The following is a 57,487-nucleotide window of genomic DNA, read 5'->3' as shown; positions in this document are numbered from 1 at the left end:
GGCGGGTGCGGTCGCAACCGGCGCCGGCGCGGCCGGCACAGGCGCGGGAGCAACCACCGGAGGTGCCATCGTCGGCACAGCGACTGGTTCGGGAACCGCCTCGACAGGTGCCGCTGGTTCAGCAGCCGGCGCCGTGGGGATCAACGCGCCCAGGCCGCGGCCCAAGCCACCCCGCGGACGGTTCTTCATGCCGTGCCTCCCGTGTTGACCCCACGCATCGCGATCTCCAGGGCTGCCTCAAAATAGCTGGTCGCACCCCGTGATCCCGGATCGTAGGTCATCACCGACTGGCCGTAGCTGGGAGCCTCCGATACCCGCACGTTCCGGGGAATTACGGCGTTCAGAACCTTGGCTCCGAAGTGGTTCCGCACGTCCTGCTCGACCGCGTCCGCCAGGCGGGTACGACGGTCGTACATCGTCAGAAGAATGGTCGACACGTCCAGCGTCGGGTTCAGGTGCTGCCGTACCAGGTTGATGTTGTTGATCAGCTGGTTCAGCCCTTCCAGCGCGTAGTACTCGCACTGAATCGGAATCAGCACCTCCTGCGCCGCGCAGAGCGCGTTGACCGTCAGCAGGCCAAGCGACGGCGGGCAGTCGATGAACACGTAGTCGAACTTCTCCGGATGACCGGCAATAGCCCGCGCCAGCCGCGACTCGCGAGCAACGACCGAGACCAGCTCGATCTCCGCACCCGCCAGGTCGATGGTGGCCGGCACGCAGTAGAGGTTCGGAATGCCCTCGACCGGCTGAGCCACCTCGGCCAGGGGAACGTTGTCGATCAGGCAGTCGTAGACGTCCGGCACCCCGGCGTGGTGCGGCACGTTGAGACCGGTGGAGGCATTGCCCTGCGGGTCCAGGTCGACCACCAGCACACGGTTGCCGTGGAGTGCCAGCGCGACCGCCAGGTTCACCGTGGTCGTCGTCTTACCGACGCCGCCCTTCTGGTTGGCGACGCAAATCACCCTCGGGTGGTCCGGGCGCGGCATGATGATCTCGCCGCTGGGGTTGAGGATCTGCACAGCTCGCAACGCTTCCATGGCAAGGGGCGGATCGTCCTCATCCGAGCTCGGCGTTTCACGTGAAACATGCTCGGTGGACTGAACCGGCACCGCCGACGATGGCACTCCGGAGGCCGGTGCCGCCGATATGGGGCTCGCCGAGCCGGAGGCGGCTGGAACGGGCACCGCTGGCGGCGCCGACCTCGGCGCCGGGGCTGGCCCGCGGAAATCCTCAGCAGCCTGCTGCGGCTGTGGCGTGGGGTAGCCGTACTGCGGTGGCGACCCGTACCCGCCCGCTCGGGGCTGCGGAACGTTTTGTTCGCCAGCGTGCAGTCCGCCCACGCTCATTCCCGACGGCCTGTCGAGAGGCGACTCGGTTTCACGTGAAACACCGTACTCATGCACCGCTTTATCCCTGTTGGTTAGGAACGGGTCGGTCGGCGAAACGTGCGTTCCGGCGGAAGAGATCCGGTCCACACTATCGACGCCCAGCCAGCCTACGGGCGGCGGGCATGCGCCGCCATGGTCCTGTGTCCGATGAGTCGAGCGCAACGTCCCCGCGTCGCCGCCAGACGCCTCCACAAACACCAAGACGCCCGGCACGAGGCGCATCCAACCCCCAAACCCAAGGTCAAAACCATCCCCGGTACGGCTACCGCCCGCCGAGAACGGTGCCTTCCCGTCAACTCCCGTGACCGGAAACGTCCGCCGCACGGTCGTCCTGCCACTCACCGCGGACCGCCGGCCGGACGCCTGACAGCCCGTCTCAGCAACCGTCGGCCACGACAAGCTCGATGATTCCGCGCCGTCCACCCCGGGACTCGCCACCACACCGACCGGCCAGGGCAATGTCTGCAAACAGCAATACGCCAGCTCGGGCACACCGTGCAGCCGAGGCGCCGCGTCCTCCGATCCGACTACCGCTCGCAGTGGCCGTCCGGGCGCCGGACTGAGTGGCACCAGAACCGGCCCGAAGCTCTTCTCGGCCTGATCCTTCGGTGCCCAGATCGTCCAGGACACAGCGTCGGTCCGAGTCTCTTCGCCACGAATGGCTGACCCCATCCACGGCGAAGTGGCGGCGCCCGGCTCACCTCGTACCGTCGTGTCGCCTGCAATGCTGACCGCAAGCTGCCCTGGAAGGTCTGATCTGGCCTTGCCTGGCTCGTCCGTCGGCAAGGTCTCGGCGTTCGCGGCGACGTCCTCGTCCGTCGGCAGGGTGTCGGCGCTCGCGGCGACGTCCTCGTCCGGCGGAGTGACCATCGCTCTGCCTTGCGCGAGCAGTAGGCCGCCCAGCGGAGAAATGCCAGGCCCCCGCGTCAGGAGGCAGCCTTCATTTAGAGGCGCAGCCGCGACGGCTGGCGGAGCCGCAGCCGAGCGAGTTCCACCAATCGGTATGCCTGCCGGCGCGAACGAGAATCCACCGTCAGTTTGCGTCTCACCCGATCCGGTATCGGAATCGCCGGCACGAGCCATCAGCGTGACGTGCCTTGAAGCATCAGAACGAAAGGCAGAAGAGGGCTCGAACGCAAAGGCGGACTCGAGAGCGGGCAAGGGCACCGGGGGCGGCGAGGCGAAAGGAGGTGCAGACGCGAGGGCTGCCCCGATCGAAGGCGTGAACGCGGACCGCGAAGAAGACCCAGACGCACAAGCTGACCCAGGCACAGACGACGTCAGAGTCGGCAAATCCGAGGACAAAGGCGAGAGCGGAGACAACGAAGACGGTAAGGCGGGGACGCTGGACGACGTCAGCGGAGGCGTCGACGAAGGCGGCAACGCGTGGGGACTGAACGACGTCAGGGGAAGCGTCGACGAAGGCGGCAACGCGGGGGAACTGGACGACGTCAGCGGAGGCGAGGACGAAGACAAAAGCGGAGACGACGATCGACCCCCCGGCGAAGCGGGCTGCGACTTTCGGCCGTTCCTCCTACGCCCACCCCGCCCAGCCATCTATCCCCTCCGAGATCTCCCCCGACCATCACCCCGTCGGCCACCGCCTGCCGCCGCATCACCAGCAGCACCACGGCCACCAGCACCACTCACACCACCCGCGCCCCGGGAGCCGCGACCACCACCGGCATCGCGACCACCAGCACCACCCGCACCACCGACGCCACGGGAGCCGCGACCACCACCCACCGCACCTCGCGATCCGGCAGCTCCGCGCCCACGACCCCGCCCAGGAACGGCCTCCCGCTCCTTGACGACATCAACCACCGTCGCCGGCGGCTCGATCAACCCGACCCCGCAGAGCCGCACCTCCGGCTCACCCCCGCCGAGCGCAGCCACCGCCTCCCGATGCGAGGCGATCTCCTCACTCGCCGAAGCGCCCTTCAGCGCCAGCAGCCGCCCACCGACCCGCGCCAACGGCAGGCACCACCCGGCGAGCTTGTCCAGCGCTGCCACCGCCCGTGCCGTGACGATGTCAGCGCCGGGCAGGTGCCCGGCCACCTCCTCGGCACGCCCCCGAATGACCGTGACACTGCCGTCCAGGCCGAGCGTCTCCACCGCCTCTTCCAGGAAGGCAGTCCGCCGGGCCAGCGGCTCAACCAGCGTGATTGCAAGATCCGGTCGGGCCACTGCCAGCACGATACCGGGCAAACCAGCCCCAGAACCGACATCAACCACCGAAGCGCCGAACGGGATTATCTGGGACATAACCCCGCAGTTGACCAAATGCCGCTCCCAGAGCCGCGGCGTCTCCCGCGGCCCGATGAGGCCACGAACGACACCTTCGGTCCCGAGCAGCTCGGCATACCGGCCGGCCAGCGAAAGCCGGTCCTGAAAGACCTCAGCGGCCGCAACCGCGACCTCTTCCGGAGGGAGGGTGAGCGGGAAAGACGTCGGCCCGGGCGCATCGACGCCCGGGCCGAGATCCCCCTCGCCGTAGCGTGGGTTCGTCATGTCAGTCCGCCACACGCACCACGATGCGCCGGTTGGGCTCCACACCCTCGGACTCGCTCTGCACGCCCGGGATCGCGTTGACCACGTCGTGCACGCACTTGCGCTCGAAGGCCGACATCGGCTCCAGGCGCACCGCGTCGCCGTGCTCCTTCACCTTCTCCACAGCGTTGCGGGCGACCGCGGCGAGTTCCTTGCGGCGGGCCGCGCGGTAGCCGCCGATGTCCAGCAGCAGCCGGCTCGGCGAGCCGGTGGCCCGGAAGATCGCCAGGCGGGTGAGTTCCTGCAGGGCCTCCAGCGTGGCCCCGCGCTGACCGACGAGCGGCTGCAGCCGGCCGCCGACCACCTCGACCATCGGCCGGCCGGCCGAGACCAGCTCGTCGATGTCACCGTCGTAGTCGAGGATGTCCAGCAGACCCTCGACATAGTCCGCCGCGATCTCACTCTGGCGGAACAGGTCGCCGTCCGAGGCGACGCTCTCCGACTTCTTCGCCTCAGCCGAGGCTCCGGTCGACTCGCCGGCAGCGGCCGGCTCGACCGCCTCTGCTGACGACTCGGCGGAAGGGGGAGTGCTGGTGTCGGTCACGGTCTCATCTCCGTTGTGTTCGGGCCGGACCGAGGTCGGTCCGCTGTTTCCCGCGCTGCCGAGGTGCGTTCCCGGCGGCGCGGGGAGGTCTTGTCCAGGGGGAGCGCCTGGGTCCCACCATCCGATCAGGGCGGTAGGACGGTCAGGCCGCGATCATCCCTTGGGTTTGTTGGCCGGCCGGGCACCCTTCTTCGGATTCACCGGTTTGGCACCGGGCTTCGGGGCGAGAGCCTTGGTGTCCACGACCGGGCTGACCGGCTCGGGAGCCGACTTCTTGCCGAACAGGCCACCGGTACGGGCCGGCTGCACCGGGTTCTTGTTGCCGGCCCGGGCGCCGGACGAAGCCGGACGCGCCGAGGACGAGGTCTTGGCGCCGGCCATCTGCACGGGCGGGAACTTCCGCAGCACCCACTGCTGCTGGGCCAGCGTGAACAGGTTGTTCGTCACCCAGTAGATGACCACACCGATCGGGAACAGCGCGCCGGAGATCAGCAGGGAGAACGGGATGCCGTAGAGCATCAGCCGCTGGATCATCTTCTGCTGCGGGTCCTCGGCCCAGCCGGTCTTGAGGATCATCTGACGGCTGGTGAGGAACGTGGTCCCCATCATGATCAGGACCAGGATGCCGGCGAGGACCTTGACGGTGGTCCCGTTCGCACCGAGGGCGGCGAGCTCGGACGCGCTCGAACCGAACTTGGCGCTGATCGGCGCGTTGAACAGGTGCGCGTCGGCCGCGCTGTTGAACTGCTCCAGCGACCAGCCGTACAGCTGCTTGTACTTGTCGCTGATCGACGGGTCCAGGTGCTGCAGCACGTGGAAGAGGCCGAAGAAGACGGGGATCTGCAGGAACATCGGAAGGCAGCCCATCAGCGGGTTCGCCTTCTCGGTCCGGTACAGCTCCATCATTTCCTTCTGGAGCGTCTCCCGGTCACCCTTGTGCTTCTCCTGGAGCGCCTTGACCTTCGGCTGCAGCGCCTGCATGGCGCGCTGGCTCTTGATCTGCTTGACGAAGACCGGGAAGAGGATGACGCGCAGCGTCACCACCAGGAAGAGGATGCCGAGGATCCAGGCCCAGTTCGTACCCAGGACGCGACCGTCGGGGACGCCGATCGCCTCCCACAAGGCATGCCAGCGCAGGAGGATCCACGAAATGGCGTAGTAGATCCAGTCGAGACTCAATCTAAGCTCCAGTCACATCGGCAGGACGGTGACGGATCGGGTCAGGCACCGGGTCGTACCCGCCAGGGTGGAAAGGGTGGCAACGAAGGAGCCGCCAGATCGCCAGACCGGTGCCCCGTAACGCACCGTGCCGCGCCAGCGCCTCCTGGGCGTACGCGCTGCACGAGGGGTAGAACCGACAGCGGGCCGGCAGCACCGGACTCAAGTATCGACGGTACGCGACGACGGCCGCGGTCAGGAGCCGGGCAGCGACGCTCATCGGGGCCGCCGGGGTCGACGGGCCGCCGCCAGTGCCCCCTCCAGATCGGCGCCGAGCACGGCGTAGGAGGCGTCGGCGGCCGGCGGCAGTGCCCGGACCACCAGGGATGTCCCGGCGGGCAACTCGTCCAGCAACGGCCGGACCAGGTGCCGCAGGCGCCGCCGAACCTTGTTGCGCGTCACAGCATTGCCCACCGCTTTGGACACGACGAAGCCGGCGCGCGCCGTGGAGGCGAGCGCCGGCTCGTCAACAAGCAGGTGAACGACCAGGGTGCCGCGACCAGCGCGACGGCCACCGCGAATCGCTGCGGCGAAGTCCGCACTACGCCGCAGTCGTTGCACCGCGGCCAGCACGACTACCTGGGCATTCCGGCCTGACTAACCGTCGGCTCAGGCCGACAGCTTGTCGCGGCCCTTGGTACGGCGGGCAGACAGGATGGCGCGGCCGGCACGGGTGCGCATGCGCAGCCGGAAGCCGTGGGTCTTGGCACGCCGGCGGTTGTTCGGCTGGTAGGTGCGCTTGCTCACGTGAAAACTCCGTCTTCGTACTACGTCCAGGGGGCATCCGCTGCAAGACGCCACTTTAGCAGAGCGCGGCGGAGCAACCGCCCAACCCTACGGAGAGGGGTTGCAGCGGTCAACCATATCCTGGGTCGGCACGCCGACATGCGGGGGCTGCCGGTACAGAGCTGGTCTTTCCACGCACAAAGTGAATCTTTTCCCGCTGACGGGCAGGGGATGGTCAAGCGGGCGGTTGTAGTCCACCTGTCACCGCTGTTAGCGTGCGCGGTTGCTGGTCTCACCGGCCGTTCGCAGACCGCGAAGCGGCGGCCAAAACCGGACAAGCAGGTGGATCGTTCGCCACGGTGAGCCTGTTTTCAGCCCGCGCCACTACAGGCTCCGGTAAATCTGCCGACCACTCCGGCCGGGAGCGGCCACCGGCAACACCACAGGTTGTGGATAACCTGTGGATAGCCGGTGGCGCCGTGCGTGTTCAGCACGTTGACTGTGCTGGGTTGGGGCCGATCGGTTGCCTGCACGGGCGCCGACAGGCACAGGCGGAAGGCCGGACAACGGTCCACCGGGGGTCGGTGGCGATGGGGGTGGCGCGGCGGTGGCCGATCAGGTCGACCTGAGCGAGGTGTGGAAGGCAACTCTGGGTGAGTTGTCTGACGAGATCGCCTCGCCGCAGCAGCGCGCCTATTTACAGCTGGTCCGGCTGCGGGCGATCGTCGAGGACACCGCACTGCTATCAGTTCCGGACGCATTCACCCGTGACGTCATCGAGTCGCGGATGCGCCCGGCGATCACCGAGGCGCTCACCCGCCGGCTGAGCCGCCCCATACAGGTGGCGGTCACCGTCCGCCCTCCGGAGGACGGTTCGGGCGGGCCGGGCACTGTTTACGGCACCCCGGTCGAGTCGGGTCAGCGGCCGATGGAGCCGCAGCCGCGGCACTACGCCGATCCCGGCCCCTACCAGCCGGAACTGCCCGGTTACCCGGGACCGCAGCGGCCGACGGAACAGCCCTATCAGCAGCACGAGCCGTACCCCACCGGGTCCGCGCAGCACTCGGCGCCGCAGCCGCCGTACTCCCGGGGTGTGCCGACGGCGCGCGACGGCCAGGAGGCGCTCTTCGCCGACCCGATGCCGATGCCGCAGCCGCCGCAGGTCCCGCCGGCGCCGCCGATGAACCGGCCGGCCGCCACCCGCCCGGGTGAGAAAGGGCCGGAACCGCAGAACGACACGGTCGCCCATCGGATGGCCGCCGACCCGTCGCAGCTGCGCGAGAATCAGCGCCGCCCGGACGAGCGGTCCGGCATGCTCGCGGACCGCCGCGACGAGATGCCGACCCGCGGCGACAACGGCCCCGGCCGGCCGCCGATCGACCTGCGCGGCCCGGGCACCTCACCGCGCCCGGGCGGCAACGACGGCAACCGGCTCAACCCGAAGTACATGTTCGAGACGTTCGTCATCGGCTCGTCCAACCGTTTCGCGCACGCCGCCGCCGTGGCGGTCGCCGAGTCGCCGGCGAAGGCGTACAACCCGCTCTTCATCTACGGCAGCTCCGGGCTGGGCAAGACGCACCTCCTGCACGCGATCGGCCACTACGCCACCACCCTGGGCCACGCGCGCTCGGTCCGCTATGTGTCGACCGAGGAGTTCACCAACGATTTCATCAACAGCCTGCGAGACGACAAGACGCAGGCGTTCCAGCGCCGTTACCGCGACGTCGACATCCTGCTGATCGACGACATCCAGTTCCTGGAGAACCGCGAGCGGACGCAGGAGGAGTTCTTCCACACGTTCAACACGCTGCACAACGCGAACAAGCAGATCGTGATCAGCTCGGACCGCTCGCCGCGCCAGCTGGCCACCCTCGAGGACCGCATGCGCACCCGCTTCGAGTGGGGCCTGCTCGCCGACATCCAGCCGCCCGACCTGGAGACGCGAATCGCGATCCTCCAGAAGAAGGCCGCCCAGGAGCGCATGTATGCGCCCGACGACGTCCTCGAGTTCATCGCGAGCCGCGTCTCCAACTCGATCCGCGAACTCGAGGGCGCCCTCATCCGGGTGACCGCGTTCGCCAGCCTCACCCGATCCCCGGTCCAGCTCTCCCTCGCCGAAGAGGTCCTGCGCGACTTCATGCCGGACGGCGCCGGCCCGGAGATCACCGCCGACCAGATCATGGTCTCCACCGCCGACTACTTCGGCGTCAGCCTGGAAGACCTGCGCGGCCACTCGCGCTCGCGGGTGCTGGTCAACGCCCGCCAGGTCGCCATGTACCTCTGCCGCGAGCTCACCGACCTCTCCCTGCCGCGCATCGGCCAAGCCTTCGGCGGTCGCGACCACACCACGGTCATGCACGCCGACCGCAAGATCCGTCAGCACATGGCCGAGCGGCGCTCGCTCTACAACCAGATCGCCGAGCTCACCAACCGGATCAAACAAAACACCTGAGGGGTACGAGCTACACCGCCCCAACCGCAAGCCGCGGGCCCCGCCTCGCGTCTTGGCCGGGCAGATGGTTGCGCCCTCATCCGGCCGCCGGGCTGTGCTGCCCACTCACCGTCGCGGCTCCCGCGATATCCCCGGCCCCGTGGCGGCCCGCGAAGCACCGGCCCCGCCGTCCACATCCCCATGGGCGCCGTCGACAGGGCGTACCGAGCCGGTTGTGCACAGCCGGCGGGCCGCGACGCGCCATGAGCCCGTTGCACGCGTAACCCACAGGCAGGCCCACCGCAGGGCAGAACGCCCTGAACAGGCCCTTTAGCGCCTGCCCGAGAGTTATCCACCGGCTTTACACCGGGTTGTCCACAGGTTGTACCCAGATCATCCCAGCTCAGACGCCAGATTTGACTGCATCAATATCTGTCTTCGAGGGCGATCCACGTCGAGTTGTCAACGTCGCGACGTGACAGTTTCGTGCCAACCTTTTCCACACCAATCCACAGGCGTCCACAGGCTTTCTCCCCAGACGGTGGACATCTCCTGACACCGCACCGCACAGATGTGGATAAGACCTGGGGAAATCGATGTGGACAGACACGGAGCGTCATAATCTTGTCCACCCCCTGTGGACGACTGTGGATTACCTGTTGAAGGTTCTGGGGACGACGAGTCGTTAGCGTCCCAGCGTTATGCACAGGACAGGGGATAAACCCGGTGGATAGCCGGTGGACAACCGGTGGACAACGGTGGACAACGCCCGTCACGTCGGCAACTGTGGACGCAGACCCGGGTTTGTACCCCGGTTGCCCACATGTGAATCACCGGTGGATAACCCTGTGACCTGCAAGAACGCAAGTTCTCCACACTATGCACAGCACCGATGAAGACGACTAGATATCTCTTCTAAGAAAACAAAAACCAATCATCAGCGTTGTGGAAGGTGTGGATGGGCCGCTCGCGGCTCGAAGCGGGTCCGGGAACATCAGCACCGGAAGCAGGGTGGGCCCGCTCGGCAGCGAGGCGAAGCGGATCCGGTGGGTTCGGCATCGACAGCCGGACGGGACCGATCCGGTTGCTCTCGCTCGTCCTCCACAGCACCCGGGGTCGGGCGCGCACGGATACCGCCGGAGCCATAGAGTTCAGTGGGGTCGACGCCCCTGTAGAGGAAGCATCGCGGAGGAGAGCATGAAGTTCCGAGTGGAGCGAGACGCACTCGCCGACGCCGTGGCCTGGACAGCCAAGAGCCTGCCCAGCCGGCCCTCGGTTCCGGTGCTCGCCGGCGTCCTGCTGCGAGTCACCGACGGCCGACTGCAGGTCTCCGGCTTCGACTATGAGGTGTCCAGCCAGGTGAGCGTCGAGGTACAGGCCGACGCCGACGGTGCGGCGCTGGTCTCCGGCCGGCTGCTCGCCGAGATCACCAAGGCCCTTCCCGGCAAGCCGGTGGACATCGCCGCTGTCGGTGCGCACCTCGAGCTGGTCTGCGGCAGCGCCCGGTTCACCCTCCCGACGATGCCGGTCGAGGACTATCCGACGCTGCCGGACATGCCGTCCAGCGCGGGCACGGTCGAGGCCGCTGTCTTCGCCGCCGCGGTGTCCCAGGTGGCGATCGCCGCCGGCCGTGACGAGACGTTGCCGATGATGACCGGTGTGCGCCTGGAGCTGAACGGCACGACGATGGCCATGCTCGCCACCGACCGCTACCGCCTGGCGATGCGCGAGATCGAGTGGAACCCGGACGACCCGGAGATCAGCCTGAACGCGCTGGTCCCGGCGAAGACGCTGAACGACACCGCCAAGGCGCTGGGCCCGCTCGGCGGCTCGGTCACGCTGGCCCTGGCCCAGGGCAGCGCCGGCGAGGGCATGATCGGTTTCGCGGGCGGCACCCGCCGCACCACCAGCCGCCTGCTGGACGGCGCCAACTACCCGCCGGTGCGCTCGCTCTTCCCGGCGTCGCACAACGCCGAGGCCCGGGTCGCGGTCTCCGCTCTGGTCGAGGTGGTCCGCCGCGTCGCGCTGGTCGCCGAGCGCACCACTCCGGTGCTCCTGAGCTTCAGCGAGGACGGTCTGGTGGTGGAAGCCGGGACCACCGAGGAAGCACGCGCCAGCGAGGCGATGGAGGCGGTTTTCACCGGCGAGCCGCTGACCATCGGCTTCAACCCGCAGTACCTGATCGACGGCCTGCAGAACCTCGGCGCCCCGACCGCGGTGCTCTCCTTCGTCGACGCGTTCAAGCCTGCTGTGATCTCCCCCGCTGGCGAAAGTGGCGAAATCATCCCGGGATACCGCTATCTGATCATGCCGATCCGGGTAACCCGCTGATACTGAGCGAGGAACATTCGCACTTCTAGGGGGAAGACCATGCAACTCGGCCTGATCGGTCTCGGCCGCATGGGTGGCAACATGAGGGAACGACTGCGTGCTGCCGGGCACGAAGTCGTCGGTTTCGACCACAATGCGGACAAGCGTGACGTCGCCAGCCTGGCCGAGCTGGTCGAGAAGCTGTCCGGTCCGCGTGTGGTCTGGACCATGGTGCCGGCCGGCAAGATCACTGAAGACACCATCGACGAGCTCGCGGAGCTGCTCTCCCCGGGCGACATCGTCATCGACGGTGGAAACTCGAAATTCACCGACGACGCCCCGCGGGCGGCCCGGCTGAAGACCAAGGGCATCCACTACCTGGATGTCGGCGTCTCCGGCGGCGTCTGGGGCATCACGAACGGCTATGCCCTGATGGTCGGCGGTGACGCCGAGCAGGTGGAGCACTGCAAGCCGATCTTCGAGGCGCTCAAGCCGGCCGGTGAGTTCGGCTTCGCGCACGCCGGCACGCACGGCGCCGGCCACTACGCCAAGATGATCCACAACGGCATCGAGTACGGCATGATGCAGGCGTACGGCGAGGGTTACGAGATCCTCCTGGCGTCCGAGCTGGTCGACAACGTGCCCGCGGTCATCAAGAGCTGGCGCGAGGGCAGTGTCGTCAAGTCCTGGCTGCTCGACCTGCTCGACCGGGCGCTCGACGAGGACCCGACGCTCGCCAACCTCAAGGGCTACGTCGAGGACACCGGCGAGGGCCGGTGGACCGTCGACGAGGCCGTCCGCCTCGCGGTTCCGGCCCATGTCCTGGCCGCCTCGATCTTCACGCGGTTCGAGTCCCGGCAGGACGACTCGCCCGCGATGAAGGCCGTCGCCGCGCTGCGCCAGCAGTTCGGCGGCCACGCCGTCAAGCGCTGATCCATGCACGTGCGCCGGGTCGAGCTCACCGACTTCCGCTCCTATGAGCGCGTGGCCGTGGATCTCGACCCCGGCGTGTCCGTGCTGGTCGGCCAGAACGGCATGGGCAAGACCAACCTGATCGAGGCGCTCGGTTACGTGGCCACTCTGGACAGTCACCGGGTGGCCACCGACGCCCCGCTGGTCCGGGCCGGTGCGAGTTCGGCCGTCATCCGGTGCGCGATCGTCCATGATGGACGCGAGTTGCTGGTCGAGCTGGAGATCGTCCCCGGCAAGGCCAACCGGGCCCGGCTCAACCGCTCCCCGGTGCGCCGGCCCCGCGAGGTGCTCGGCGCCCTGCGGATGGTGCTGTTCGCCCCCGAGGACCTGGAGCTGGTCCGCGGCGATCCGTCCGAGCGCCGCCGCTATCTCGACGACCTGCTGGTCGCCCGGCAGCCACGGTTCGCCGGCGTGCGCGCCGACTACGACCGGGTGGTGAAGCAGCGCAACGCCCTGCTGCGCACGGCCTACCTGACCCGCAAGGTCGGCGGCTCCCGCGGGCAGGACCTGTCCACCCTCGCGGTGTGGGACCACCACCTCGCCCATCACGGCGCCGAGCTGCTGGCCGGCCGGCTGGAGCTGGCCGCCGCGCTGGGCCCGCACCTGACCAAGGCCTACGACGCGGTCGCCGCCGGGCGGACGGCGGCCGCCATCGCGTACACGTCGCGGCTGGGTGAGTCACTGACCGCCGACCGGCCGGCGCTGGAGGCGGCGCTGCTGGAGTCGCTGCAGGAGCGCCGGGCCGCGGAGATCGAGCGGGGCACCACCCTGGTCGGCCCGCACCGTGACGACCTCACGCTCAGCCTGGGCGATCTGCCGGCGAAGGGCTATGCGAGCCACGGCGAGTCCTGGTCGTTCGCGCTGGCGCTGCGGCTGGCGGCCTACGACCTGTTGCGTTCCGAGGGGATCGAGCCGGTGCTGGTCCTCGACGACGTCTTCGCCGAGCTGGACGCCGGCCGCCGTGACCGGCTGGCCGCGCTGGTGTCCGACGCGGCCCAGCTGCTGGTGACCTGCGCGGTGCCCGAGGATGTGCCGGCCGCGCTGCGCGGTGCCCGGTTCGACGTCACCACCGGATCGGTGATCCGTGTCTGAATCTGACGAGCCGCTGCGGCGGCCTCAGCGCCCCCTCAGCGCTTCGGGAGATCCCGAGCCAGGCCGGAGGGTGGATCCCGGGCGGCCGGACGCTTCAGCGGCGTCTGAGAGCGCCGAGGGTGGTTATCCACAGCCTGTGGAGGAATTCGGCGACAAGGCCGGGCCGGACCTGGCCCGGGCGGTGCTCGACGCGGCCCTGGCCCGGCGCCGGGACGCCGCCGCCCGCAAACCGCGCCGCCGGACCGGTGGGGGTGGCGAGCGGCGGCTGCGTGGCTATTCCGGTCCCGGACCGGACCCGCGGGATCCACAGCTGTTCGGAGCGGTGCTGGACCGGCTGATGAAAGCTCGCGGCTGGGAGAAGCCGAAAGCCGAGGCCACCGTCTTCGGCTCGTGGGAGAAGGTGGTCGGGCCGGACATCGCGGCGCACAGCCGGCCGATCAAGCTCGAGTCCGGCGTGCTGACGGTCGAGGCGGAGTCGACCGCCTGGGCCACCCAGCTGCGGCTGCTGGCCGGCACCCTGCTGCAGAAGATCGCCGCCGAGGTCGGCCACAACGTGGTGACCCGGCTCAACATCCACGGGCCGGCGGCGCCGTCCTGGAGCCGCGGGCCGCGCCGGGTGCAGGGCCGTGGACCACGCGACACCTACGGCTGAAACCATTTCGCGGTCGGCGGCGTCTCTAAGGGTATGAGTCTTCGCCGCCTGCTGGTCCTGTTACTGCTGGTGCTGGCCCCGATACCGATTGCGGCGGCCGAGCCGGCGTGGGCCTGTTCGTGCGCGGGTCCCGCGGACACCGACCGGGCCCGGGCCGAGGTGGCGTTCGTCGGTGTCGTGCAGTCGGTGCGGCCGGCCGCGGCGGGCCGGCAGGTGGCGTTCGCCGTGGAGTCCGTCGCGAGGGGCGCCGTCGGGTCGATCGTGACACTGACCACATCGGACGACGAGACGTCCTGTGGATACAGCTTCGAACCGGGCGGGCGGTACCGGATCTACGCACAGGACGGCTCCACCTCACTGTGCAGCGGCAACGAGCTGCTCACGGCCGGGGTGGGCCATCGCGAACGCGTCGAGCGCGCGGCCGCGTACCGGTCGATGGTCTTCTGGGCCGGCTCCGGCCTGATCTTCCTGGCCGTCGCCGGCGGCGTGGCCTGGGTGCTGCGTCTTCCCGGCGGTCGCGTTGCGGCCGTGAGCGGGCAGCCGGTCGCGCCGGACTCACGGGACGTGCGCGCCGGGCGTACCCGGAAAGGTCTTGATCAGTAATCGGCGAAGATCGCGAAGCCGCGCTCGGCGCAGCGGCGGTAGAAGCCGGCCAGGACGGCGAGCTCGGTGCGCGCGAAGCTCCAGTGCGGGGCGTTGCCGGCGTCGTCGCGCAGCGCGGCGAGCCGGTGATCGAGCCAGCGCAGCTGCTGCTCGGCCAGGCGGCCGCCGGCGATCGCGGTCCGCATCACCTCGGCGACGGTGTCGAAGGTGACCAGGTCACCGAACTTCTCGTGGCCCTCGACGAAGCGCTCCAGGCCGCCGGCGATCCAGGCGCAACCGTCCGGGTCGATGACCGGGTCCTCGTCCTCGGCGGCCGCGTCGGTCGCGTAGAGCACGCCCTCCAGACCGAGCAGCAGGTCGACGAGTTCGGTGTAGGCGGTCGCGCGCACGGTGCCGGTCTTGGCGATGTGCAGAGCCAGCGCTCCGGTCGGCGCGGCGATCTCGGGACGGTCCGCGACGGCTCCGAAGTCGACGAACTCGGCGGGCGCCACCGGGTCGTAGTACTGGTTGGTCCGCGGCCAGTGCACCGCGACGTTGTCCAGGCCCTTGTCATGCGCCATCGGCGGACCCCACCCCTCCTAAGACCTGGCTATGGTTCCCCGGCCGACACCGGCCCGCGCGGGGAGGTTACGACACCGGTGCGGGCGGTTGTCGAGCAGTGTCGCAGTGAGTGCCGGGCAGGCACGGCAGGCGCGCCCGACTCTCGAAACAGCCGTATCACTTGTCGTTGCGGTGGCGGACAGTTCCGTGTAGGGGAACACGTGGGTAGCGCCTCCAATCGCGCTACGGCAGTCTCAGGCACCCGGAAGGGGTGCCGCACCCTCGCCAACTCGTTCCGGCGGAGTAGAATCGACAGCGACCGGGAAAACTGTGCTTGACGGTGACTGGCGTGCTGTTTGGTCTACGCAGCGCAACCGTCTTCGTCACGCTATGCGGTTTTTCCAGCCGATCACGATCCGCGGGCCGTCCGCGGCGACCGGCGCGCATGGTTCCACCGGTGGTCCGCTTCTCCCCGCGGTGTCATCTTCGGTGCCTCGTGCGCGCCCGGCTGCTGCCGATCGCCCGCCAACCCCGTGCGGGGCCCGCGGGCCCGGTGCGAGAAAGTGGCCGAGGGTGTCAGAGAAGAAGCAGGAGTACGGTGCCGAGTCGATCACCGTGCTTGAAGGCCTCGAGGCGGTCCGCAAGCGTCCCGGTATGTACATCGGTTCCACCGGTGAGCGTGGCCTGCACCACCTGGTCTGGGAGGTTGTGGACAACGCCGTCGACGAGGCACTGGCCGGCTACTGCGACACCATCGACGTCGTCCTGTTCGCCGACGGCGGGGTCTCGGTCACCGACAACGGCCGTGGTTTCCCGGTCGACCTGCACCCGAAGCTGAAGAAGCCGGGTGTCGAGGTGGCGCTGACCGTGCTGCACGCCGGCGGCAAGTTCGACGGGCAGGCCTACAAGGTCTCCGGTGGTCTGCACGGCGTCGGTGTCTCGGTCGTCAACGCGCTCTCCACCAAGATGGCCGTCGAGATCCACAAGACCGGTTTCGTGTGGCGCCAGAAGTACACGAACTCGCTGCCCGGCCCGCTGGAGAAGGGCGAGTCCACCGACAAGAGCGGCTCGACCGTGCAGTTCTGGCCGGATCCGAACGTCTTCGAGACCGTCGACTTCGACTACCAGACGATCTACCGCCGGCTGCAGGAGATGGCGTTCCTCAACCGGGGCCTGACCATCAACTTCACCGACCAGCGGCCCGACTCGGCCGATGAGAACGGCGAGCCCCGGCACGTCAGCTTCATGTACGCGGGTGGCATCTCCGACTTCGTGCGCCACCTGAACGCCACGAAGAGCCCGATCCACAAGTCGGTGATCGAGTTCGGCGCCGAGGACAACGACGCCGGCATGGGCGTCGAGATCGCCATGCAGTGGAACGAGTCGTACGGCGAGTCGGTCTACACCTTCGCGAACCGCATCAACACGCACGAGGGTGGCACGCACGAGGAAGGCTTCCGCGCCGCGCTGACCACCATCGTCAACAAGTACGGCATCGAGAAGAAGTTCCTCAAGGGTGACCAGAAGCTCTCCGGCGAGGACATCCGGGAGGGCCTTGCCGCGATCATCTCGGTGACCCTGCGCGAGCCGCAGTTCGAGGGCCAGACCAAGACGAAGCTCGGCAACACCGACATGAAGAGCTTCGTGCAGAAGGTGGCGAACGAGCAGCTCGCCGACTGGTTCGACCGCAACCCGGCGGACGCCAAGCTGATCATCACGAAGGCGGACCAGGCCGCTCGCGCCCGGATCGCTGCGCAGCAGGCCCGCAAGCTGGCCCGGCGCAAGTCGCTGCTGGAGTCCGGCTCGATGCCGGGCAAGCTGGCCGACTGCCAGTCCACCGACCCGCGCGAGACCGAGCTGTTCATCGTCGAGGGTGACTCGGCCGGCGGCTCGGCCAAGTCCGGCCGGGAGAGCCGGATCCAGGCGATCCTGCCGATCCGCGGCAAGATCCTCAACGTGGAGAAGGCCCGGATCGACCGGGTGCTGAAGAACAACGAGGTCCAGGCGCTGATCACGGCGATGGGCACCGGCATCCACGACGAGTTCGACATCTCGAAGCTGCGCTACCACAAGATCATCCTGATGGCCGACGCCGACGTCGACGGCCAGCACATCCAGACGCTGCTGCTGACCCTGCTGTTCCGCTTCATGCGGCCGCTGGTCGAGCAGGGGCACGTCTACCTGGCCTCACCGCCGCTCTACAAGATCAAGTGGAACAAGCGGGGCGACGACGCGCAGTACGCGTACTCGGACCGTGAGCGGGACGGCCTGATCGCGCTGCGCCAGCAGAAGAAGGCGAACGCGAAGCCGGACGACATCCAGCGGTTCAAGGGTCTCGGCGAGATGAACTTCCACGAGCTGTGGGACACCACGATGAACCCGGACACGCGCACGCTGCGTCAGGTGACGCTCGACGACGCTGCGGTCGCGGACGAGCTGTTCAGCGTGCTCATGGGCGAGGACGTCGAGGCGCGGCGGTCGTTCATCCAGCGCAACGCGAAGGATGTTCGCTTCCTGGACATCTGATCCAGGGCGCCGTATCCACAGCGTGCTCCTTCTTTCCACAACGTTATCCACAGCTAGATGCGTGCTTTGGCCGTACTTGTCTGGTTTCACCTTGAGTAAGGGTTAATAGTGACTGACACTCCCGAACCCCCGGACGGCGACGAGACCCAGGACGACGCCGGCGGCGGTGTGACCCAGCGGGTCGAGCCGGTCGGCCTCGAGGTCGAGATGCAGCGCTCGTACCTCGACTACGCGATGAGCGTGATCGTGGGCCGTGCGCTGCCCGACGTCCGTGACGGCCTGAAGCCCGTGCACCGCAAGATCCTCTACGCGATGTACGACGCCGGGTTCCGCCCGGACCGCGGCTACGTCAAGTGCGCCCGCGTCGTCGGCGACGTGATGGGCAACTACCACCCGCACGGCGACTCGTCGATCTACGACGCCCTGGTCCGGATGGGTCAGATCTGGTCGTTGCGGTACCCGCTGATCGACGGCAACGGCAACTTCGGTTCCCCGGGTAACGACCCGCCGGCCGCCATGCGGTACACCGAGTCGAAGCTCTCGCCGCTCGCCATGGAGATGCTGCGGGACATCGACGAGGACACCGTCGACATGCAGGACAACTACGACGGGCGGACCAAGGAGCCGACGATCCTGCCGGCCCGGTTCCCGAACCTGCTGGTCAACGGCTCCGAAGGCATCGCGGTCGGCATGGCGACCAAGATCCCGCCGCACAACCTGCGGGAGATCGCGAGCGCCGTGCAGTGGCAGCTCGACAATCCGGAGTCGGACGAGGCGACCGCTCTCGAAGCGATGATGGAGCTGGTCAAGGGGCCGGACTTCCCGACCTACGGCCTCATCGTCGGGCAGTCGGCGATCAACGAGGCGTACCGGACCGGGCGCGGGTCGATCCGCATGCGCGCGGTGGTCGAGGTCGAGGAGGACCAGCGCGGCCGGCCGTGCCTGGTCGTGACTGAGCTGCCGTACCAGGTGAACCCGGACAACCTCGCCGAGCGGATCGCCGAGCTGGTCAAGGAGGGCAAGCTCACCGGCATCGCCGACATCCGGGACGAGTCGTCCGGGCGTACCGGTATGCGCCTGATCCTGGTTCTCAAGCGCGACGCGGTCGCCAAGGTCGTGCTGAACAACCTCTACAAGCACACCCAGCTGCAGGAGACGTTCGGCGCGAACATGCTGGCGCTGGTCGACGGTGTGCCGCGCACGCTGAACCTGGCGCAGTTCATCCGCTACTACGTCGATCACCAGATCGAGGTCATCCGCCGGCGGACCGCGTTCCGGCTGCGCAAGGCGGAGGAGCGCGCGCACATCCTGCGCGGTCTGGCCAAGGCGCTGGACATGCTCGACGAGGTCATCGCCCTGATCCGGCGCTCGCCCACGGTGGAGGACTCGCGTCAGGGCCTGATGCAGCTGCTCGACGTCGACGAGGTCCAGGCGACCGCGATCCTCGACATGCAGCTGCGCCGCCTCGCCGCCCTGGAGCGGCAGCGGATCCTCGACGAGCTGGCGAAGATCGAAATCGAGATCGCCGACCTCAAGGACATCCTCGCGAAGCCGGAGCGGCAGCGGGCGATCGTCTCGGAGGAGCTGGGGGAGATCGTCCAGAAGTACGGCGACGAGCGTCGTACGCAGATTATCCCGTTTGACGGTGAAGTGTCCATGGAGGACCTCATCGCGCGGGAAGACGTTGTGGTGACGATCACACGTACCGGTTATGCGAAGCGCACCAAGGTCGACATGTACCGCTCGCAGAAGCGCGGCGGCAAGGGCGTGAGCGGCGCGACCTTGCGGCAGGACGACATCGTCTCGCACTTCTTCGTCATCTCGACCCACGACTGGATCCTGTTCTTCACGAACAAGGGCCGGGTCTACCGGGCCAAGGCCTACGAGCTGCCGGAAGCCAACCGGGTGGCCAAGGGTCAGCACGTCGCGAACCTGCTCGCCTTCCAGCCGGACGAGCACATCGCGCAGGTCATCCAGATCCCGAATTACCAGGTCGCGCCCTACCTTGTGCTCGCCACTAAGAATGGCCTCGTGAAGAAGACGCGCCTGGAGGAATTTGACTCCAACCGCAGCGGTGGCATCATCGCCATCAACCTGCGGGAGGATGACGAGTTGGTGGGCGCGGTCCTGGTGGCATCCGAGGACGACCTGTTGCTGGTCTCCAAGAAAGCCCAGGCCATCCGGTTCAACGCCACGGACGACGCGCTGCGTCCGATGGGGCGTGCGACGTCCGGTGTGATCGGCATGCGGTTCGGTGACAACGACGAGCTTCTCGCGATGGAAGTGGTTCGCGAAGGCCTCGATGTGTTGGTCGCCACCGACGGTGGGTATGCGAAGCGCACGCCGATCGAGGAGTATCCGGTACAGGGCCGTGGCGGTAAGGGGGTGCTGACGGCCAAGATCACCGAACGTCGTGGTGGACTTGTCGGCGCTCTGGTGATCGACCCAGAGGATGAACTGTTTGCCATCACCAGCAATGGTGGTGTCATCCGGACTCCCGTGAAGCCTGTACGGCGCACGCGGGATCGGAACACAATGGGGGTCAAGCTGATGGACCTCCCAGAAGGTGTAACCATCGTGGCGCTTGCTCGCAATGCCGACGAGCCTGACGAACAGGACTAGTTGATGCCGGAGACACAGGCGAAGTCGGGGGGCCCGGGGACCTCAGCGACTCCGGACGATGCGGCCAAGAAAGACGGCGCCGCAGCGAACGGACGCGAGACCTCAGGGCGCGCCGCTGTCCCCGCCGATGCCCCGTCCCCGCCGAAGTTCACCCGGGCGCCCGGGATGGCACCGCCGCCCGGGGAGCCGGCTGCCGGCACCGAGGGCGCTGAGGCGAAACGTCCGGGCGGTCCGTCCGTGGTGAAGGGCTCGGCCGCCGTGCCGGTCGTCACCAAGGGCAAGGGCGCCGCGCCGGGGACGTCGGGGGCACGCACCGGTGCCGGGGCGCCGGCCACGGGCCAGAGCGCCCCGCCACGGCCGGCGCAGGCCGCGGCACCCGCCGCCGCACCCGGTGCCGCCAAGCAGCGGACCGGTTCGGCGGCTCCCGCGGGCTCGTCCGCGGTGGGGGCGGCCCGTGTCTCGGAGGCGGTTCGTTCGGCCCGGACGACGGTCACGTCCGCCGCGGCCCGCGGCCCTCGCCGGGCCCGCCTGAACCTGAAGCGGATCGACCCCTGGTCGGTGATGAAGTTCTCGTTCGCGGTGTCGATCGTGCTCTTCATCGTGGTGGTCGTCGCGACGTCGGTGCTCTACCTCGCGCTGGACACGATGGGCGTGTGGACCTCGGTCAACACCAGCCTCAAGGACCTGGTGACCGCCAGCGGCGGCTCGGAAGGCGCCTCGGGCGACTCGTTCCGGATCACCGCGTGGGGTGTGATCGGCACGTCGATGCTGATCGGGGCGGTCAACGTCGTGCTCTTCACGGCGCTGGCCACCCTCGGGGCGTTCATCTACAACGTCTGCGCCGACCTGGTCGGCGGTGTCGAGCTCACCCTCGCCGAGCGCGACTGAGCGAAACCGCCGGGTTGCGAGCCACCCCCGCTTTGGAGGCTCGCAACCCGATGCGGTAACGTTCCTTTCGCAGTTGAGGGGCTATAGCTCAGTCGGTTAGAGCGCAGAGCTGATAACTCTGAGGTCGCTGGTTCGATTCCAGCTAGCCCCACGAGATGATGGGTGGTCTGTGTCGACGGAAAGCGTCGACCGGATCACCTCGTCATGTCTGGTCCGAGGGCCGAGCCCCCGGAAACCCTACGGTGCGATGGTTGCGCTGGGTGCCCCGCTTACGCTTCATTTGAGCGTACGAGTACGTCGGTCACTGAGTGAGGGGAAGTATTCGTGCTGAAGAAGCTTTTGATCGTGGCCGGTGTCGCTGGTGCGGCGTACCTGGTCGTCAAGAAGGTCAAGGCGTCCAGCGACGAGCGCGCTCTGTGGCACGAGGCGACCACCGCTCCTGACCTTCGCTAGTTCAGCGAAGGGGCCCTAGCTCAACTGGCAGAGCACCGCCTTTGCAAGGCGGGGGTTAGGGGTTCAAGTCCCCTGGGCTCCACCAAGTTCGCCTCTCACCAGGCGAAATGCAAGACCTAGATCGTTGGGACCACATCGGGACCATCTCACCCCAGGTCCCACCGGCCCGCGACGGCTGATTTCAAGACCTCTCCCACCACTCCACGGCGGCGCTCACGGCGCGGCCAGAAGTGGACGTAGGTCTCTAGGGTGATTTCCAGCTTGGAGTGCCGTAGCGCCCGTTGAACCTCCTTCGGGTCCGCGTGGTTCGTGATCAGCGTGGTAGCGAAGAAGTGCCGCAAGGCGTGGAAGCCGCCGTGTTCCTCCGGCCAGCCGGCAGCCCGGCGCCACTTGACCCACTCGGCCGACCAGGTGCGATCCGTGAACGGATTGCCGTGCACCGTGGTGAACAGCAGCGGCACCCGGCGCCGGATCGGCCGACCGGACGTGATGTCCAGCATTTCGACCTCGACCGGCGGGTACTCCTTCACGTGGTACTCCAGGGCCGCCGCGACCATCGGATCCAGGTCTACGGCGCCCGCAGCGGGGTCGAAGGTCCGTACGCCCTTGGGCAGGCTGAGGTAGAACCCGCCGTACTCGCGGGGTGCGTACCGCAGTTGCTGAACGACGTGCAGCTCCTCGTTGTCGGCGTCGAGGCAGCGCGGACCGTGCTCGAAGCCGAGCGCTTCGCTGATCCGTAGCCCCTCGCCGGCCCCGAGCCAGAGCAGGCCGTGATAGCGCTCCGGGACCTTGTCGAAGAGGCGGAGCACGTCGTCGCGGTCGGGAACCCATTTCGGGGCGCGGCTCAGCCCACGGAACACCTGGGAGAGCTTGATCCCGTCGCAGGGGTTGTCGGTGATGACCTTGTCAGTGACGGCGCTGGACATCACCGCGTCGAACAGCTCGAAGTAGAGGCGCATGCTGGACTGGGCAATGCCCTCGGCGAGACGCTTTGCCAGCCACAGCAGCACGTCCGTCTGCGTGATCGAGCGCAAGGCGCGGTTGCCGAATGCAGGCACGAGGTGGAGCCGGATGTTCGACTCGATGCGGGTTTGAGTTTCCAGCGCCCAGCCGATGACGCGAGCCTGTCGCCAGCGCTCGGCGTAGGCAGCGAATGTGATGTACTTCTCAGCCAAGACCAGGCCGACCTCCGGGGCAGTGCCGGCCCGGCATGACAGGTCGAATTCCTCGGCGTCGGTTTTGCGCTCGAACACCCTGTCCTTGGTGTCGCCGGCGGCATCGGTGTAGCGGACCCTCCAGCGCTTGCCACGCCCGTACTTGCCGGACTTGATCCGCTTGCCGTCCTCGCCCTTCTTGGTCAGGTACCAGAGATCGTGAACGCCCACGTCACGCCACCTGGCCCATCACCCAGGCACGGACGGCGGTGGGGTCGTAGCGCAGGTGCTTGCCTACCTTGAAGGCCGGCGGACCCTTTCGGCGATGGCGCCACTGGTAGAGCGTGCCGGGCGGGACGCGGAGGTACGCGGCGGTCTCCTCGATCGACCACAGCTCCTCCGGGCCTTCGGGCGTGGTGTCCTGATCGGGAACCACTGTCAGCCGCTTGGTCATCTCGCCTCCTTCGCCGTGCCGTCCGCTGTTGCCGAGACATCACCTGGCGGGTCGCCGCTGGCGCGTTGCCGAGCTGCGGCGAGCTGTGCGCGGCGGTGGATGCGTTCGGAGATCGCTCGCAGTAGCCGGTGTTCGAGTGCGGGCAGGTCGGGATCGTCGTAGCGGGCCATTTCCCACGTGACTGCCGGGGCCGGGTTGGTGTCGGGCTGGGTGTCGGTGTCGGTAGTGATGCCGAGGAGTGCCTTGACCCAGGCGTGGGCGTGGGCGCGGTGGTCGGCCAGGGTTTTGCCGGACCAGTCGCGGGAGACGAGCACGCGGCGGCCGCCGATGCCGAGGGTGGTCTTCTGGTGCACGCGGCCCTTGCAGTGGCCAGGCCGAAGGCGTACGTGTGCCTTCTTTGGCTGGACGCCGTAGAGCAGCCAGTTCGCGCAGCGTTCCGAGCAGGGGGTGACGCGTAGTTCGTGCCAGAGCCGGTCGAGGTGGTCGCGTTGCGGGTCGCTGGTGACTTGGTGGCAGTCGGCCGCGGACTTGGTCACGTACTTGGTGATGTAGCCGATCGTGCGCTCGACGTCCTGTGAGCCGGGGTCGACGCCCTTGGCCTTGACCTGGGCGCCGAAGCGGACCAGGTGCGCCGGCTCGGCGTCCGGGTCGTCGTCGATGGCGTCCAGGGCCTCGGCCCAGGTCGGCAGCGGCCGTCCGGTGTCCGGGTCGACCCAGCTTTCGGTCTTGGCGTCCCAGGTCGGTGGTCGGTCGATCGGGTACCGGAGCCGGTCGGCCGCCGGCCACCACACCTGGTGGTAGGTGGCCTTGGCGACCAGTTCCAGCATGGCGCGGGGGATGGTGCCTCGGATCGCGAAGTGCGCGTGCGGCGCCAGCCGCCGTTGCGGTTCCACGCAGCCCGCGTATTGGACGTTCCAGCCGACGGCGCGGCGCAGGTTCTGCCAGTACCGGTCGAGCAGGCGGGGGAAGTGCACGGCGTCCCAGGCCGCCCGCCGGTAGTCATAGCGCGCCGGGTCGACCGGGGTGCCGAGCAGCGGATCAGCGTCGGTGTGCCAGCGCCGGCAGGAGCAGGGCCGCCCTTGGTGGATCGAGTGCACCGGTCCGTAGCTGTCCAAAGTCAGCGTCAACCACATCGACGGCCGGTGCTCGATGCCGTCCGCGCCAACGTAGGTCCGCCCGACCGTGCGCTGGTCGACCTTCTGCCGGGGCAGGTCGGGCACGTCCTGCCGCCGCTTGGTGGACCGCACCCGCCGGGGCGAGTCGTCGTTGCCCTGGGCAGCGTTGGCGTGGCCGGGCGCGATGCTGCCTCGCAGGCCTTCGGCGGCGATCTCCTGCTCGACCGCGTTGATGGCCGTGTCGATCCGGTCGAGTTCTGCCGCCCGCTCGTCGGGGTCCATCGCGGCGAGCTGGAGCGCGGCGCGCTCGAACTCCAGATGCGCTCGCGCGGTGATCAGGTCCCGTTGCCGTGGGGTGGCCGGTGCCGGGCCGGGGTGCGGTTCGTCGGTGCGGTGCCAGCCCTCGCGGATCTGGACCTGCCTCAGCCGTCGTGCCCGCTTGGCGCAGGGCGGGCATTTGGCTTCCAAGGTGGCGCCGCAGGGCAGGTCGACGAGTTCGGTTCTGCCGGTGGTCAGGTCGGTACGGCGTAGCGCGATGGGGCGGATGCAGACGCCGTGGTCGATGGCGAGGTCTTTGAGCGCGTCGACGGCGCGCGGTTGGGCGAGGCGAGCGGCCCGGGAGCCCGGCCGAGGCGGCGCTGCCTCGGCTGGGATGGTCAGGGTCGGAGCAGTCACCGGGTCACCTGCCCGATGACCGGGACCCCGTTCGGCCGAGTGATCGGCCGAGTCGGAACCGCCGCCACCGACGCAGCCGGAGCCGCTGCCGGGCTCTGCGCTGTCGGGGCAGCGGTCGGCGACGTGCCGGTGAAGACCAGCTTGACCAGGGCCATGAATGCCAACGCGGGCACGGCCGACAGTAGCCAGCCGGACGGGCTGGGCTGGGCGACGGCGAGTTGGGCGGCGAGTGACAGGGTTCCGGCGGCGAGGAGCAGGAATAGCGGGTAGCCGATCGGCGTGCGGGTCTGGCGGCGTCGTTTGATGGTGAGTAGGGCGGCGATGGGGACGAGTTCGGAGATGACGGCGTTGACCCAGCCGAAGGCGTCCGGGGTGCCGGCGGGTGCGTGGCGCATGGTCCAGTCGTGGACGTGGGTGAACGACGCCCACCCGGCGGCCACCGCCACGACGGTGAGGATGGCGGCCAGGGTCAGGCCCTCGATCCGGTCAGCGGTCAGCTTCACGCCGCACCCCCAACCGGCGCACCATAGAGGTAGGTCATCTCCTGCACGGCGTCGTCGTCGCAGTAGCTCAGCCGGACCCGCATCGGCGTCGGATCACCCTCCAGCACCACATAACCGACCCCGGGCTGGGTCTGGGGGATGCGGTCGCAGAGGGCGCCGCGGTCGCGCATGCCGTCGCCGAGGACCATGTCGACCTCGGCCGGTTCGGACAGCCGCAGCCCGATCCGGGTGGGGAACAGCCCTCGGGCGGGCAGCACCTCCTTGCGCGGGTCTTGGATCGCAGCGACCACGTGCACGCCGACCGCGCGGCCTTGGGTGAGGACGATGCCGAGCGCGGCCTTGATCCGGTCCTTGAGTTGCCGCTCGGTCAGGTAGGCGGTCAGGTTCGCCAGTTCGTCGATGACCAGCACGATCAGCGGCTCGTCCGGGGTCGGTTGGTGCTGGCGGGTGTGTCCGGCCAGCCGGGAGGCGCGCTGCTGGGCGACTTGGGCCGCCTGCTCGATCATGGCGGCCATTTCGGCGAAGTCGCGGGAGGCGAACCGGGCGAACAGCGGCCGGCCGATGCCGAGTTCCATGCCGCCCTTGGGATCGAGGCCCCACAGTTCGACCAAGCCGAGCCCGACGCCGCCGGCCAGGGCGCGGACGATGGACCAGATCACCGAGCCCTTACCGGAGCCGGTCGCGCCGACGATGAGTACCTGGGTGCCGAACAGCCGCAGCTGGTACAGGTCGCCGTCCTCCTGTACGCCGATCGGTAGGGCGGTGAAGTCCGGCACGGCCGGGACCGGCAGCGGGGCGATGGTCTCGCGCAGGGAGTCGCCGCGCATCAGGACCAGGACCACGGTGGCGTAGGTGGGGCCGGGGATGGCCTTGACCTGCCGGACACCGAAGGTGTGCGCCAGCCGTTCGGCGGCTTTGGCGAAGTCGTCCGGGATCTGCCCGGTCACCATCCGCACGGTGACCTCATCGCAGCCAGCCCGGCACCGGACCTTCCGGATCTCCGGGATGATGGTGCGCTTGTCGTAGGAGACCGACAGCTTCGCGGTGACCATCGCGGCCATCCACCGCCGCCGGTACACCAATCGCCGCACCTTGGCGAGGATCGGCCACCAGCCGAACCGCAGCCACGACAGCCGGTGCGCGAACGCCCAGCCGGTCGCCGCCGCCGCGATCCCGCCGACCAGCGCGGCGAGGGCCTGCCAGTCGTGGGCGAGGTAGAGCCAGGCCAGGCCGGTCGCCGGGAGGGTGGCGTACCAATGCCGGACATAGGTGGTGACCAGCCACGCCAGCGCTTTGACGATCTCCCAGACGACGACGAGCCAGATCGGGAACTTGACCACGGGGGTGCGGACGTTGAGCGGGGCGACGGGGATGGTCTCGCCCCGGATGATGTTGATCAGCGGCACGGTCAGCTCACCGCCTTGCCGTCGGCGCGGTCCAGGGCGGCCAGCGCTTGCCGGATGTTGTCGAGGCGTTCGGCGTCGCTGACGTTCGGGATCAGCAGCGCCCACGCCTCGATCCGTCCGATCACTCCGGCATAGCGGTGGACGTGCTCCCAACCGGTGAGCGCGTGCTCCCGCAGGGCTTCCTGGATGTCCTCCTGAAGGGCCTCCTGATCAGCTGCTTCCTCGCAGCCGTCGCAGCGATCCACGCCGGTGGTGAGGGGCTTGGTCTGGCTACAGCCGATGCAGGTACGCCATACGGTGTTGGTCGGTGTGGTGACGCGGGCAGCGTCGACTACCTTGGGCATCACAGCCCCTTCCCTTCGCAGGTGGGTGGTTGAGCGCCCGGGACCGGGGATGACTTCTTGGCGGTTGTTGGCCCCGCTCCCGGACGCGACAGAACGATCAGGCAGCCTTCGCACGGCTAGCCTCGTGCGGCGCCGTCATCCCGGTGGCCTTGACCGACCAGGCCAACCGCGACCGGCACTTGCTGCTGGCGCCCTTGCAGCGCTGCGAGTCCACATACGGCGTCAACGTGACGTCGGTGAACTCCACCATCGGCGGGTAGCCCGGCACCGCCGAGGCCGGCGGGACCGGCTGCTGCGCCGCCACGACCTTGACCTTGAACTCCTTCGACGCGCCGAACTTGCCCGCCTCCGGGTCCAGATCCAGCACCCGAACCAGCCAGATGCGCTCGCCGGTCTCCTTGTCGCGCAGCTGGTCATCGCCCTGCCCGCGCTTGTCGAAGTCGGTGGCCGGCTCCACCCCGAGGCACAGCGCACCGTGCGGAGCCACGTAGTCCCACGGGACCGGGACCTTGATCGAATTGGGTACCACTTGAGCCTCCGTCTACGTATCAAGTCGACAACTTGACTTGTTATGTTGAGACGAGTTTAGCTCGATGCGGCCCATCGTCAAGGCCATCGATGAAAAACCTCAGCGAAGAGGGAACGATCCTTCGATCTCATGCCGGTTCGCCGGGATCACAGCATCGACCGCGAACTGAGGCATGCCAGCTCGATCAAAGACCGTGACCAGCAGCGTCAGGACAGCATCCCGTTCGGTGATCTTCAAGAGCTCGGCTTCCTCGGCTGTAGGAAGCCGAGCCGAAATTCGTTCGGTTGCGTGATCGAAGTTGATGTCCTTGCGATCTTTCAAATGCCGCAGCACGCCATCGACAATGGCGGTCTTCCGGCCGATGTCCGTGCCGGCAGCCAGCTCGACCGGCACATACACCGCACTCAGTTCAACCGGGCCAACCTCGGCCTCCATGAGGCGCCGCCGCAGGATGACTGGCGTGTCCGACTCCAGGTCCAGCGCGGCCGCCGCCCGGTTCGGCGCCATGATGGCACCGACCCGCAACAGAGTGACCTCGGCATCCTCGCCCTGGTCGAGCAGTTCCAACGCCCTGTCGGCGGACTGCTGGGCGGCTGGGGAGGGCCGGCCTATGACGAAGCGGCCCTTGCCCTGTTGCGACTCGATCCAGCCGTCCTGCTGGAGAATGCCGAGCGCGCGGACCACAGTCGGGCGCGACGTGTCGAACTCGGCCATCAGCTGTGTCTCGCTGGGAATCGCAGTGCCGGGCGCGTAGGTCCCGTCCTCGATGCGCTGCTGCACAGCGTTGACGACAACCGCGTACTTCGGCGGCGGCACGTTGATGGCCATCCGACTCTCCGCCTGCTCGATGAGACAACAACTCGACTTGTCAACACCATAGAGCAAGTAGAGCGGAGACGGAACTCTTCCCGAGACGGCTACCCGATCGGCCAGCGTGCCCAGGAGACGAAACGCTCGTGGTAGCTGGAGGGCGGTGAGAGCTGGCCTTGTCTCAGCGTGTCGTCGACCGCGTCCCACATCTGCGCCGAGAGGTAGATCAACAGAACGGAGGGGAAGGTACGGAACTCCTCCAGCAGCGCCACCTTGGCCGGGACACATGGCCAGTTGGCCAGGCACACCCGGCAGTTCCACGAAGGCCGTGACGGAACATGCTCCGCGGTCTCTGCCGCTGGCACGGCCACGTCACGAACCCAACGCTGGAGGGACGCCGGCCACCGACAAGATCTGGCTGACTGCTCGGTCACCGCGGTCGAAGGTGCCCAAGTGTCTGCCTGGAGCGGGAGGTCTGGCCGGGGCATAGGCGTTCCATCGCTCGCCGTCGGACTGAAGCCAGCCAACGAGGGCGCCGGCATACATGACCATGTGGCCGCCGAGCATGGACTGGGCCAGCGTTACCGGGCCGGGCTGTACCACCTCGGCTACCGCAGCTCGGCCAACTACCTTCGCCTCCGGATGGTCCTGCCGCACCGTGGCAACCTCCTGAGTTGAGGCCCGCGCCCGGTCCACGAGACTGGAAGGCCACGCTGACAGGGCGCGGGGGTATCAGAGCGTTTCCTCATGCCACCCGACGCCGCATCGGGGAGCAGTCGGGGCAGGCGCGTCGCTCAAGCCGCACAGCCACTTCGCAGACCGGCACCGACCGGCGTCGTGAAACCAGCCGCCAGCCCCGCCCTTCGCAGGACTGGCACACGCCCGAGGAATTCGCCATGTGCCGATCGTGGTCGCTGAGCGTCGCCCAACCCATCACGCGCGATAGTCCATCGAGGAGTAACTTCAATCCGGCGACCGGATACCGGGCATCAAGCCGCTATCCGCACCGCAGATAAGGCGCGAGCGACCAGGGGAGAGATGCCATGAGCACCCGCGCAGCGGCCACGTTCTCCGTACCGGAACAACTGTGGGAAACCGACGCCATGCTCGATGCCTTGGCGGCCCGCGATATCGCCCAGATGTTCCGCCTGATTCAGCGTGAGACGCGGGTCAGTCAGACCCATCTCGGCGTCGCAACCGGCCTCAGCCAAGCCCAGGTCAGCGAGATCATCGGCGGCAGCCGTCGGGTCAGCAGCATCGACGTCTTGACTCGGATCTCGACCGGTCTCTGTATGCCGGCTGAAGCTCGCGTGGTACTCCTGCTCGGCGACCGCAGTCACAGCGCCACCTCGGCACCATCCGGTGATGTCTTCGCTGCCCAACCCGCGCCGTACGTCCAGGGCCTCGCCGAGGAAGCGCTGATCGAGCGCTTCGCGGACGTGGAAGCGGTCTACCCCAGCCGGTCGGAATTTACCTCAAAGATGCCGCCGCACGCCCTGTTTGACTGCGCCACCGACATCCGCGCCGTCGGCCTATCCCTCAACCTGATATGCCAGCAGTACGCCGACAGCCGCCTCGCCCAGCTCGCCCAGGACGGCGCCCGCATCCGCCTACTTTTCCTCGATCCGGCCGGCACCGCGATTCGACAACGCGAGATCGAAGAAGACATGACCGCCGGCCACCTCGGCGCGCTCACCGCCCTCAACCTGCAAGGCGTGCTCCGCGTACGCGACCGCCTACCCGCCGAAATGCGAGACCGGATCGAGGTCGCCACCTACGACCAGACGATCCGTGTCAACATCACCTTGATCAATGACTCGCTCTGCATCGCGCAGCAGTACCTGCCCCACGCGCGAGGGGTCGAGTCGCCCACGATGGTGATCAAGAAGCGGTGGCCGGCCGCAGGTCTGTACCACGTGTTCGAGCGCACCTTCGACGAGCTTTGGAGCGGTAGCCAGCCCCGATGACCGACTACAGCGACCTACTCCCGATCGCCCACCAGGCCGTCGACCTTGCCCGCGACATCATGCGCACCATGCAACCCGGCGTCCTGACTGCCAAGGGCGATCGCGACATGGCCTCCGAGGTCGACTACGCCATTGAAGAGCGAGTCCGCGCCTTTCTCGCCGAACAGACGCCCGACATCGGATTCCTGGGCGAGGAGAACGGCGCTAGCGGAGCCACTGGCGGCTTGATGTGGGCGCTCGACCCAGTCGACGGCACGGTCAACTTCGTTCACGGATCACCGCTCTGCGCAGTGTCGCTCGGCCTCATCATCGAGAGGCGACCCGTTCTAGGTGTCATCGACTTGCCCTTCCTTAGTAGCCGCTACTCCGCGGCTGAGGGCAACGGAGCCCACGCCAATGGCGAGACCATCGCAGTCAGCAGCACGCGGCAGATTGGCGACGCAGTCGTTGCGCTTGGGGACTATGCAGTTGGGCACAGGTCGGACGTCAAGAATAGGACTCGCTTCACTCTCACCCAACGCCTTGCCAGCAACGTGCAGCGCATACGCATGCACGGGTCAGCCGCCATTGACCTTGCATGGCTAGCGACGGGGCACATCGACGCGGTGGTCATGTTGGCGAATAAGCCTTGGGACACTTCGGCAGGTGTTGTGATCGCTCGTGAAGCCGGTGCCTTGGTAGTCGATCGCGACGGATCACCGCACAGCATTGAGTCCAGCGCGACGATCGCCTCCAACTCCGATCTACTGGCCGAATTCCTCGGCCTTGTTGGTGACGACCCGACGAGTCTGTAACGGCGCAACGCATCTCTCGGACGCACCGGAAGCTGACCACGGTCGGTAGTTTGCGGGCGGTGACCGAAGGATGAGCATCCTGTGGAGCGCCGGGGATCCCTTGAAGGTTTCGGGGTCGACGCTTCCGTAGCGTCCCGACCGCTTGTACCCAAGGCAGGGGAAAAACCCAGTGGACAACCGGTGGACAACGGTGGACAACGTCCGCCGGTCCGACAACTGTGGACGCGAACCCGAGCTGTGCCGGATGGCTCATACTCGATCCGCCAATGGATAGTCCGCTGACCTGCGGAGACGTAAGGCCTCCACACTATGCACAGGTCAAGCCACGGCGATCCCGATACTTGTTGGAGTAACAAAAGACCATCATCAACGTTGAGGAGGATTGGCTTAGTTCAGCCTGATGATCAACGCTGCACCGGGGTCGAACCGACCAAGATCCGGGAAGTGTGTTTAGGTCATCTGGAACGCTGCTCATGGTTACTCAGCTGGAGTCGCCATTGAGCAAGAGAGGCCCTCGGGTGCTCGCAACACCCGAGGGCCAGAAAAGTTCGGAACATCCTCAACCGTGTCACCAGTTCAAAGGAGAGTCACCAAACCAATGTCAAGAGTAGTGCGCCGTCAAGCGCGGCAACAGGACGGTCCGGAAAACGCAGAGCGTGACGGTACTCTGCCCCTGCGGTGGGCGCTGATCATCGTTGCCGGGCTGGGTAGCGGGCTGGCAGTCGGAAGCCTCGTGCACCTCGTGGCCGGGATCACCATCGGCCTGGCGGTGGCCACCTTCCTTCACAAGGTTCTGCCCAGCTCGTAGAGCGCGTCGTTCCCGGTCTGGCGAATCTAGCCGGGCCGGGGACCCGAGCGTCTTGATGTCATCCCCGCTGGCCCGCCGTGTCAGCAATTCGTCGATCCGCGTCGGACCTCTTTGTTGGCAGTGGCACGTAGTGGAACAAGACCTGCCTGGTTGCCGAATTGATCTCTTCTGAATCAAGGCGCCGCGCAAGCGCGGCGCGGCCGGTCGCGCTCGGCCTGCTGGCGGCGCAAGCGCCGGCATCGGCCGGCGCGCCGGCGGCATCGTTTACGGCGGGCATGCGCTGAAGTGCGGTTCCTACTGCTTCTTCTTGAAAGCTCCATACACGGCAAGTGCCAGGCCGATCGCAACGGTTTGATCCGTTACGAGCTTGTTGGGATCGAAGACCGGATCGTTGATGCTCATGACATTAGTGATGTGAAGAGCTAGCGCTGTGGCGATGTAGACCGCAATCGCGGCAAGTACCAGCCTCTTGGCATGGCGACGACTGAGCGACTGCCCGTTGGCGGCGAAGTTTTCTTGTACCTGATCCACTGCGGCATCCAGGTTGATCTTCGCCGAGTCGCCCTCATGCAGGTTTGCCTCGAAGGAGTGTTCAAGCTCTTCGATCTGCCTATCTAGAGTCGACCAATCAACCATGGCCGCCGGTTGATCCGACGTCACGGAGGCCGCCAGGCTGCTGGTGTCAAGGTCAGCAAACAACTTGCTCGTGTCGACCGTTGTTATCCAGGCGCTGGTGTCGAGGCCCGCGACGATTTTGCTGGTGTCGAAGGCTACCGTCCAAGCTTTGGTGTCTAAGGCTGCGAAGGCCTTGCTGGTGTCGAGGGTCGCGAAGAGCTTGCTGATGTCGGTGCCGGCGAAGGCCTTGCCGGTGTCGAGGGCGGCGAAGGCCTCGCTGGCATTGAGGGTCGCGAAGGCCTTGCTGGTGTCGAGGGTCGCGAAGGCCTTGCTGGTGTCGAGGGTCGCGAAGAGCTTGCTGGTGTCGAGGGTCGCGAAGAGCTTGCTGGTGTCGAGGGCGGCGAAGGCCTTGCTGGTGTCGAGGGTCGCGAAGGCCTTGCTGGTGTCGAGGGCGGCGAAGGCCTTGCTGGTGTCGAGGGCGGCGAAGGCCTTGCTGGTGTCGAGGGTCGCGAAGAGCTTGCTGGTGTCGAGGGTCGCGAAGGCCTTGCTGGTGTCGAGGGCGGCGAAGGCCTTGCTGGTGTCGAGGGCGGCGAAGGCCTTGCTGATGTCGGTGCCCGCGAGCCCCAGACTGCCGGAGGCTCGATTCGCGCGGGTTGACGGCTTGTCCGGAGACTCTTTCGGCTCAGTTGGTGCCTTATCCGGTTCTGCCTGCTCACCCTCGTGGTCATCCGGGCGGTGGTCGCTCATCGCTCAAGTTTTACATCGAGTGCTCTCGCGGTTCGTTGGTGGTCAGGTTTGTGGCTTCTGCCGCGCCGCTACGCGGCTTGCCACCGGAAATGATGGTTCCGGTGGCAAGTGGCGTGGCGGTGATGCTCGACTCAGGGCTCGCCGTTCCGCAAGATCAGTGGGACCATTTCGGGACCACGTGAGCCTGCAAAGCAGTGTCAGACATCAAAAGATGATCTAAAGGCACACCAGGTTAGAGGCCATCTGAATATACCGGAATCCATGATCTTGCATTTGGGGTTCAAGTCCCCTGGGCTCCACCACGACCGTGACGGTCCCTGTCCGAGAAATGCGGGCTGGGGCCGTTCGTCATTTCTGTACCGCGATGTGTTGGTGATCATGGTTGGTGGGCCACGCGAGCTTGTGGTTCTTTGATCTACTGGCTCGGTGAATCGCCGCTCCACCCTCCTGTTGTTCGCTCTCGCCGGCCTGGCCGGATGCTCGGCACCGGGCGCCGCCGTGCCACCCGCCAGCCCGTCCCCCGGCGCCGCTCCGGACTTCGGTTGGCCGTCGCGGGACCCGGCCCTGTCGAGCGGCTTCTGCTTCACCCTGGTGCACGGCCTGGCGCCGGCCCAGGTGATCGAGCAGCTCGGCGGAACCGAACTGGAGCGGGTCGAATGGCTGCGCCTCGTCGGCGGCGGCGACGGCGAGCAGGGCAGGACCGACCGGTTCTTCGTCGGTGTCGCCCGCATCGGCGAGTACTCCTTGATCGTCGAGGACAACGGGGCGCTGGGGGTCACTCAGAGCCTCGTGAGCCCGCTTTCCGAGGGTGGGGTGGTGGCGGGTTACCGCAGCGACGCTGCGGGCCGCGGAAGGCTTCTGGTGCTGCGGGACGAGGATCTCGTTCTGGACTACGACAGCGCCGTGCCGACCCGGCTCGGCGGCAGCCGGCCGGCCGAGTTCCAGGCCGCGTTGCGGGCGGTGGGCCTGGTCGGGGATACGACAGTGACGGACCCCACGCGGGCCGCACTGGCCTTTCTGAGCGAGCAGACCGGGGTTCCCCTGACCCGGGACTTGCTTGCCGAACGAACGTATCTGCTGGTCACAGTTCCGAAGATGTAGATACGCATATGCCCGTTCTGGGCGTGCCGAGGTTATCCACAGAGGAATGAACCGCCCCTGCGCGGCACAGTTTCGGCAGTTAGCCTGCGTTGCGTGAGCGAACGAAGACGCGCCGCCGCTGTGATCGTGCGGGATGGCCGTGTGCTGATGGTGCACGAGCGGAGCCGACGGTCCGGTGGCGGAGAGTGGTGGACCCTGCCGGGCGGCGGGCTGCGGCCCGGTGAGACGGCCGAGGAGGCGCTGCGGCGTGAGGTCTTCGAGGAGACCGGGCTGGTGGTCAGCGACGCCCGCTACGTGCTGGAGATGCCCTATCCGTCAGGCATGACGTCGGTCTTCGCGGTGACGGTGGCCGACGGCGAGCCACGAGCCGGTCAGGACGACGGTGCCGGCCCGGAGCCGCTGGGGGTGGACTGGCTGCCGGTGCCCGAGCTGCCGATCGAGACCAACGGGGTGCCGGTGCCACCGCTGATGGTGGTGCTGCCGACGTTGGCTCAGACCGACGGCGCCGAGTCGGTGACCGGCGGAGTGGCGGGCACCGAGGTCGACGGCTCGACGGCCGGTGCGGGCGACGGCAGGGCCGGCGCGGCGACCGACCGGCGGCGTTCCACGACGAAATAGGCGCAGCAGGCGGCGTAACCGACGGCCAGCAGGAGCCCGAGGATGCGCAGCGGCAGGGCGGCGACCGGCACCAGGGCGGTGGCGCTCACTGCCCAGCAGGCCAGCAGGGCGGTGTTCACGGTGTCGTGGCGTCCCCAGCCGCCGGGTGACCGGCGGCGGGCCTGGCGCTGGATCTCGACGACGAGCGCGTGCGCCATGCCGGCCGCGAGCAGGCCGAGCAGCAGGGTCGCGAAGATTGAGCGGTGACCACCGGCGACCGCGACCAGTGCGGTTGCACCGGTCAGCAGCGCCAGGCCGCTGACTGTCCCGACGCGTGCTCTCCGACGCTCCTCCACAAAATCTGACGGTCGGCATGATCCGCCGGAATCTGAGGAATTGGCTGGCGGCGACGCGATCCGGGCGTGGGTTACCTGCTCACTGCGGCCACGGCCCGCCACGGCATGCCGATCGGTCCGGCTGTTCCAGCGCAACGCCGTGCGCTTCGGCGGGCTGGCCACGGCTGGCCAGCCGGTGGACGGCGGTGGGCCGCCCGGCCCACGAGCCCTGTTCGGCCAGGGCCTGCAATTGCGACAACCCGACCCCGTAGACCGTCGGCGCCGACCGGCTACATGCCCGAGTTGGGATGGGTGTTTCACGCCGATGCGTTGCGCTTCGGGCGGGCTGACTGTGCTGGCTGGGCCGGAGGTTGGTGCTGACCCGGAGAACCTTGGTCGCCGCAGGTAAAGCCTGCGGCCGCATGTCTGCGTTCAGGGTGCGGTGTTCCACCCGGCGATGTTTTGCGCTTCGGGCGGGCTGACTGTGCTGGCCGGGCCGGCGGATGGTGGTGGGGCTCTTCCGGACCTGAGATGCCTGTTGCCGCGGGTAGGGCCTGCGGCCGCATGTCTGCGTTTAGGGTGCGGTGTTCCACCCGGCGATGTCTTGCGCCTCGGGCGGGCTGACTGTGCTGGCCGGGCCGGTGGTTGGTGGTGGGCTGTTCCGGCCCGGAGAACCCTGTTTGCCGCCGCCGAAGCGTGTCTCCCGGTCTGACGCTCCACGGCAACGACTTGCGCTTCGGGGCGCTGACCGGCTCATGGTGGGGACGCGGTGCGGGCGTGCTGCGATCCGGAGGCTGGGCGAGGAGTTGGCCGGCTGGCTGCTACGCAGCCCCGGCGTGCCTTGATCCACTGACTGGGCGAGGATGGCGGACATGATGGGAAGCCTGCAGACCGAATCCGCCCAAGCCCGCCTCGACCTGCTCGCCCCGCCGGTGGCCAAGGCTCTGGCGGTCTGGCCGGTCGAGGCGCCGATCGACGCTGACCAGGTCCTGGTGGCGCCGATCGACCCGGAGCTGGCCGACACTGCTGCCTTCTGCGAGGCCTACGGCGTCGGTCTCGCCGAATCCGCGAACTGCGTGATCGTCGCCGGGCGCCGTGGCGACGTCACGAAGTACGCCGCCTGCATCGTCCTGGCCACCACCCGTGCTGACGTGAACGGGTTGGTCCGGCGTCAGTTGGACGTGCGCAAGGCGAGTTTCGCCCCGATGGACGAGGCGGTGTCGCTGACCGGGATGGAGTACGGCGGCATCACCCCGATCGGCCTGCCGGCGTCCTGGCCGATCCTGGTCGACTCACGCGTCGTGGCCACCCCGCACGTGATCATCGGATCCGGGGTTCGGCACAGCAAGATTGTCATCGCTGGTCCGGCGCTGGGTGCGCTACCCGAGGCCCAGGTGATCGAGGGGCTCGGTCGCGAGATGTCCTGACGACGATCGTCGATGTCGTTCCACGTGAAACATCATCGACCGGCTTCGGTGGCCTCCCGCCGGGCGATCTCTTCGAAGGCGGCGGTGAGGGTGGCCGGTTCCTGGGCGCCCTGGACGGCGTACTTGCCGTCGATCACGAACGTCGGAACGCTGGTGATGCCGAGCTCGCGGGCCTCGTTCAGGTCGGTCTGCACCGCGCTGGAGCCGGCTTCGGAGTTGAGATAGGCCAGCGCGGCTGACTCGTCGAGGTTGATCGACGCCGCTACGCCGGCGAGCGCCGGGACGGATCCGATGTCGATGCCTTCGGTGAAGTGCGCCCGCTGCAGCGCGTCCAGCATGTCCGCCTGCCGGTCCAACGTCGCCGCCCAGGCGATCAGCCGGTGCGCGGCGAACGTGTTCGCCGCGATCGCCCGGTCGAAGTCCAGCTTCAGCCCGTCCGCCGCGGCGATCTCGGTGACCTGCGCGAACATCTGCTCGGCGCGACCTGGGCCACCGAACTTCGCCGCCATCGCCTGCTTGATCGGCAGCGGTTCGGGCACCGCGGTCGGGTCCAGCTGGTACGCCCGGTAGGTGACGGTCACGTCGCCGTCGAAGGTCTCCAGCGCCTTCTCCAGTCGCCGCTTGCCGATGTAGCACCACGGGCAGACCACGTCCGACCAGACCTGAATATCCACGTCACTCCGTCTCGAGAGGGATCGACTGCTCGGCGATCTGGCGCTTCAGTCGGGCCAGGATCGCCGTGCCACCACGTACCCGCAGGGGGCTGATCGCCTGGGCCAGCCCCATCCGGGCGTAAAGATCATCCGGCACGGCCAGGATCTCCTCGGCGGTCGCCCCCGCCAGCCCTTCCGCGAGGATGCCGGCGAATGCCCGGGTGGTCGGTGCCTCCGGCGGGCAGTCGAAGTGGGCGATGACGGTCCGGTCGAGCTGCACGTCGGCCTTGAGGAAGAACGGGGTCTGGCACTCCGGGACCTGCTCCATGCCGTCGTGACCGGCCAGGTCGGCGGGCAGCGGCGGCACCGCGTCGGCGAACTCCAGCAACATCTCGAGCACCACGTCGCGCGGTGCGGAGGCGAACTCGTCGACGATCTCGGCCAGCTTCGGCGGCATGTCAGTCACATCTCCGACCCTACGCGGCGCCCCTCCCCACTGCCGATCACGACCACCAGCCCGCGACCTGCAGGGCGGCGGCCTACCTGAGATCCGGCATCGCCGGATGGCCGGACGCCTGCTGATCCGCGCTCCGCGCCGGCACCACCGCGCTGTACTCGCCGGCCGCCGGCGGCGCCCCCGTTGCGGCACGTCGCTCGCCCGTTGCCCGGCGGCGACGCGCAGCGCTGCTGGGAGGCGGAGAGACTTCGACCTGGTTGGCAATTGGTGCCGGGGCGCCGCCGTCGGAAGGTGCACAAGCCCTCAGCGTGGCCGGTGCCTGGAGGTGGTGCTGGGAGGGCAGGCAGCGATCCGGTTGGCAACTAGTGCCAGGGCGACGACGTCGGGGAGGTGGACAGCCTTCGGTGTGGCCGGGTGCCTGGAGGTGGTGCTGGGAGGGCAGGCGGCAATCCGGTTGGCAACTAGTGCCAGGGCGACGGCGTCGGGAGATGGACAGCCTTCGGCGTGGCCGGGTGCCTGGAGGTGGAGCTGGGAGGACAGGCAGCGATCCCATCGGCAATTGGCGCCGAAGGTGATGGCGTTGGGAGGTGGACAGCCTTCGTAGTGGACGGCTGCCTGGAAGTACTGCTGGGAGGGTGGGCAGCAATCCTGCGGGGCGGCCAGAGGGCTGTTGATCGCGGCGAGAATCGGGCAGCCGCCGACGTTGGTAGGAGGGGCTACGTCGCTGAGGCGGGTGATCCGGTGAAGAGGATCAGGCGGCCGCCGACGTTGGCAGGAGGGCGACGTCGCTGAGGCTGATGATGCCGACGACCTTGCGATCGGCATCGCAGACCAGCAACCGGCGAACACCCCGATCGCGCATCGCCTGGACCGACTCCTCCACCGTCGCGCTCTGCTCGATCATGATCAGTTCGCGGCTGGCGATGGCGCCCAGGGTGGTGGCTGAGGTGGACAGGCCCTCGGCGACCGCGCGGACCACGATGTCGCGATCGGTCACGATGCCGGCCATGGTCGGGCCGCGGGTCACCACCACGTCGCCGATGCCCCGGTCACGCATGGCCTGGGCGGCCTCGTCGAGTGGGGTGTCCTCCGGCAGGTAGACAACCTGACGGGTCATCGCGTCCGCGACCAGTCTCACCATGCCTCTGCCCCTCCATCGGCGTTGTGACACGGTTACCCGACCTCCGTCGTGATTACACCCGCTACGTCCACAAGGGGCACTTCCTGGCGTGTTCCGCCGTGGCGGTCGCGCAACTCCACGTAGCCCTCGGCGAGGCGACGGCCGACGACGACCGTGCGGGGGATGCCGATCAGCTCGGCGTCGGTGAATTTCACGCCGGCTGACACCTGGGGGCGGTCGTCGACCAGCACCCGGACGCCGGCCCGGTCCAGGGTGGCGCCGAGCTGCAGCGCCGCTTCGACCTGGCCGTCGCGGCCGGCGGCGACGATGTGCACGTCTGCCGGGGCCACCGAAGCCGGCCAGACCAGGCCGCGCTCGTCGTGGTGCTGCTCGGCGATCGCCGCCACCGCCCGGGAGATGCCGATGCCGTAGCAGCCCATGAGGGGACGCTGCGGCTTGCCGTCGGCACCCAGCACGTCCACAGCGAACGCATTTGTGTATCGCCGGCCGAGCTGGAAGATGTGCCCGATCTCGATGCCGCGGCGGATGGTGAGCGCACCGGAACCGCAGGCCGGGCAGGGGTCGCCGGCACGGACGTCGGCGGCCTCGATCGTGCCGTCGGGGGCGAAGTCGCGACCGGCGACCACGTTGGTGGCGTGCCGGCCCGGCTCGTTCGCCCCGGTCAGCCAGGCCGTCCCGGGCGCGACCCGGGGATCGACCCGATAGCGGATCTTGATGCCTTGCGGGCCGATGTAGCCCTTCACCAGGTCGGGCCGCGACTCGAAGTCGTCGAAGAGGGTGGCGGTGGCGGGCGCCAGCACGGCGTTCAGCCGTTTCAGATCGACCTCGCGGTCGCCGGGCACGCCGATCGCCAGAAGCTCGGCCTCGGCGCCGGGGCGGTGCACCGTCACCACGACGTTCTTCAGGGTGTCGGCGGCGGTCCAGTCGGTCCGCCCGGCGAGCGCCCGGGCGTTGGCGAACTCCACCAGCGAGGCGATCGTCGGCGTCTCGGGAGTGTCGTGGACCTGCAACTCGGGCGCCGTCACCGGCTGGGCGGCCGGTGCGGGGGTGACGACCGCCTCGGTGTTGGCCGCGTAGTCGCACGCGGTGCACCCGACGAACGTGTCCTCGCCCACCTCGGCGGCGGCCAGGAACTCCTCGGAGGCGGAGCCGCCCATCGCGCCGGACACCGCGGAGACGATCGTGTGGTCGAGCCCGAGCCGTACGAAAATCCGCTGGTAGGCGGCGCGCATCCGTTCGTACGCCTCGGTCAGGCCGGCCTCGGAGAGGTCGAAGGAGTAGGCGTCCTTCATGAGGAACTCGCGGCCGCGAAGCAGGCCGCCGCGCGGCCGTGCTTCGTCGCGGAACTTGGTCTGGATCTGGAAGAGCAGCAGCGGGAAGTCCCGATAGGAGCCGGTCAGGTCCTGCACGAGCAGGGTGAACATCTCCTCGTGGGTGGGCGCGAGCAGATGGTCGGCACCGCGCCGGTCCCGCAGGGTGAAGATGTCGTCACCGTATTCCGTCCAGCGGCCGGTGATCTCGTAGGGCTCGCGGGGCAGCAGAGCGGGGAAGGAGACCTCCTGCCCGCCGGCGGCCGTCATCTCCTCCCGGACCACGTCGGTGACCCGGTCGAGCACGAGCTTGCCGAGTGGGAGCCAGGTGTAGCCGCCCGGTGCCGCGCGGCGGATGAAGCCGGCGCGCAGGAGGAGCCGGTGGCTTGGCACCTCCGCGTCCGCCGGGTCCTCGCGCAGCGTCTTGAGCAGCAACCTGGACATCCGAAGCAGCATGGCAACGAGCCTAGGGAGGAGGTACGACGAAAAGCATCCGGTTATCTCCGTGTCGCCATCATCACGTTCCGTTCGCTCGCCGCCCGGTGGAAAACTTTCCGGGCAACCAAAGCTGAACAGACGTTGGGAGGCGGCATGGCCTGGCGCAGCTTCGTGGCGATGGGTGACAGCTTCACCGAGGGCATGTGCGACGAGTATCCGGACGGGACCTACCGGGGCTGGGCCGATCTGGTCGCCACCCGCCTGGCCGTCGACTCCGGACCCGACTTCGGTTATGCGAACCTCGCGGTTCGCGGCCGGCTGCTGGACCGGGTGCTCGCCGAGCAGCTCGAACCGACCCTGGCGATGCGACCCGACCTGGTCAGTTTCGCGGCCGGCGGCAACGACATCCTGCGGCCCCGGACCGACGTGCCGGGCCTGCTCCGGCGTGCCGAGCGGGCGATCGAGCAGATCCGGGCGACCGGGGCGGACGTGGTCCTCTTCCGGTTCGCCGATGTGGCGGCACACATCCCGGGCGGTCAGCGGATGATCGCCCCGCGGGCGGCGCTGCTCAACGACGGGGTCCGCGACATCGCCGTACGCCAGGGCGCGCACCTGATCGATCTTTTCGCCGACGACGCGTTCCGGCACCGCGAGATGTGGAGCGACGACCGCCTGCACCTGTCCGAGCTGGGACATCGCCGGGTGGCCGGGCACGTGCTGACCGCGCTCGGCGTCGGCGTGCAGGAGGACTGGATGCTGGTCCCGCCGGCGCCGCAGCCGACGCCGTGGCGCCTGGCCCGCAGCGCCGACCTGAAATGGGCCCGGGAACATCTCGCCCCCTGGGTCGGGCGGCATCTGCGTGGCCGGTCGTCCGGTGACCTCGTCGCGGCGAAGCGCCCGGTGCTGGCCCCGGTCGCCGACTGAGAGGCGCTAGCGTGACAGTCATGTCCGTTCCGAACGATCCGGCGCAGGCGCTGCAGGCCTACGCACATCCCGACAAACTTGTCACCACCGAGTGGCTCGCCGCCAACCTGGACACGCCCGGCCTGGTCGTCGTCGAGTCGGACGAGGACGTGCTGCTCTATGACACCGGCCACATCCCCGGCGCGGTCAAGGTGGACTGGCATCTGGAGCTCAACGACCAGCTGACCCGCGATTACCTGGACCCGGCGGCGTTCGCCGCGATGTGTGCCGCGAAAGGCATCGGCCGTGACGACACGGTCGTCTTCTACGGCGACAACTTCAACTGGTGGGCGGCGTACGCGCTGTGGGTCTTCAGCCTGTTCGGGCACCGCGACGTGCGGCTCCTCGACGGCGGCCGGCAGAAGTGGGCCGCCGAGGGTCGCGAGCTGACCCGGGAGAAGACCGTCCGGCCGAAGGCGGACTACCCGGTGCCGGTCCGTAACGACGCCGAGATCCGGGCGTTCCGTGACCAGGTGATGGGGCACATCGCCAGCGGCCGGCCGCTGGTCGACGTCCGCTCCCCGCAGGAGTACACGGGCGAGCTGACCCACATGGAGGCGTACCCGCAGGAGGGCGCGCTGCGTGGCGGTCACATCCCGGGTGCGGTCAGTAAGCCGTGGAAGTCGGCGGCGAACGACGACGGCAGCTTCAAGCCGCACGACGAGCTGGTCAAGATTTACCGCGACGAGCTGGGCCTGGAGCCGGCCGACGACGTCATCGCGTACTGCCGGATCGGCGAGCGGTCGAGCCACACCTGGTTCGTCCTGCACCACCTGCTGGGCTATCCGCAGGTGCGCAACTACGACGGCTCCTGGACGGAGTGGGGCAACCTGGTCCGGGCGCCGATCGCCCGCGGCGCGGAGCCGGGTGGCCTGAGCTGATCCGGGCTTGAGCTGATCTGAGAACGGGCGAGAAAACTGTCGGGGGTACCCGGTAGCTTTCTCGCCCGTGAGCAACACGTTCCAGGTCGACCTCCGGGGCATCGTCGATCTGCTCAGCCACCATCTGTACGCGAGCCCACGCGTCTACATCCGCGAGCTCCTTCAGAACGCCGTCGATGCGATCACCGCCGTCGGGCCCGACCACGCCGGCCGGGTGGAGATCGTCACCGGCGACACGCTACGGATCAGCGACAACGGCATCGGGCTCACCGAGGCGCAGGTGCACGAGCTGCTCGCCACCATCGGCCGCAGCTCGAAACGCGACGAGCTGGGCTTCGCCCGGCACGAGTTCCTCGGCCAGTTCGGCATCGGTCTGCTCTCCTGCTTCATGGTGGCCGACGAGATCCGCGTGCACACCCGCCGCGAGGGCGCCCCGGCGGTGCTCTGGACCGGCTTCTCCGACGGGCGTTACGAGGTCGCTCCCGGCGCGGAGCGCGAGCCCGGCACGACGGTCACCCTGGTGCCGCGCCGCGGCTCCGAGCATTTCCTGACCGGTACGACGGTGGCCGAGCTCGCCACGCTCTACGGCTCGCTGCTTCCCGTCGAGGTGCGGGTCGACGACCGGCGGATCACCGGCGGCGGAGCCCCCTGGGAGCTGCCGCCCGAGTCCCGTTCGGCGTTCGCGGAGCGGACCCTCGGCTTCCGCCCGTTCGACGTGATCGAGCTGAACGTGCCCGCCGCCGGCCTCACCGGTGCCGCGTTCGTGCTGCCCACCCCGGTCAACCCGGCCAGCCGCGGCGGTCACCGCGTCTACCTGAAGCGGATGCTGCTCGCCGAGAGTGTCGAGGGCCTGCTGCCGGAGTGGGCGTTCTTCGCCCGCTGCGTGGTCGACAGCACCGAGCTGCGCCCGACCGCCAGCCGCGAGTCGCTCTACGACGACGGGCAGCTCGCCGAGGCCCGCGAGGCCATCGCCGACCAGATCCGCGGTTGGCTGGTGCGCCTGTCGGCTACCGACCCGCGCCGCCTCGGCGAGTTCCTGCGGGTGCACCACCTCGGCGTCAAGGCGCTGGCCCTGCACGACGACGAGATGCTGCGCCTGGTCGAGCAGTGGTACCCGATGCAGACCAACATGGGCGAGATCACCCTCGCCGAGTTCCGCGAGCGGTTCGGCGTGCTGCGCTACGCGGCCACCGACGACGAGTTCCGCCAGCTCGCCGCCGTCGCCGCGGCCCAGGACGTGGGTCTCATCAACGGTGGGTATGTGTACGACGCCGATCTGATCCAGCGGCTCGCCGCCGCAGATCCGGCGATCCAGGCGGAGCGTCTCGACCCGACCGATCTGACCACCCGTTTCCTGCCGTTGGAGGCGGAGACCGAGTTGTCGTTGCGCCCGTTCCTGGCGGCCGCGCAGCGCCGTCTTGACCGGCTCGGCTGCGAGGTCGTGGTTCGCGCCTTCGACCCGGTCACCCTGCCGGCGCTCTATCTGGTGAGCCGCGCCGCTGCGTTCCACGGCGAGTTCACCGCGAGCCGTGACCAGGCTGACGACCTGTGGGGCGGCGTGCTGGACGCGCTGGCGCGCACCGTGCCGACCGACCGGCCCCAGCTCGTCCTGAACCACCGGAACCCGCTGGTCCGCCGGGTGACCGCGCTCGCCGACGCGGAGCTGGCCGGCCTCGCCGTCGAGTCGCTCTACGGTCAGGCCCTGATGCTCGGGCACCACCCGATCCGGCCGGCCGACGCCGCGTTGCTCACCACGTCCTTTCTCGGTCTGCTGGACCGGGCCGTCCCGCGGGAGGCGTCCTGATGAAGACCACCGAGGAACTCTGGAGTCTGCTCGGCGAGGCCCAGCACCTGCCCTACGGCGCGGCGCAGATCGCCCTGGTCGAGCAGGTGCTGCGGCACGTCGACGCGGCCGGTGATCCGGAGCTGGCCTTCCAGGCGCGGCTCTTCGCCACCAGCGCCTACGTCTACGGCGGCGAGCCGGCGAAGGCGTTCCCCGCCTTCTCCTGGTGCGTCGCGGATTTCGACCGCAACCCGGCGGCGTACCACCAGCGGCGCAAGCACAGCCTGCTGTGGCTCTTCAAAACCATGATCAACGCGTTGACCGACTTCCCCGAGGTGCCGCTGGCACGCACCTACGCCGTTCTCGACGACATGGAGCGGCGTTACCGGGAGAACGGCCACGGCATGCAGCCGGTTTACAAGCACTGCTACCTGGTGGCCAGCCACATCGGTGACCTCGAGGCCGCCGACCGCTGGTTCGAGAAGTGGCAGGCGGCTCCCCGCGACTCGCTCTCCGACTGCGCCGGGTGCGAGCCGACCACGCTGGTCTGGCACCTCAACACCCGCGGCCGGTATGCCGAGGCCGTCGAGCGGGGCGTGGCCACGCTCGCCGAGAAGCTGGACTGTGTCGAGCAGCCGCAGGGCATCCTCAGCGAGCTGATGGAGGCCCTGGTGCGGGTCGGCCGGCTCGACGAGGCCGCTGACGCCCACCGCCGGGCCTACCTGGTCGAGCGGAACAACCTGGCCGACCTGAGCGAGATCGCCGACCACATCCAGTTCTGCACCCGAACCGGGAACGAACACCGGGCGCTGGAGATCCTGCAGCGGCACATCGACTGGCTGGAGCGTGCGCCGTCACCCGCCGCGGCCATGCAGTTCGCGGCGTCCTCCGCCGCGCTGCTGCGCCGGATCAGCGAGCGCGGGCACGGCGACGCGCCGATCCGCCGCACCGGGCGTGACGAGATCACGGCCGCCGAGCTGGCCGTGGAGCTGACCACGGTCGCGACCGATCTCGCGGCCGCCTTCGACGCGCGCAACGGCACGTCGTACCAGAGCAAGCTCATCGCCGAGACCCTCGACCCGGAGCCGTACGGTGTGGAGCTCGCCCTGTCGGCGACCGCCCGGCGGGCGCCGGCGCCGGTCCAGGCCGAGGCCCTGGCCGCCGAGCCGGCCGCGCCGGTGGTGGTGCCCGAGGTCTCCGCTACCGAGCTGCTGGACCTGGCCGACCAGCACTGGGAGGCCGACCGTGACGAGGAGCTGGCTGCCGTTCTCGACGCCTTCGACGCCCGGTTCGGGGAGCCGGCGGACGCGGCGACCGCCGCCCGGCTCTGGCGGGCTCGCGGCCAGCGGCTCCGGTTGTCCGACGACGCCGACGGGGCGGTGCGGGCCTGGGAGCGGGCGATCGAGCTCTACACCGAGGCGGGCGACACCGGTGCGGTGATCAAGCTGCGGGCCCGGGTCGGACTGGAGCGGGGTTTCGCCGGAGAGCCGGCGGAGGGACTCGCGGCTGTCGAGGCGGACGTGGCGTACCACGACGAGCACGGCGGTCCGGAGGACCGTGCCGCCGCGTGGTTGCGGCTGTCCACGATCTACCTGCTGCTGGACCGGATCGACGAGGCCAACGAGGCGAGCGATCGCGCTGACCAGCACGCCGAGGAGGTTCCCGATCCGCGCCGGCAGGCGCAGCACGCCATGGTGCGGGCCCGGAACCGGGCCGCGGCCGACCGGGACGAGGAGGCGCTGGCGGCTGCCCGGGCCGGCTGGGAGTTCTACCGCACCCACGGCCCGGCCCGGATGAGTGCGCAGGCCGCCGCGGTCTTCGGGCACCTGGCCGACGACCCGGCCGAGACGGTGGCTGCGTTCGACGAGGCGCTGGCTGCCGGGTTGTCCGGGCCGGTGCTCTCCGCCCGGGTTTACCGCGGTCGTGCCCTGATGCAGCTCGACCGCGCCGCCGAGGCGATCGACGACCTGGTCGAGGCGGTGGCGATCTGCGCCGAGCAGGGCATGGACGAGGGTGGGGTGTTCGCCCGGCAGGACCTCGCCCAGGCCTACCGGATGGCCGGCCGTCAGGCCGAGGCGATCGAGGTCGCTGAGGAGGCGCTGCTCGGCTTCGAGCGGCTGGGCTTCGAGGAGCCGGCGAACGACACCCGATTCCTGCTGGCCGGTCTCTACCGTGATCTCGGCGACAGCGCCCGGGCGCTGGAGGTCTTCCGCGACCTGATCGAGCGGCTGGAGGACAACCCGGCCGGCCGGGGCCAGATCGGTGAGCAGGCCGGTGTGCTGCTCTACGACCTGGACCGGGACAGCGAGGCGGCGTTGACCTTCCAGGCCGCGGCCGAGGCGCTGCGCACGGCCGGGGATCTCGCCGGCGAGCTGCGGCTGCTGCGGCGCCGGTTGATGGCGCTCAACTACGCCGACGAGATGCCCGCGGCGGAGCAGTTGATCGAGCTGGTCGCCGAGCGGTATGCGCAGCTGCCGGACGAGCTGGCGGCTCAGCCGGGCGTCCGCTGGGGCCAGTCGATCTTCGCGTTCGAGGTGGGCAACCTGTTGATGCGCCGCGGGCGGTATGCCGAGGCGGTGCCGCATCTGCGGGGCGCGCCGGAGCGGCTGCGGGAGATCGGCGCCGAGGACGACGCCGACCGGGTGGCGGGCATGCTCGCCGAGGCGCTGCTGCGGTCGGGGTCGCCCCGGGAGGCCCAGGAGATGCTCGACACACTGCTGAAAGGCATGCACCCGGACGCTCCGACCCGGGAGATGGCGGCCGATCTGTATGAGGAGGCGAGGGAGGCCACAAATCGGCTGAACGACCGTTAAGCCGAGGCTTGACATCGGGTTACAGTTGCCGGGTGACGACGGTAGATCAGCGGCACCGGACGACCCCGCCGGCGCCTCGGCGGCGGTCACGCCGCGACGAAATCCTGGAGATCGCGGTGGGACTGTTCGCGTCCCGCGGCTACCACGGCGTGTCGATGGACGATATCGGCTCCGCCGCCGGCGTCACCGGGCCAGCCCTCTATCACCACTTCGCCGGCAAGGAGGCGATGCTGGTCGCGGCGCTGATCCCGGTCAGCGAGAGCCTGCTGGAGGGTGGGCAGGAGCGGGTCGCCCGCCATCCCGAGGAAGCGGAGGCGGCGCTCGCCGACCTGATCGACTTCCATGTGGACTTCGCGCTCGCCAACCCCGCGGTGATCGCCCTGCACCTGCACGAGCTCGACCGGCTGCCGGAGGAGCCCCGTCGGCAGATCCGCCGGCTCCAGCGTCTCTACGTCGAGGAGTGGGTGGGTGTGCTGTCCCGGGTGCGCCCGGAGCTGGACGCCGCGGAGGCGCGAGTGCTGGCACACGCCGCTTTCGGCCTGATGAACTCGACGCCGTTCCTCGGCGGCGAGGTGGAGCGGCGCCGGCGGGCCGACCTGCTGCGGGACGCCACCATGCACGCTTTGACCGGCCACTGAGCCGCCGCGCGCGGCGGGAGGGCCAGGCCTTCTGCCGCAGCTCGGCTCCGCGGAGGCGGCCAGGGCCATCAGTCGCCACCTCGTGCGGCAGGCGGGCCAAGCCCTCTTCCGCCGCCTAGCGCGGCAGGCAAGCCAGGGCCAACGCGGCGGAAGGGGCTAGGCCTGAGCGAGACGCATCCTGCCGGATGTAGCAAAACGGAATAATGCTCCTACGGCGCCCCACGCGAAACGGCGACGCCCAGGAATCAGCAGGCAGCACGACAGCGCGGACCTGACCGCACAACGGCCCGGCCGCGCAGGGGAACACCATCGGCAGCGCCCGACGTGGGCAGGAGACCCCTCCCACCGGGCGGAGGAAACCGACAGAGAAGAGCGCCATGATCGAGTCGTTGCTCGTCGCCAATCGGGGCGAGATCGCCCGCCGGATCATCCGGACCGCGAAGCGGCTGGGGATCCGGACGATCGCCGTCCACTCGGAAGCCGACGCGGATCTGCCGTTCGTCGCCGAGGCCGACGAAGCGGTCTGTGTCGGTCCCGCCAATCCGGCTCTGAGCTACCGCAACACCGAGGCGATCCTGGCCGCCGCCAAGTCGACCGGCGCACAGGCCATTCACCCCGGCTACGGCTTCCTGAGTGAGAACGCGGACTTCGCCCGTACGGTCGAAGCCAGCGGCCTGATCTGGGTGGGGCCCGACGCCGACGCGATCACCGCGATGGGCGACAAGATCAATGCTCGGAATCTGATGGCCGCGGCCGGCGTGCCGGTCGCGCCGGGGACGCAGGACCCGGCGGCGACGGTCGAGGCCGCGCTGGAAGCGGCCGAGGCGATCGGCTTCCCGGTGATGGTGAAGGCCGCCGCGGGCGGCGGCGGCATGGGCATGGCGGTCGCGAACGACGAGGCCGGCCTGCGCACCGAGTACGACAAGGTGCGCGCGTTCGCCGAGCGGATGTTCGGCGACGGCGCCGTCCTGATCGAGCGCTACTTCCCCCGCGTGCGGCACGTCGAGGTGCAGATTCTCGGTCTCGCCGACGGCCGCGTCGTCGCTCTCTCCGAGCGGGAGTGCTCGGTGCAGCGCCGCAATCAGAAGCTGGTGGAGGAGGCCCCGTCCCCGGCGGTGAGCCCCGAGCTGCGCGCACGTTTCCTGGCAGCTGCCGTCAAAGCCGGCGAAGCAGTCAATTACCGCAACGCGGGCACTGTGGAGTGTCTGCTCGACCCGGGCACCGGAGAGTTCTTCTTCCTGGAGATGAACACCCGCCTGCAGGTCGAGCACCCGATCACCGAGATCATCCACGGCATCGACCTGGTCGAGCAGCAGCTGCGGATCGCCTCCGGCCTGGAGCCCAATGTGGATCTCGACGCCGCGACGAGCGGGCACGCGATCGAACTGCGGATCAACGCCGAGGACCCGAAGCGGTTCCTGCCCGGTCCCGGCAAGGTCGCGACCTGGGTCGAGCCGCAGGGTGCGGGCGTGCGGGTCGACTCCGGATATGCCGAGGGCACCACGGTCACCCCCTTCTACGACTCGCTGATGGCGAAGCTGATCGTCACCGGCGCCGACCGCGACGAGGCGATCGCCCGGGCGCGGGCCGCCGTCGCCGGCTTCCAGATCGCCGGCCCGAAGAACAACCTGCCGTTCTTCGCCGAGTTGCTGGAGAACGAGGAGTTCCTCTCCGGTGACTACGACACCGGCATCGTCTCCCGGATGAGGTGAGGTCATGACTTCGGTGAGCATCCGTGAGGTCGCGCCGCGGGACGGGCTGCAGAACGAGGAGCCGGTCCCCACCGACGCGAAGGTCCGGCTGATCGACGAGCTGAGCCGCACCGGCGTGCGCCGGATCGAGGCCGTCTCGTTCGTCCACCCGAAGGCCATCCCGCAGATGGCCGACGCGGACGAGGTGTGGTCCCGGGTCTGGCACAACCCGAACGTGCGCTACTCGGCGCTGATCCCGAACTCGCGAGGCGCCCAGCGGGCGATCGCCGCCGGCTTCCGGGAGATCGAGGTGGTGGTGTCGGCCAGCGACACCCACAACCGCCGCAATCTCAACCGGTCCACCGAGGAGTCGCTGGACGACATCGCCCAGCTGATCCCGCTGGTGCACGACGCCGGCGCGACGCTCGAGGTGATCGTCGCGACCAGTTTCGGCTGTCCGTTCGAGGGTGACATCGATCCGGACCGGGTGGCCGGCATCGTGGCCCGGGTCCGCGCCGACGGCGCGGATCGCATCGCCTTCGGCGACACGACCGGCATGGCCACCCCGCGCCGGGTCCGTGACCTGCTCTCCGCGGTACGCCCGGACCTGCTCCACTTCCACAACACCAGAGGTACGGGTCTGGCGAACATCCTCACCGCCCTGGAACTCGGGGTGACCGAGTTCGACGCCAGCGCCGGCGGCCTCGGTGGCTGTCCCTACGCGCCCGGTGCGTCGGGCAACGTCGCCACCGAGGAGGTCGTGCACATGCTGCACGACATGGGAGTGGAGACCGGAATCGACCTGGATCGTCTGATCTCGGCCGCTGAACTGGCCGAAGAGATCGTCGGGCGGACGCTGCCGTCCGGGGTGCTCCGCGCCGGTCCCCGATCCCGCCTGGTGTGATTCTCGCTGCATTTTCCTGCGATCATTTTTCCGATTTGTCCGCGTGACTTTCGGATCGCCCCCGTCGTTACCAATACCGAGTGGCAAATATCGCCTGTTCCTGACTCTTCACCTCGAAGTGGTCAAGACAGGTGAATCGGCCACCGGTCGAATTGGTGACGACGAGGGGTGGATCATGACGGGTCGGGAGGTCGAGCGCGACGAGCGCACGGCGTGCCGGCCGCTGCCGATCACCCCTGGCGCCTCCCCGCTCATGCCGTCCCCGAACCAGGGGGCGGAGCGGCGGACGGAGCGCCGCGCGGGCCGTACCGGATCCCGGTGGGCTCTGCGTGCACTCGTCGTCGTCGGTCTCGCCGGTGCGGCCTGGCTGCTCACCGGTGCCGCCGCGCACGCCGCGGACCACGACTCGGAGCCGGCCGGCTCGCTGCTCGGGTCCACGCTGGACAGTGTCGTGTCGGTTCCCGGGAACGAACCCGCGGTCGGCGAACTCCTGAAGGCGGCCGTCCAGCCGCTGGAGTCCGCACCGAAGTCCCACCGGCGTCCCTCCAGCGGTTCTCCTTTCAGTCTTCCGCCGCGGGGGAACTCAGCCGTGACGTCGATCCTCGCGGCACCGGAACGGGTGCTGTCCGGGCCGGTGGAGACGCTCGACGAGGTTGTGCACGACGGATCCGCGATCGACGCGGAGACCGTCGACACGGTCCTGCGAACGGTGACCGCTCCGCCGCGTACCAGCGGTGAGAAGGCGGACGACAGCTCGCGGACCGCGTCGGCGGACATCGCCGCGGATCCGGTGACCGAGCCCGCACCGGCGGAACCTGCACCGGCGGAACCCGCACCGGCGGAGATCAAGCCGGCGGAGACCGAAATGGCGGAAAAGCCGGACGGCGCCGAAGCGAGTGACAGCACCCCGGCCTCCCGTGCCGGTTCCGGCGTCACGCCGGCCCGGAACGCCGAGGCCCCGTCCCGGTCCAAGGTCCACCGGCACGTCCCGGCCGCCCGGCCGTCCGTGCCGGAGACGATCCGTGAGGACACGCCCGTCGACGACGGGCCGGCGCCGATGCGGATGAACCTCGGGGCAGTCAGCGGCATCCCGGCCGGTGGGTCGGGAGCGTCTCCGGAGGTCGGCGCGGCAGCCGTCCTTCCGGCCCGGGTCGCGAACGGTGCGGTGGCGAGCCACCTGCGCCCCCTCGCGGCCGATGTCGAGGTCCGGCGGCACGACGCCGAGGCCCCGACCGTCTCACCTGACTAGTGAAGGTAACGGCGCTTCACGGCAAGCGTCCGGGCTGGAGCGGCTGCGAGATCGCGCAAACAGCTCAGAACCTCACACCACCACTGCGAGAAGCAGACAGGTCAAGGTCGGAGAAAAACGCGCCAGGGCACCGCTGCGCCCGAAAACGGATTCCGGAACACCCAATTGAATATGCGGAAAACCATTTGCTGACCATTTGCGAAAGGCATCTCTTTCTCATGAAGAAGACGTGGGTTCGTAAGACTCTGAGCGTCGGTGTCCTGGCCGCCGGTGCCCTCCTGTTCGCTCCGGCCGCCGCCGCGCAGGCCGACGTCGACCAGGTCACCTTCGGCAACTTCGGTGGGCTCAACGGCACCCAGGTCGCCGTGCCGGTCAAGGTCCCGGTGAACGTCGTCGGCAACGCGATCGGCGTCGGCGGCGTGGCCGTCAGCAAGGGCGTCGGGGCCAACTACCTGGAGAGCGCCAGCACCGGGGACGTCGACCAGCTGTCCGCCAAGAACGTCGGTCTGCTCAACGGCACCCAGGTGGCGGTTCCGATCACCGTTCCGGTGAACGTGGCCGGCAACTCCGCCGCGGTGCTCGGCAAGGCCTTCTCCCACGGCGTCGCCGCGAACCGGGTCGAGAGCGCCAAGACCGAGCACGGCTGGGGCGGCGGCGACGGGGTCGGCGACGTCGACCAGATCAGCGCCTACAACGTCGGCGCGCTGAACGGCACCCAGGTGGCGGTCCCGATCACCGTGCCGATCAACGCCTGCGGCAACGCGATCGCGATCATCGGCGCCAGCTCGGCCAACGGCATCTGCGCGAACGTCGTCGGCAGCCAGGGCCGCAAGAGCTGGAAGCTCGAGGGCCGGAAGAACCGGGCCGAGAGCGGCTGGGACGGCGGCGGCAACGGGGTCGGCAACGTCGGCCAGATCAGCACCCGCAACTGGGGCGCGCTGAACGGCACCCAGATCGCCGCGCCGATCACCGTGCCGATCAACGTTTGCGGCAACTCGCTCGCGGTCCTCGGCCTTGCGCAGTCGAGCGGCGCCTGCGTGAACTACGTCGGTGGCGGCGACCGTGACCGCAAGCACCTGCACTGGGTCAAGCCGGTCAAGCCGGTCTGGGGCGACGACGACATCCTGGGCGACGGCGACGACTGCGGCGCGGTCAAGGGCATCGTCAAGGGCGACGGCTACGGCTGCGACGACGACGGTGACGTTCGTGGCGACAACGGCTACAAGGACGACCAGGGCGTCAAGAACGACGGCTACGGCAAGCCGGCTGCGGACGTTGCCGACGACGGCTACGGCGGCCAGGCGCCGGACCAGTACGGCGACCACAACCACGGTGGCCGTAAGGCTGCCAAGGCGGAGAAGTCCCCGGTTGCCGAGCTGACCGACGGCCTCGGTGGCGTCGGCAGCGCCGGTATCGGTGGGCTCGACCTGCTGAACACGCTGCGCTGAGCGGCACCAGACCGGGTCGCGCCGGTCCCGGGCGCGACTCGCATCGGCGCCGTGCGGCGCCGGTGATCGTCGGTGCTCCTCCACAGCGCCGGCAGCAGTGAAAACGGACGGGAGTCCCCGCAGCACGCGGGGGCTCCCGTTCGTCGTTGCCGCCGTGCTCGCCGGTGAGCTAACCTAACGCTCGTTAAAGAGTTAACGAGCGTTAAGGCTCGGGAGCGGAGGGGTCGATGGACAGCGAGGCGCTGGCCGCGGTGCGCAAGCGTGTGCTGGCCGGTGGTGCCGAGCGGTATCACGCGGCCAACGCGGCCAAGGGCAAGCTCTTCGCCCGCGAGCGCATCGCGCTCCTGGTCGACGAGGGTTCGTTCGTCGAGGACGGGCTCTATGCCAACAGTCTGGCGGACGGGCTGCCCGCGGATGGCGTGATCACCGGAGTCGCCCGGATCGACGGCCGGGACGTCTGCGTGATGGCCAACGACTCCACGGTCAAGGCCGGCTCCTGGGGCGCCCGGACGGTCGAGAAGATCATCCGGACCATCGAGCGGGCGTACCGGCAAGGTGTGCCGATGGTCTACCTCGTCGACTCGGCCGGCGCCCGGATCACCGACCAGGTCGATCTCTTCCCCGGCCCGCGCGGCGCCGGCAAGATCTTCCACAACCAGGTCAAGGCCTCCGGCTCGATCCCGCAGGTCTGCGCACTGTTCGGCCCGTCCGCCGCCGGCGGCGCCTACATCCCGGCCTTCTGCGACGTGGTCGCGATGGTCGAGGGCAACGCCAGCATGTACCTCGGGTCCGACCGCATGGTCGAGATGGTCACCGGCGAGAAGACGACGCTCGAGGCGATGGGCGGCGCCCGGGTGCACTGCGCCGAGTCCGGTGTCGGGCACTTCCTCTGCAAGACCGAGCAGGACGCGCTGGACGTGGTCCGCACCTACCTGTCGTACCTGCCGTCCAACTGGACGCAGGCGCCGCCGGCGGCCTCCGCCGCCGAGCCCGCCGGCATCGATCTCGCCGGTCTGGTTCCGGCCAGCGAGCGCCAGGCCTTCGACATGCGCAGGTACGTGAAGGGCCTGGTCGACCAGAACTCGTACTTCGAGATCCAGGCGTTGTGGGCCCGTGAGCTGACCGTCGGCTTCGCCCGGATCAACGGCGAGGTGGTCGGCATCGTCGGCAACAACTCGATGTTCAAGGGCGGCGTGCTCTTCGTCGACTCCGCCGACAAGGCCACCCGCTTCGTCCAACTCTGTGATGCTTTCAATGTGCCGTTGCTCTTTCTGACCGACGTCCCCGGCTTCATGGTCGGCTCCGCGGTGGAGAAGCAGGGCATCATCCGGCACGGCGCCAAGATGATCACCGCGATCTCCGAGGCCACCGTGCCGAAGATCTGCGTCGTGGTGCGCAAGGCGTATGGCGCCGGTCTCTACGCGATGGCCGGCCCCGGCTTCGAGCCGGATGCCACCATCGCGCTGCCCACCGCCAAGATCGCGGTGATGGGCGCCGAGGCGGCCGTGAACGCGGTCTACGCCAACAAGATCGCGGCGATCGAGGACCCGGACGAACGAGCCGCCTTCGTCGCCGAGCGCCGCGCCGAGTACGAGCGCGACATCGACATCATGCGCCTGGCCAGCGAACTCGTCGTGGACGCCGTGGTCGAACCGGGTGATCTGCGGGCCGAGCTGATCCGGCGCTTTGCCGCGGCGCGAACCAAGGAACGTGCGTTCTCCCGGCGCCGGCACGGCGTCACTCCGGTTTAGAGAGAGGAAAGTCATGGTCGACTTCCGGCTCGGCGACGAGTACGAGGAGTTGCGCGCCAGCGTGCAGGAGTTTGCCCGAGAGCAGATCGCCCCGGTCATTGCCGAGCATTACGAGAACAAGACTTTTCCGTACGAGATCGTGCGGCAGATGGGCAAGATGGGCCTGTTCGGGCTGCCGTTCCCCGAGGAGTTCGGCGGGATGGGCGGCGACTACTTCGCGCTCTGCCTGGCCCTGGAAGAGCTGGCCAGAGTGGACAGTTCGGTCGCGGTGACGCTGGAGGCGGCCGTCTCCCTCGGCGCCATGCCGATCTACCGCTACGGCACCCCGGAGCAGCGCACCCAGTGGCTGCCCCGGCTGACCAGCGGTGAGGCGCTCGCCGGCTTCGGGCTCACCGAGCCGGGCACGGGCTCCGACGCGGGCGGCACCACGACCCGGGCGGTGCTCGACGAGTCGACCAACGAGTGGGTGATCAACGGAACCAAGGCGTTCATCACCAACTCCGGCACCGACATCACCTGCCTGGTCACCGTGATGGCGGTGACCGGGACGAACCCGGACGGGAGCAAGGAGCTCTCCACGATCATCGTGCCGTCCGGCACACCGGGCTTCACCGTCGCGCCGCAGTACTCCAAGGTCGGCTGGTGCGCGTCGGACACCCACGAGCTGTCGTTCGACGACGTCCGGGTGCCGGCCGCCAACCTGCTCGGCGAGCGCGGTCGCGGGCTGGCGCAGTTCCTGCGGATCCTCGACGAGGGGCGGATCGCGATCGCGGCCCTCTCGGTCGGCCTGGCCCAGGGTTGCGTGGACGAGTCGGTGACCTACGCGAAGCAGCGCACCGCCTTCGGCCGGGAGATCGGCAACTTCCAGGCGGTGCAGTTCCTGATCGCCGACATGGACCTGCGCGCGCACACCGCCCGGCTCGGCTACTACGACGCGGCCGCCCGGATGCTGGCCGGCGAGGACTTCAAGCGGTACGCGGCGATCGCCAAGCTGCACGCCAGCAACGCCGCGATGGAGAACAGCCGGTACGCCACGCAGGTGCACGGTGGATACGGCTTCATGAACGAGTCCGCGGTCGGCCGGTTCTACCGCGACGCGAAGATCCTCGAGATCGGCGAGGGCACCTCCGAGGTGCAGCGCATGCTGATCGCCCGGGGCCTCGGCCTCTGAGTTGCTAGGCGGGCGGCGATTCCTCGCTGCCCGCCACCGCGCACGGGTTGACGGTGTCCCGGATCGTGCGCAACGAGCCGAGCAACTGCTCGAGCTGCTCCTCGGTGAGCAATCCCACATACCACTTCTGCACGAGCTCCAGGTGGCCCGGCAGCACCTCGGCGAGCCGCTGCTGACCGGCGTCGGTGATCACCGCATACGAGCTGCGGCGATCGGTCGCGCACGCCTCGCGGCGGACCAGGCCGCTGCGCTCCATCCGGTCGACGACCCGGGTGACGCCGCTCGTGGAAAGCGTGGTCTGACCTGCCAGGTCGGTCATCCGTAGCTGACTGCGGGGCGAGCGCGCCAGGCGCATGAGCACCTCGAACTCCACCGGGGAGAGGCGGTGCTCCTCGAACTGTGTGGTGAGCCGGTTCATCAACCCCGTGTATGCCTCGGCGAGCAGGCCGATCGCCGTGAGGCGTGGGTCTTCCAGGTCCTTGTTCACGAGGTCAACAGTACCAGGCACTTGACAGGAGGAATATTGCGCAGCATATAGTTGCTCCGTCAGACAAGCATCAGTCGCAGAGGTTGAGAGAAGGAACCAGTCATGACCGTCAGCACCCGTGAGTTCGAAGGTCTGCAGATCCCGGCCGCCGGCACCTACGAGCTGGACGCGGCGCACAAGCGGGTCGGGTTCGTGGTGAAGCACCTCATGGTCAGCAAGGTCCGCGGGCAGTTCGCCGAGGCGAGCGCCACCATCGTGGTCGGCGAGAACCCGCTCGACTCCTCGGTGACCGCGTCGATCAAGACCGCGAGCGTCGAGACCGGTCAGGTCGACCGGGACAACCACCTTCGCACCGGCGACTTCTTCGAGGCCGAGAAGTACCCGACGATGGAGTACCGCAGCACCGGCGTGAAGTCGCATGCCGGCGCCGAGTTCGTCCTCGAGGGCGAGCTCACCATCAAGGACGTGACCCGGCCGGTCGAGCTGGTCGTCGAGTTCGAGGGCGCCACCACCAGCCCGTATGGTCAGCACCTGTTCGGCTTCAGCGCGCACACCGAGATCGACCGTGAGGACTGGGGCCTGACCTACAACATGGCCCTGGAGACCGGCGGCGTCATGATCGGCAAGAAGGTCAAGATCGAGATCGAGGGTGAGGCCATCCTCCAGCAGGGCTGACCACCTGCGACAAAAGTCCACAGTCGAGGGGGCGCGCGCGCCGCCCCCACGGGGCCCCCCCGAGTCGAGCGGGGCGCCCCGGGGGGGGGGGGGGGGGACCCGGCGCCGACGGTGGGTGAGACGGCGGGGGTGGGGAGT

General features: G+C 68.7%; 50 protein-coding genes, 2 tRNA genes and 2 pseudogenes (1 of these 54 cut by a window edge). 29 read left to right on the top strand and 25 right to left on the bottom strand.

The window, feature by feature from the left end; genetic code table 11:
• The 8 genes and pseudogenes from AB0F81_RS20130 to rpmH all read right to left on the bottom strand — a co-directional run.
• A protein-coding gene (locus tag AB0F81_RS20130) for a ParB/RepB/Spo0J family partition protein (protein WP_360199329.1) crosses the window boundary here: on the bottom strand, nt 1–189 show its 5' end (the start). Its footprint begins 858 nt before the window's first position; 189 of the gene's 1,047 nt are visible here — the first part of the coding sequence; it begins with the start codon at nt 187–189; the stop codon falls past the left edge of the window.
• Nucleotides 186–1,088 (bottom strand): annotated as a pseudogene (locus AB0F81_RS20125) (ParA family protein); the annotation flags it as partial. The gene AB0F81_RS20130 and the pseudogene AB0F81_RS20125, both read right to left, overlap by 4 nt.
• A 1,857-nt stretch (nt 1,089–2,945) precedes the next feature.
• The gene (gene rsmG / locus AB0F81_RS20120; protein WP_360199327.1) at nt 2,946–3,899 is read right to left on the bottom strand and encodes a 16S rRNA (guanine(527)-N(7))-methyltransferase RsmG; all 954 of its coding nucleotides are present in this window, start codon (nt 3,897–3,899) and stop codon (nt 2,946–2,948) included.
• 1 nt (nt 3,900) lies between these two features.
• Complete coding sequence (locus tag AB0F81_RS20115) at nt 3,901–4,482, bottom strand: R3H domain-containing nucleic acid-binding protein (RefSeq protein ID WP_360199325.1); 582 nt, start codon at nt 4,480–4,482, stop codon at nt 3,901–3,903.
• 153 nt (nt 4,483–4,635) lie between these two features.
• Complete coding sequence (gene yidC / locus AB0F81_RS20110) at nt 4,636–5,661, bottom strand: membrane protein insertase YidC (protein WP_360199323.1); 1,026 nt, start codon at nt 5,659–5,661, stop codon at nt 4,636–4,638.
• 1 nt (nt 5,662) lies between these two features.
• Entirely contained in the window at nt 5,663–5,920 is a 258-nt protein-coding gene (gene yidD / locus AB0F81_RS20105; RefSeq protein ID WP_360199321.1) for a membrane protein insertion efficiency factor YidD, read from the bottom strand.
• Nucleotides 5,917–6,273 (bottom strand): ribonuclease P protein component, encoded by a 357-nt coding sequence (gene rnpA, locus AB0F81_RS20100; RefSeq protein WP_360199319.1) that lies wholly within the window; start codon nt 6,271–6,273, stop codon nt 5,917–5,919. The genes yidD and rnpA overlap by 4 nt, the downstream gene beginning before the upstream one ends.
• Nucleotides 6,274–6,309: 36 nt before the next feature.
• Complete coding sequence (gene rpmH / locus AB0F81_RS20095; RefSeq protein WP_014448226.1) at nt 6,310–6,447, bottom strand: 50S ribosomal protein L34; 138 nt, start codon at nt 6,445–6,447, stop codon at nt 6,310–6,312.
• Between the two features lie 586 nt (nt 6,448–7,033).
• On the opposite strand from rpmH, the gene dnaA reads away from it, so the two are divergent.
• The 6 genes from dnaA (at nt 7,034) to AB0F81_RS20065 (ending at nt 14,486) form a co-directional block, all read left to right on the top strand.
• Nucleotides 7,034–8,878 carry a chromosomal replication initiator protein DnaA gene (gene dnaA, locus AB0F81_RS20090; protein ID WP_360199316.1) on the top strand — a complete coding sequence of 615 codons (1,845 nt, stop codon included), beginning with the start codon at nt 7,034–7,036 and terminating at the stop codon, nt 8,876–8,878.
• A gap of 1,176 nt (nt 8,879–10,054) precedes the next feature.
• Nucleotides 10,055–11,188 (top strand): DNA polymerase III subunit beta, encoded by a 1,134-nt coding sequence (gene dnaN / locus AB0F81_RS20085; protein ID WP_360199314.1) that lies wholly within the window; start codon nt 10,055–10,057, stop codon nt 11,186–11,188.
• A 39-nt stretch (nt 11,189–11,227) separates the two neighbouring features.
• Nucleotides 11,228–12,100 carry a phosphogluconate dehydrogenase (NAD(+)-dependent, decarboxylating) gene (gnd, locus tag AB0F81_RS20080; protein WP_360199312.1) on the top strand — a complete coding sequence of 291 codons (873 nt, stop codon included), beginning with the start codon at nt 11,228–11,230 and terminating at the stop codon, nt 12,098–12,100.
• A 3-nt stretch (nt 12,101–12,103) separates the two neighbouring features.
• On the top strand, nt 12,104–13,231 hold the full coding sequence (recF, locus tag AB0F81_RS20075) for a DNA replication/repair protein RecF (protein ID WP_360199310.1): 1,128 nt from the start codon (nt 12,104–12,106) through the stop codon (nt 13,229–13,231).
• Nucleotides 13,232–13,367: 136 nt separating this feature from the next.
• Nucleotides 13,368–13,883, top strand: coding sequence for a DciA family protein (locus AB0F81_RS20070; RefSeq protein WP_360199308.1), 516 nt, complete (start codon nt 13,368–13,370; stop codon nt 13,881–13,883).
• 33 nt (nt 13,884–13,916) lie between these two features.
• Nucleotides 13,917–14,486 (top strand): hypothetical protein, encoded by a 570-nt coding sequence (locus AB0F81_RS20065; protein ID WP_360199306.1) that lies wholly within the window; start codon nt 13,917–13,919, stop codon nt 14,484–14,486.
• Here AB0F81_RS20065 and AB0F81_RS20060 read toward each other — a convergent pair.
• Nucleotides 14,480–15,046 (bottom strand): hypothetical protein, encoded by a 567-nt coding sequence (locus AB0F81_RS20060; RefSeq protein WP_360199304.1) that lies wholly within the window; start codon nt 15,044–15,046, stop codon nt 14,480–14,482. The two genes, AB0F81_RS20065 and AB0F81_RS20060, sit on opposite strands and share 7 nt — an antisense overlap.
• Before the next feature lie 553 nt (nt 15,047–15,599).
• Between AB0F81_RS20060 and gyrB the strand changes: the two genes are divergently transcribed.
• From gyrB to AB0F81_RS20030, 6 genes are all read left to right on the top strand, one after another.
• Entirely contained in the window at nt 15,600–17,552 is a 1,953-nt protein-coding gene (gene gyrB, locus AB0F81_RS20055) for a DNA topoisomerase (ATP-hydrolyzing) subunit B (RefSeq protein WP_360199302.1), read from the top strand.
• A 207-nt stretch (nt 17,553–17,759) separates the two neighbouring features.
• The gene (gene gyrA / locus AB0F81_RS20050; RefSeq protein WP_360199335.1) at nt 17,760–20,174 is read left to right on the top strand and encodes a DNA gyrase subunit A; all 2,415 of its coding nucleotides are present in this window, start codon (nt 17,760–17,762) and stop codon (nt 20,172–20,174) included.
• A 3-nt stretch (nt 20,175–20,177) separates the two neighbouring features.
• Nucleotides 20,178–21,062 carry a DUF3566 domain-containing protein gene (locus AB0F81_RS20045; RefSeq protein WP_360199300.1) on the top strand — a complete coding sequence of 295 codons (885 nt, stop codon included), beginning with the start codon at nt 20,178–20,180 and terminating at the stop codon, nt 21,060–21,062.
• Nucleotides 21,063–21,139: 77 nt separating this feature from the next.
• A tRNA-Ile gene (locus AB0F81_RS20040) sits at nt 21,140–21,213 on the top strand.
• A 173-nt stretch (nt 21,214–21,386) separates the two neighbouring features.
• A complete protein-coding gene (locus AB0F81_RS20035; RefSeq protein WP_360199298.1) occupies nt 21,387–21,515 on the top strand; it encodes a DLW-39 family protein in 129 nt (42 codons plus the stop codon).
• Between the two features lie 9 nt (nt 21,516–21,524).
• Nucleotides 21,525–21,600: transfer RNA gene (locus AB0F81_RS20030), tRNA-Ala, on the top strand.
• 61 nt (nt 21,601–21,661) lie between these two features.
• Here AB0F81_RS20030 and AB0F81_RS20025 read toward each other — a convergent pair.
• From AB0F81_RS20025 to AB0F81_RS19985, 9 genes are all read right to left on the bottom strand, one after another.
• Complete coding sequence (locus tag AB0F81_RS20025) at nt 21,662–22,768, bottom strand: site-specific integrase (protein WP_360199333.1); 1,107 nt, start codon at nt 22,766–22,768, stop codon at nt 21,662–21,664.
• A gap of 133 nt (nt 22,769–22,901) precedes the next feature.
• Nucleotides 22,902–23,123: a helix-turn-helix domain-containing protein gene (locus AB0F81_RS20020; protein WP_360199296.1), complete on the bottom strand. Its 222-nt coding sequence runs from the start codon at nt 23,121–23,123 to the stop codon at nt 22,902–22,904.
• Nucleotides 23,120–24,913, bottom strand: coding sequence for a replication initiator (locus tag AB0F81_RS20015; protein ID WP_360199294.1), 1,794 nt, complete (start codon nt 24,911–24,913; stop codon nt 23,120–23,122). Before AB0F81_RS20015 ends, AB0F81_RS20020 begins: the two co-directional genes overlap by 4 nt.
• Nucleotides 24,910–25,416: a hypothetical protein gene (locus AB0F81_RS20010; RefSeq protein WP_360199292.1), complete on the bottom strand. Its 507-nt coding sequence runs from the start codon at nt 25,414–25,416 to the stop codon at nt 24,910–24,912. Before AB0F81_RS20010 ends, AB0F81_RS20015 begins: the two co-directional genes overlap by 4 nt.
• On the bottom strand, nt 25,413–26,822 hold the full coding sequence (locus tag AB0F81_RS20005; RefSeq protein WP_360199290.1) for a cell division protein FtsK: 1,410 nt from the start codon (nt 26,820–26,822) through the stop codon (nt 25,413–25,415). Before AB0F81_RS20005 ends, AB0F81_RS20010 begins: the two co-directional genes overlap by 4 nt.
• A gap of 2 nt (nt 26,823–26,824) precedes the next feature.
• Nucleotides 26,825–27,166 carry a hypothetical protein gene (locus AB0F81_RS20000; RefSeq protein ID WP_360199288.1) on the bottom strand — a complete coding sequence of 114 codons (342 nt, stop codon included), beginning with the start codon at nt 27,164–27,166 and terminating at the stop codon, nt 26,825–26,827.
• A 97-nt stretch (nt 27,167–27,263) separates the two neighbouring features.
• Nucleotides 27,264–27,695, bottom strand: coding sequence for a hypothetical protein (locus tag AB0F81_RS19995; protein ID WP_360199286.1), 432 nt, complete (start codon nt 27,693–27,695; stop codon nt 27,264–27,266).
• 99 nt (nt 27,696–27,794) lie between these two features.
• The gene (locus tag AB0F81_RS19990; protein WP_360199284.1) at nt 27,795–28,523 is read right to left on the bottom strand and encodes a GntR family transcriptional regulator; all 729 of its coding nucleotides are present in this window, start codon (nt 28,521–28,523) and stop codon (nt 27,795–27,797) included.
• 89 nt (nt 28,524–28,612) lie between these two features.
• Complete coding sequence (locus tag AB0F81_RS19985; protein ID WP_360199282.1) at nt 28,613–28,813, bottom strand: hypothetical protein; 201 nt, start codon at nt 28,811–28,813, stop codon at nt 28,613–28,615.
• A 735-nt stretch (nt 28,814–29,548) separates the two neighbouring features.
• Between AB0F81_RS19985 and AB0F81_RS19980 the strand changes: the two genes are divergently transcribed.
• Both AB0F81_RS19980 and AB0F81_RS19975 read left to right on the top strand, forming a co-directional pair.
• Nucleotides 29,549–30,472 carry a DUF5919 domain-containing protein gene (locus tag AB0F81_RS19980; protein WP_360199280.1) on the top strand — a complete coding sequence of 308 codons (924 nt, stop codon included), beginning with the start codon at nt 29,549–29,551 and terminating at the stop codon, nt 30,470–30,472.
• On the top strand, nt 30,469–31,266 hold the full coding sequence (locus tag AB0F81_RS19975) for an inositol monophosphatase family protein (protein ID WP_360199278.1): 798 nt from the start codon (nt 30,469–30,471) through the stop codon (nt 31,264–31,266). The genes AB0F81_RS19980 and AB0F81_RS19975 overlap by 4 nt, the downstream gene beginning before the upstream one ends.
• Nucleotides 31,267–32,368: 1,102 nt before the next feature.
• Here the strand turns inward: AB0F81_RS19975 and AB0F81_RS19970 are convergent.
• The gene (locus AB0F81_RS19970) at nt 32,369–33,436 is read right to left on the bottom strand and encodes a hypothetical protein (protein ID WP_360199276.1); all 1,068 of its coding nucleotides are present in this window, start codon (nt 33,434–33,436) and stop codon (nt 32,369–32,371) included.
• A gap of 426 nt (nt 33,437–33,862) precedes the next feature.
• Between AB0F81_RS19970 and AB0F81_RS19965 the strand changes: the two genes are divergently transcribed.
• Nucleotides 33,863–34,537: a DUF6461 domain-containing protein gene (locus AB0F81_RS19965; RefSeq protein WP_360199274.1), complete on the top strand. Its 675-nt coding sequence runs from the start codon at nt 33,863–33,865 to the stop codon at nt 34,535–34,537.
• 93 nt (nt 34,538–34,630) lie between these two features.
• A pseudogene (locus AB0F81_RS19960) lies at nt 34,631–34,960 on the top strand (NUDIX hydrolase); the annotation flags it as partial.
• A 68-nt stretch (nt 34,961–35,028) separates the two neighbouring features.
• Here the strand turns inward: AB0F81_RS19960 and AB0F81_RS19955 are convergent.
• A complete protein-coding gene (locus AB0F81_RS19955; RefSeq protein ID WP_360199272.1) occupies nt 35,029–35,490 on the bottom strand; it encodes a hypothetical protein in 462 nt (153 codons plus the stop codon).
• A gap of 854 nt (nt 35,491–36,344) precedes the next feature.
• Here AB0F81_RS19955 and AB0F81_RS19950 point away from each other — a divergent pair.
• Complete coding sequence (locus AB0F81_RS19950; protein ID WP_360199331.1) at nt 36,345–36,896, top strand: YbaK/EbsC family protein; 552 nt, start codon at nt 36,345–36,347, stop codon at nt 36,894–36,896.
• 32 nt (nt 36,897–36,928) lie between these two features.
• On the opposite strand, the gene AB0F81_RS19945 is transcribed toward AB0F81_RS19950, so the two are convergent.
• From AB0F81_RS19945 to AB0F81_RS19930, 4 genes are all read right to left on the bottom strand, one after another.
• The gene (locus tag AB0F81_RS19945) at nt 36,929–37,570 is read right to left on the bottom strand and encodes a DsbA family oxidoreductase (protein WP_360199270.1); all 642 of its coding nucleotides are present in this window, start codon (nt 37,568–37,570) and stop codon (nt 36,929–36,931) included.
• Nucleotide 37,571: 1 nt separating this feature from the next.
• Nucleotides 37,572–38,015 (bottom strand): SufE family protein, encoded by a 444-nt coding sequence (locus AB0F81_RS19940; RefSeq protein ID WP_360199268.1) that lies wholly within the window; start codon nt 38,013–38,015, stop codon nt 37,572–37,574.
• A 742-nt stretch (nt 38,016–38,757) separates the two neighbouring features.
• Nucleotides 38,758–39,147 (bottom strand): CBS domain-containing protein, encoded by a 390-nt coding sequence (locus AB0F81_RS19935; protein ID WP_360199266.1) that lies wholly within the window; start codon nt 39,145–39,147, stop codon nt 38,758–38,760.
• 32 nt (nt 39,148–39,179) lie between these two features.
• A complete protein-coding gene (locus tag AB0F81_RS19930) occupies nt 39,180–40,913 on the bottom strand; it encodes a proline--tRNA ligase (RefSeq protein ID WP_360199264.1) in 1,734 nt (577 codons plus the stop codon).
• A 135-nt stretch (nt 40,914–41,048) separates the two neighbouring features.
• Here AB0F81_RS19930 and AB0F81_RS19925 point away from each other — a divergent pair, with 135 nt between their 5' ends.
• From AB0F81_RS19925 to AB0F81_RS19875, 11 genes are all read left to right on the top strand, one after another.
• A complete protein-coding gene (locus tag AB0F81_RS19925) occupies nt 41,049–41,819 on the top strand; it encodes an SGNH/GDSL hydrolase family protein (RefSeq protein ID WP_360199262.1) in 771 nt (256 codons plus the stop codon).
• Between the two features lie 20 nt (nt 41,820–41,839).
• Nucleotides 41,840–42,739, top strand: a complete 900-nt coding sequence (locus AB0F81_RS19920) for a sulfurtransferase (RefSeq protein ID WP_360199260.1) — start codon at nt 41,840–41,842, stop codon at nt 42,737–42,739.
• Between the two features lie 67 nt (nt 42,740–42,806).
• Nucleotides 42,807–44,543, top strand: a complete 1,737-nt coding sequence (locus AB0F81_RS19915) for an HSP90 family protein (protein ID WP_360199258.1) — start codon at nt 42,807–42,809, stop codon at nt 44,541–44,543.
• The gene (locus AB0F81_RS19910) at nt 44,543–47,335 is read left to right on the top strand and encodes a tetratricopeptide repeat protein (protein ID WP_360199256.1); all 2,793 of its coding nucleotides are present in this window, start codon (nt 44,543–44,545) and stop codon (nt 47,333–47,335) included. Before AB0F81_RS19915 ends, AB0F81_RS19910 begins: the two co-directional genes overlap by 1 nt.
• Nucleotides 47,336–47,367: 32 nt before the next feature.
• Nucleotides 47,368–47,973, top strand: a complete 606-nt coding sequence (locus AB0F81_RS19905; protein ID WP_360199254.1) for a helix-turn-helix domain-containing protein — start codon at nt 47,368–47,370, stop codon at nt 47,971–47,973.
• Nucleotides 47,974–48,350: 377 nt separating this feature from the next.
• Nucleotides 48,351–49,685: a biotin carboxylase N-terminal domain-containing protein gene (locus AB0F81_RS19900; protein WP_360199252.1), complete on the top strand. Its 1,335-nt coding sequence runs from the start codon at nt 48,351–48,353 to the stop codon at nt 49,683–49,685.
• Nucleotides 49,686–49,689: 4 nt separating this feature from the next.
• Nucleotides 49,690–50,568: a hydroxymethylglutaryl-CoA lyase gene (locus tag AB0F81_RS19895; RefSeq protein ID WP_360199250.1), complete on the top strand. Its 879-nt coding sequence runs from the start codon at nt 49,690–49,692 to the stop codon at nt 50,566–50,568.
• Between the two features lie 175 nt (nt 50,569–50,743).
• Entirely contained in the window at nt 50,744–51,817 is a 1,074-nt protein-coding gene (locus AB0F81_RS19890) for a hypothetical protein (protein ID WP_360199248.1), read from the top strand.
• Between the two features lie 218 nt (nt 51,818–52,035).
• A complete protein-coding gene (locus AB0F81_RS19885) occupies nt 52,036–53,265 on the top strand; it encodes a chaplin family protein (protein ID WP_360199246.1) in 1,230 nt (409 codons plus the stop codon).
• Nucleotides 53,266–53,492: 227 nt separating this feature from the next.
• Nucleotides 53,493–55,016 carry an acyl-CoA carboxylase subunit beta gene (locus tag AB0F81_RS19880; protein WP_360199244.1) on the top strand — a complete coding sequence of 508 codons (1,524 nt, stop codon included), beginning with the start codon at nt 53,493–53,495 and terminating at the stop codon, nt 55,014–55,016.
• Nucleotides 55,017–55,029: 13 nt separating this feature from the next.
• A complete protein-coding gene (locus AB0F81_RS19875; RefSeq protein WP_360199242.1) occupies nt 55,030–56,187 on the top strand; it encodes an acyl-CoA dehydrogenase family protein in 1,158 nt (385 codons plus the stop codon).
• Between the two features lie 4 nt (nt 56,188–56,191).
• On the opposite strand, the gene AB0F81_RS19870 is transcribed toward AB0F81_RS19875, so the two are convergent.
• Nucleotides 56,192–56,674: a MarR family transcriptional regulator gene (locus AB0F81_RS19870; RefSeq protein ID WP_360199240.1), complete on the bottom strand. Its 483-nt coding sequence runs from the start codon at nt 56,672–56,674 to the stop codon at nt 56,192–56,194.
• Nucleotides 56,675–56,776: 102 nt separating this feature from the next.
• Between AB0F81_RS19870 and AB0F81_RS19865 the strand changes: the two genes are divergently transcribed.
• Entirely contained in the window at nt 56,777–57,349 is a 573-nt protein-coding gene (locus AB0F81_RS19865) for a YceI family protein (RefSeq protein WP_360199238.1), read from the top strand.
• Nucleotides 57,350–57,487: the final 138 nt, after the last annotated feature.

It is taken from the genome of Actinoplanes sp. NPDC024001, assembly GCF_040638955.1.
Classification (GTDB): domain Bacteria; phylum Actinomycetota; class Actinomycetes; order Mycobacteriales; family Micromonosporaceae; genus Actinoplanes.
This window is presented reverse-complemented; position numbering and strand designations above follow the sequence as displayed.

What these genes read in the sequence shown, in the direction of transcription:
- recF (WP_360199310.1), top strand. Translation starts at nt 12,104, where the DNA reads ATGCACGTGCGCCGGGTCGAGCTCACCGACTTCCGCTCCTATGAGCGC.
- AB0F81_RS19980 (WP_360199280.1), top strand. Translation starts at nt 29,549, where the DNA reads ATGAGCACCCGCGCAGCGGCCACGTTCTCCGTACCGGAACAACTGTGG.
- AB0F81_RS19925 (WP_360199262.1), top strand. Translation starts at nt 41,049, where the DNA reads ATGGCCTGGCGCAGCTTCGTGGCGATGGGTGACAGCTTCACCGAGGGC.
- AB0F81_RS19865 (WP_360199238.1), top strand. Translation starts at nt 56,777, where the DNA reads ATGACCGTCAGCACCCGTGAGTTCGAAGGTCTGCAGATCCCGGCCGCC.
- AB0F81_RS19930 (WP_360199264.1), bottom strand. Translation starts at nt 40,913, where the DNA reads ATGCTGCTTCGGATGTCCAGGTTGCTGCTCAAGACGCTGCGCGAGGAC.
- AB0F81_RS19890 (WP_360199248.1), top strand. Translation starts at nt 50,744, where the DNA reads ATGACGGGTCGGGAGGTCGAGCGCGACGAGCGCACGGCGTGCCGGCCG.
- AB0F81_RS20045 (WP_360199300.1), top strand. Translation starts at nt 20,178, where the DNA reads ATGCCGGAGACACAGGCGAAGTCGGGGGGCCCGGGGACCTCAGCGACT.
- gnd (WP_360199312.1), top strand. Translation starts at nt 11,228, where the DNA reads ATGCAACTCGGCCTGATCGGTCTCGGCCGCATGGGTGGCAACATGAGG.
- rsmG (WP_360199327.1), bottom strand. Translation starts at nt 3,899, where the DNA reads ATGACGAACCCACGCTACGGCGAGGGGGATCTCGGCCCGGGCGTCGAT.
- AB0F81_RS20065 (WP_360199306.1), top strand. Translation starts at nt 13,917, where the DNA reads ATGAGTCTTCGCCGCCTGCTGGTCCTGTTACTGCTGGTGCTGGCCCCG.
- AB0F81_RS20060 (WP_360199304.1), bottom strand. Translation starts at nt 15,046, where the DNA reads ATGGCGCATGACAAGGGCCTGGACAACGTCGCGGTGCACTGGCCGCGG.
- AB0F81_RS20020 (WP_360199296.1), bottom strand. Translation starts at nt 23,123, where the DNA reads ATGACCAAGCGGCTGACAGTGGTTCCCGATCAGGACACCACGCCCGAA.
- AB0F81_RS19920 (WP_360199260.1), top strand. Translation starts at nt 41,840, where the DNA reads ATGTCCGTTCCGAACGATCCGGCGCAGGCGCTGCAGGCCTACGCACAT.
- AB0F81_RS19935 (WP_360199266.1), bottom strand. Translation starts at nt 39,147, where the DNA reads ATGGTGAGACTGGTCGCGGACGCGATGACCCGTCAGGTTGTCTACCTG.
- AB0F81_RS19900 (WP_360199252.1), top strand. Translation starts at nt 48,351, where the DNA reads ATGATCGAGTCGTTGCTCGTCGCCAATCGGGGCGAGATCGCCCGCCGG.
- AB0F81_RS19950 (WP_360199331.1), top strand. Translation starts at nt 36,345, where the DNA reads ATGGGAAGCCTGCAGACCGAATCCGCCCAAGCCCGCCTCGACCTGCTC.
- AB0F81_RS19970 (WP_360199276.1), bottom strand. Translation starts at nt 33,436, where the DNA reads ATGAGCGACCACCGCCCGGATGACCACGAGGGTGAGCAGGCAGAACCG.
- AB0F81_RS19885 (WP_360199246.1), top strand. Translation starts at nt 52,036, where the DNA reads ATGAAGAAGACGTGGGTTCGTAAGACTCTGAGCGTCGGTGTCCTGGCC.
- AB0F81_RS19875 (WP_360199242.1), top strand. Translation starts at nt 55,030, where the DNA reads ATGGTCGACTTCCGGCTCGGCGACGAGTACGAGGAGTTGCGCGCCAGC.
- AB0F81_RS19895 (WP_360199250.1), top strand. Translation starts at nt 49,690, where the DNA reads ATGACTTCGGTGAGCATCCGTGAGGTCGCGCCGCGGGACGGGCTGCAG.
- AB0F81_RS20000 (WP_360199288.1), bottom strand. Translation starts at nt 27,166, where the DNA reads ATGCCCAAGGTAGTCGACGCTGCCCGCGTCACCACACCGACCAACACC.
- AB0F81_RS19990 (WP_360199284.1), bottom strand. Translation starts at nt 28,523, where the DNA reads ATGGCCATCAACGTGCCGCCGCCGAAGTACGCGGTTGTCGTCAACGCT.
- AB0F81_RS19975 (WP_360199278.1), top strand. Translation starts at nt 30,469, where the DNA reads ATGACCGACTACAGCGACCTACTCCCGATCGCCCACCAGGCCGTCGAC.
- dnaN (WP_360199314.1), top strand. Translation starts at nt 10,055, where the DNA reads ATGAAGTTCCGAGTGGAGCGAGACGCACTCGCCGACGCCGTGGCCTGG.
- yidD (WP_360199321.1), bottom strand. Translation starts at nt 5,920, where the DNA reads ATGAGCGTCGCTGCCCGGCTCCTGACCGCGGCCGTCGTCGCGTACCGT.
- AB0F81_RS19880 (WP_360199244.1), top strand. Translation starts at nt 53,493, where the DNA reads ATGGACAGCGAGGCGCTGGCCGCGGTGCGCAAGCGTGTGCTGGCCGGT.
- gyrA (WP_360199335.1), top strand. Translation starts at nt 17,760, where the DNA reads ATGCAGCGCTCGTACCTCGACTACGCGATGAGCGTGATCGTGGGCCGT.
- AB0F81_RS19910 (WP_360199256.1), top strand. Translation starts at nt 44,543, where the DNA reads ATGAAGACCACCGAGGAACTCTGGAGTCTGCTCGGCGAGGCCCAGCAC.